34 protein-coding genes are annotated in these 45,219 nt (G+C 72.2%); 5 read left to right on the forward strand and 29 right to left on the reverse strand.

Annotation, left to right across the window (positions count from 1 at the left end; translation table 11 throughout):
• The 4 genes from Mam01_RS34230 to Mam01_RS34245 form a co-directional block, all read right to left on the reverse strand.
• The coding region (locus tag Mam01_RS34230; RefSeq protein ID WP_204289375.1) for an RICIN domain-containing protein at nt 1-648 on the reverse strand (648 nt) is incomplete at its 3' end.
• Nucleotides 649-992: 344 nt separating this feature from the next.
• Nucleotides 993-2,426 (reverse strand): AAA family ATPase, encoded by a 1,434-nt coding sequence (locus Mam01_RS34235; RefSeq protein WP_204289377.1) that lies wholly within the window; start codon nt 2,424-2,426, stop codon nt 993-995.
• A 45-nt stretch (nt 2,427-2,471) separates the two neighbouring features.
• A complete protein-coding gene (locus Mam01_RS34240) occupies nt 2,472-2,975 on the reverse strand; it encodes a hypothetical protein (RefSeq protein ID WP_204289385.1) in 504 nt (167 codons plus the stop codon).
• Between the two features lie 159 nt (nt 2,976-3,134).
• Nucleotides 3,135-3,338 (reverse strand): cold-shock protein, encoded by a 204-nt coding sequence (locus tag Mam01_RS34245; RefSeq protein WP_111701102.1) that lies wholly within the window; start codon nt 3,336-3,338, stop codon nt 3,135-3,137.
• A gap of 390 nt (nt 3,339-3,728) precedes the next feature.
• Between Mam01_RS34245 and Mam01_RS34250 the strand changes: the two genes are divergently transcribed.
• A complete protein-coding gene (locus Mam01_RS34250) occupies nt 3,729-4,670 on the forward strand; it encodes an SDR family oxidoreductase (RefSeq protein WP_204289387.1) in 942 nt (313 codons plus the stop codon).
• A 115-nt stretch (nt 4,671-4,785) separates the two neighbouring features.
• On the opposite strand, the gene Mam01_RS34255 is transcribed toward Mam01_RS34250, so the two are convergent.
• The 10 genes from Mam01_RS34255 to asnB form a co-directional block, all read right to left on the reverse strand.
• The gene (locus tag Mam01_RS34255) at nt 4,786-5,697 is read right to left on the reverse strand and encodes an RNA polymerase sigma-70 factor (RefSeq protein WP_204289389.1); all 912 of its coding nucleotides are present in this window, start codon (nt 5,695-5,697) and stop codon (nt 4,786-4,788) included.
• Nucleotides 5,698-5,775: 78 nt separating this feature from the next.
• Nucleotides 5,776-8,604 (reverse strand): M20/M25/M40 family metallo-hydrolase, encoded by a 2,829-nt coding sequence (locus Mam01_RS34260; RefSeq protein ID WP_204289396.1) that lies wholly within the window; start codon nt 8,602-8,604, stop codon nt 5,776-5,778.
• Complete coding sequence (locus tag Mam01_RS34265; RefSeq protein ID WP_204289399.1) at nt 8,601-9,437, reverse strand: 2,3,4,5-tetrahydropyridine-2,6-dicarboxylate N-succinyltransferase; 837 nt, start codon at nt 9,435-9,437, stop codon at nt 8,601-8,603. Before Mam01_RS34265 ends, Mam01_RS34260 begins: the two co-directional genes overlap by 4 nt.
• Nucleotides 9,434-10,723, reverse strand: coding sequence for a diaminopimelate decarboxylase (locus tag Mam01_RS34270; RefSeq protein ID WP_204289401.1), 1,290 nt, complete (start codon nt 10,721-10,723; stop codon nt 9,434-9,436). Before Mam01_RS34270 ends, Mam01_RS34265 begins: the two co-directional genes overlap by 4 nt.
• A 15-nt stretch (nt 10,724-10,738) precedes the next feature.
• Nucleotides 10,739-11,434 carry a class I SAM-dependent methyltransferase gene (locus tag Mam01_RS34275; protein WP_204289403.1) on the reverse strand — a complete coding sequence of 232 codons (696 nt, stop codon included), beginning with the start codon at nt 11,432-11,434 and terminating at the stop codon, nt 10,739-10,741.
• Between the two features lie 40 nt (nt 11,435-11,474).
• Nucleotides 11,475-12,842 (reverse strand): DUF8614 domain-containing protein, encoded by a 1,368-nt coding sequence (locus Mam01_RS34280; RefSeq protein WP_204289405.1) that lies wholly within the window; start codon nt 12,840-12,842, stop codon nt 11,475-11,477.
• 28 nt (nt 12,843-12,870) lie between these two features.
• Entirely contained in the window at nt 12,871-14,127 is a 1,257-nt protein-coding gene (locus Mam01_RS34285; protein WP_204289407.1) for an ATP-grasp domain-containing protein, read from the reverse strand.
• Nucleotides 14,124-15,800 (reverse strand): GMC family oxidoreductase, encoded by a 1,677-nt coding sequence (locus Mam01_RS34290; protein WP_204289409.1) that lies wholly within the window; start codon nt 15,798-15,800, stop codon nt 14,124-14,126. The genes Mam01_RS34285 and Mam01_RS34290 overlap by 4 nt, the downstream gene beginning before the upstream one ends.
• The gene (locus tag Mam01_RS34295) at nt 15,797-16,675 is read right to left on the reverse strand and encodes a TauD/TfdA dioxygenase family protein (protein WP_204289411.1); all 879 of its coding nucleotides are present in this window, start codon (nt 16,673-16,675) and stop codon (nt 15,797-15,799) included. The genes Mam01_RS34290 and Mam01_RS34295 overlap by 4 nt, the downstream gene beginning before the upstream one ends.
• Before the next feature lie 57 nt (nt 16,676-16,732).
• A complete protein-coding gene (gene asnB / locus Mam01_RS34300; RefSeq protein ID WP_204289415.1) occupies nt 16,733-18,601 on the reverse strand; it encodes an asparagine synthase (glutamine-hydrolyzing) in 1,869 nt (622 codons plus the stop codon).
• A gap of 501 nt (nt 18,602-19,102) precedes the next feature.
• On the opposite strand from asnB, the gene Mam01_RS34305 reads away from it, so the two are divergent.
• Nucleotides 19,103-20,359 (forward strand): ATP-grasp domain-containing protein, encoded by a 1,257-nt coding sequence (locus tag Mam01_RS34305; protein WP_204289416.1) that lies wholly within the window; start codon nt 19,103-19,105, stop codon nt 20,357-20,359.
• Between the two features lie 13 nt (nt 20,360-20,372).
• Complete coding sequence (locus Mam01_RS34310) at nt 20,373-21,656, forward strand: MFS transporter (RefSeq protein WP_204289417.1); 1,284 nt, start codon at nt 20,373-20,375, stop codon at nt 21,654-21,656.
• Nucleotides 21,657-21,733: 77 nt separating this feature from the next.
• On the opposite strand, the gene Mam01_RS34315 is transcribed toward Mam01_RS34310, so the two are convergent.
• Nucleotides 21,734-22,474, reverse strand: coding sequence for a dienelactone hydrolase family protein (locus Mam01_RS34315; protein ID WP_204289418.1), 741 nt, complete (start codon nt 22,472-22,474; stop codon nt 21,734-21,736).
• 401 nt (nt 22,475-22,875) lie between these two features.
• Between Mam01_RS34315 and rox the strand changes: the two genes are divergently transcribed.
• Complete coding sequence (gene rox / locus Mam01_RS34320; RefSeq protein ID WP_204289419.1) at nt 22,876-24,303, forward strand: rifampin monooxygenase; 1,428 nt, start codon at nt 22,876-22,878, stop codon at nt 24,301-24,303.
• Between the two features lie 366 nt (nt 24,304-24,669).
• A complete protein-coding gene (dpgD, locus tag Mam01_RS34325) occupies nt 24,670-25,452 on the forward strand; it encodes an enoyl-CoA-hydratase DpgD (RefSeq protein ID WP_239101831.1) in 783 nt (260 codons plus the stop codon).
• Nucleotides 25,453-25,600: 148 nt separating this feature from the next.
• Here dpgD and Mam01_RS34330 read toward each other — a convergent pair whose 3' ends face one another.
• From Mam01_RS34330 to Mam01_RS34395, 14 genes are all read right to left on the reverse strand, one after another.
• Nucleotides 25,601-26,923: a cation:proton antiporter gene (locus Mam01_RS34330; protein ID WP_204289421.1), complete on the reverse strand. Its 1,323-nt coding sequence runs from the start codon at nt 26,921-26,923 to the stop codon at nt 25,601-25,603.
• Nucleotides 26,924-27,064: 141 nt separating this feature from the next.
• Entirely contained in the window at nt 27,065-28,486 is a 1,422-nt protein-coding gene (locus Mam01_RS34335) for an acyl-CoA carboxylase subunit beta (protein ID WP_204289422.1), read from the reverse strand.
• Complete coding sequence (locus Mam01_RS34340) at nt 28,473-30,983, reverse strand: aminotransferase class I/II-fold pyridoxal phosphate-dependent enzyme (protein WP_204289423.1); 2,511 nt, start codon at nt 30,981-30,983, stop codon at nt 28,473-28,475. The genes Mam01_RS34335 and Mam01_RS34340 overlap by 14 nt, the downstream gene beginning before the upstream one ends.
• Nucleotides 30,984-31,027: 44 nt before the next feature.
• Complete coding sequence (locus Mam01_RS34345) at nt 31,028-32,167, reverse strand: prephenate dehydrogenase (RefSeq protein WP_239101832.1); 1,140 nt, start codon at nt 32,165-32,167, stop codon at nt 31,028-31,030.
• The gene (aroH, locus tag Mam01_RS34350) at nt 32,164-32,532 is read right to left on the reverse strand and encodes a chorismate mutase (protein ID WP_204289424.1); all 369 of its coding nucleotides are present in this window, start codon (nt 32,530-32,532) and stop codon (nt 32,164-32,166) included. Before aroH ends, Mam01_RS34345 begins: the two co-directional genes overlap by 4 nt.
• Before the next feature lie 2 nt (nt 32,533-32,534).
• Nucleotides 32,535-33,611, reverse strand: coding sequence for a 4-hydroxyphenylpyruvate dioxygenase (gene hppD, locus Mam01_RS34355; RefSeq protein ID WP_204289425.1), 1,077 nt, complete (start codon nt 33,609-33,611; stop codon nt 32,535-32,537).
• 116 nt (nt 33,612-33,727) lie between these two features.
• Nucleotides 33,728-34,657 (reverse strand): ParB/RepB/Spo0J family partition protein, encoded by a 930-nt coding sequence (locus Mam01_RS34360; RefSeq protein WP_239101833.1) that lies wholly within the window; start codon nt 34,655-34,657, stop codon nt 33,728-33,730.
• A gap of 381 nt (nt 34,658-35,038) precedes the next feature.
• Complete coding sequence (locus Mam01_RS34365) at nt 35,039-36,016, reverse strand: streptomycin biosynthesis protein (RefSeq protein ID WP_239101834.1); 978 nt, start codon at nt 36,014-36,016, stop codon at nt 35,039-35,041.
• A 490-nt stretch (nt 36,017-36,506) separates the two neighbouring features.
• Nucleotides 36,507-37,697 (reverse strand): ABC transporter permease, encoded by a 1,191-nt coding sequence (locus Mam01_RS34370; RefSeq protein ID WP_150938386.1) that lies wholly within the window; start codon nt 37,695-37,697, stop codon nt 36,507-36,509.
• 5 nt (nt 37,698-37,702) lie between these two features.
• On the reverse strand, nt 37,703-38,455 hold the full coding sequence (locus tag Mam01_RS34375; protein WP_239101835.1) for an ABC transporter ATP-binding protein: 753 nt from the start codon (nt 38,453-38,455) through the stop codon (nt 37,703-37,705).
• Complete coding sequence (locus tag Mam01_RS34380; RefSeq protein ID WP_204289426.1) at nt 38,452-39,612, reverse strand: efflux RND transporter periplasmic adaptor subunit; 1,161 nt, start codon at nt 39,610-39,612, stop codon at nt 38,452-38,454. The genes Mam01_RS34375 and Mam01_RS34380 overlap by 4 nt, the downstream gene beginning before the upstream one ends.
• On the reverse strand, nt 39,609-40,286 hold the full coding sequence (locus tag Mam01_RS34385; protein WP_150938141.1) for a hypothetical protein: 678 nt from the start codon (nt 40,284-40,286) through the stop codon (nt 39,609-39,611). The genes Mam01_RS34380 and Mam01_RS34385 overlap by 4 nt, the downstream gene beginning before the upstream one ends.
• A 147-nt stretch (nt 40,287-40,433) precedes the next feature.
• Entirely contained in the window at nt 40,434-41,117 is a 684-nt protein-coding gene (locus tag Mam01_RS34390; RefSeq protein ID WP_204289427.1) for a hypothetical protein, read from the reverse strand.
• The coding region (locus tag Mam01_RS34395) for a non-ribosomal peptide synthetase (RefSeq protein WP_204289428.1) at nt 41,118-45,219 on the reverse strand (4,102 nt) is incomplete at its 5' end.

The raw sequence follows: 45,219 nt of genomic DNA on the forward strand, positions 1-45,219 counted from the left end.
CCCGGACTTCGGCTGCGCCAGCGCGCCCGTCGAGGTCCAGCGGTACGACGACGGCAGGTTGCACGTGCCGGTCGGCGTCGTGGTCGGCGTCGCGGTCGGCGTCGCGGACGGCGACTGGGTCGGGCCGCCTCCGGAGGTGGTCCACTTCTGGTTGGTCCCGCCGTGGCAGGTCCACAGGTAGACGGGGGACCCGTTGGTCGTGCCGTAGTTGCTCACGTCCAGGCACAGGCCCGACTGCACGCCCGTGATCGTCCCGTCGGAGTTCAGGCGCCACTTCTGGTTGGCCTGGCCGTTGCAGGACCAGATGACCACCTTGGTGCCGTTCGCGGTGCCCTGACCGTAGGCGTCCACGCACCGTGTGCCGTTGAACGTCCGCAGATCACCGGACGAGGTGAACTCGAACGCCTGGTTGGCCTGGCCGTTGCAGTCGTAGATCTGCAGACCGGTTCCCTGCGCGTCGGTGTTGCCCACCACGTCGAGGCATCGGCCCGACCCGACGCCCACCAGCGGCGCCGCCGCCGCCGACGCGGGCCCCGCCGACACAAGCGCCGCGGCCAGCACCGTCACCAGCGCGGCGGACACACGCGCCGCCACGGTGACATGGGAACGCCACCGGCCGGCGGCCGAACGGATGGGGGGTGAATGCATGGTCTACTCCTGAGGGTGGGTCGAGGCGGAGGCTTGCGTCTTACGGGAAACTGTTAGCGCTAACATTTTCTATGGCACGAGAGGTCGCGTCGCCAGGCGTCAATGTCGGTGGTTAATGGCGGAGCAAACTAGGGCGCACCGGGTGGCGTCAAGAGGCCGTCCGAACGCTCCGGCGGCGCTCCGGCCTTCGGGAGCGCGTCTATCTGGCGTTACCGGCCCGGCCCGCACAGTACGCGTGACAGCCTCGTGATGAAACTTTCACCCGCGCACCATGCCGGTGACGGCCTTGCCGGGGCCTGCCGAAGGCCATCTCAGGGGCGGCAAGAGGCCTGCTCAAGACCAGGTCAAGCGTAGAGGTCGTCAAGGGTGATCAGGCGCACGTCGCTCCCTGGTTCAGCGCCGAGTTCCGCCGTGAATCCGGCGCCCGAACAACACGTGAGCACCGTGTCGCGCGTGTCGTACCCCTTGGCCGTGAGCAGATCGCGCGCACGACGGAGCCGGGCCACATGCTCGGCTCCCATGAGCCTGTCCCACTTGACCTCGCCCAGCGAGAGAACCCGTCGCGGGCGTCCGTGATCCGCGGGCGCCAGAACGGCGACATCGACCTCGATCTGCGTGCGGTTGGCGGGATCGGGTACGACTCCGCTCCCCACCTCACCGGCCGCCGGATCGGCGTCCAGGGCGTACTCGCGGCAGAGCACCTCGACGTGGGGGCCGACGACCTGCGACAGGAAGCGTGCCCTGCTGCCCCGCCACACCGTCGCCGCGTCCCCGCGCTCCAGCCGCGCCCACTCCCTGACCATGATCGCTTGATAGAACGTGATGAGCGGTTCGGCCACCCGGTAGTGGCTCCGGTTCGGCCGGAAGAGATCGCGTTCCTTGACCAGGAGATGGCTGTCTTCCAGGACGCGGAGCGGGTGCGCGATCTCGTTGGACTTTCGCCCCACGTAGCCGGCGATCCCCCCTGACGTCGTGTTTCCGTCGGCGACGGCGGCGAGGACGGAGTGGTAGAGCGACGGGTCGCGAATCTCCGTCTCCTCCGCCAGAAGGTAGCGGGCCTCCCTGAACAACGGGACCTCGGCGTTCAGCACCGATCGGATCACCCAGTCGTCGAAATCCGCCGGTCCGGCCGGGATGTCGCCGCGGACGAACTCATTCCGGTAGGCCGGCGTCCCGCCCACCACCGCGTGGACCTGGACCGCCAGACGCGGGTCGCCGATCCCCCAGAAGCGGGCGGCCTGGCGGTAGTCGAAGGGCCTGACGAGCATCTCCAGTCCCGCGCGTCCGCGGAGCGGAGCCGTACCGGACAACAACCCGCCCATCACGGACATCGCCGAACCGCAGAGCAGCACCCTGGCCATGCTGCCGGCTCCCGAGCCGCCAGGGCCCAGCTCTCGCTGGATGATCGAGGGAAGCTCCGGAGACGCCTTGACGAGGTACGGAAACTCGTCCAGCACCACAGGCACCGGCCGATCCCGTACGGCCCCGAAAAGGTAGGGGATGGCGTCGATCCAGTCGCGGAAGGGCGGAACAGGAGCGCCGGTGAACCTGACCAGTTCGTCCGCGAAGAGGCGCAACGCCACCGCCTCCGTCACCTCGAGCGCGGGGAAGTAGATGCCGCCCATGCTGCTCGCCAGGGCCTGGAGGAGGTAGCTCTTCCCTTGGCGGCGGCGGCCGCTCACCACGCCGAGCCGAGCTCCCGGGCTCGCATCAGAAGCGAACGAGACCAGACCCGCCCACTCTCGCTCCCGGTCGAACACATGCTGCGGCTTACGCACATGTCAAAGTGTACTTGAGCGAACTACGGTTGACTCATACGTACTTCACTGTCGGTGCCGGTTCGCTCGTACGCGGCGGGAGCCCACGGACATGGAGATGGCACCGGCGGCGCAGGCGATGGCGGCGAGCAGCGGTGGGGCCCATGGAGCCGGGCCGCCGCTGGTCCAGTCCGGTTGGCTGCCCGCGCTGACGTCCGCAGGGGTGAACGGCCACGGGCGTTCGTCCACGAAGACCACCAGGTTGACCACGGCCATGAGGCCGAATAGCACGGCGCCGGCTGTGCCCGTTCGCCACCACAGCCAGGAGAAGCCGGCCGCCGACAGGGCGAGCAGCGGCAGGACGCCCAGCACGAGGAGATCCAGCGCGAGCAGGTAGCGCGCGTCGACTCCGATGAAACGCCACGCGAAGGAGACGAGCGGCAGGTAGTCGATGCCGCCGCGCGCGGTCATGGCCATGAGCATGAACGGCACCGCTGAGAGGATCACCGCCAGGGTCATCCACGGCCACGCCCGGCGACCGGCCCGGTCTCTCCCCGCCTTCTCGATCACCAGCGAATCGTACGGGACCGCCTCGTTGAGGGCTTGCCCTCACGGTGCCGCTTCACCGAATGACGAAGGCCCCGGGACTCCGCGAGGAGCCCGGGGCCTGATGCCGTCGGATGCGGGCCTCACCTCAGTGGGCCCGGCATCGCCGGTGTGAAACGCTGCTTAGAGCGGCCGAACCTGCTCGGCCTGCGGGCCCTTGGCGCCCTGGCCGGCGGTGTACTCGACGCGCTGGTTCTCCTCCAGCGAGCGGTAGCCGCGGCTGTCGATGGCCGAGTAGTGGACGAAGACGTCCGGAGTGCCGTCGTCGGGGGCGATGAAGCCGAAGCCCTTCTCGGCGTTGAACCACTTGACGGTTCCCTGGGCCATACTGCTTTCTCCTTCATGAGACGATCTCGAGAGGTCACGGGTGTGATCCCTCGGGCTGCTGCGACCGACCGCCTCGGGAAAGCCTCGGCTCCGAACGGCAACGCCCGCTGTCACTACTCAGCAGGCGCTTCAACGCATACTGGTACTTCGACACAACCTCTGACTACGACACTACACGCCGCGACGCGGTTCGCGCGCCCCCCTTTCGCAAAACCCCGTACGCGCCCCTCATCCCGTGCCCGTCCACCGCCCGAAGGCACGCCCGGTGCCGCTGCCGTGCCGCCGGTCAGACGTGCTCGTGCGCGAGGGAGGGCTCTCCGATCTGTGACGACTGTCATACGCGTCACAGACGGGGAGGTCGTCCTGTCTTTGCTCAGCAGGACGGAACGCATGGCGACCAGGGGGTTCGCAATGGAAGTACCTGACTTGAGCGGGAAGCTGGCCGTGGTGACCGGGGGCAGCGACGGTATCGGGCTCGGCCTGGCCACGCGCCTGGCCCGGGCTGGAGCCGAGGTGGTGCTGCCGGTCCGCGACGTCGCCAAGGGCGCCTCCGCGCTCCAGAAGATCCACTCGGCCGCACCGGAGGCGGTGATCTCCACTCGTGAGCTCGACCTGGCCTCGCTGGAGTCGGTCGCGAAGCTCGCCGACGCCCTTCGGCGCGAGGCGCGCCCGATCGACATCCTGATCAACAACGCGGGTGTGATGGCTCCCGCCGCCCGGCACACCACCGCGGACGGCCTGGAGTTGCAGTTCGGCACCAACCACATCGGTCATTTCGCGCTGGTGGCACGGCTCCTGCCGCTGCTACGCCTGCGCGGAGCGCGGGTCACCACCATGACCAGCAGCGCCGCCCGCTCGGCGAAGATCGACTGGGCCGACCCGCAGAGCGAACGGAAGTATTCGCCGGTCCGCTCGTACGGCCGGTCGAAGCTGGCCAACCTTCTCTTCGGGCTCGAACTGGACCGGCGCAGCAGGGCAGGCGGGTGGGGCATCGTGAGCAACGTCGCCCATCCCGGCACGACCCTCACCAACCTCTACGCGTCCGGACCGAACCTCGGCCGCGCCCGCTCCGCGCCGTACGAGCGGATCATGCGGCGGCTCCTGCGGTGGGGCCTGTTCGTGCAGCCGGTCGACGCCGGACTGCTGCCCGCCCTGTACGCCGCCACCAGCCCGGATGCCCGGGGCGGCCGTCTCTACGGCCCCGACGGCATCGGCCAGTTCACGGGCGGCCCCACGGAGCTGCCCCTCTACAGGTCGGTCCGGGTCGATTCCGACGCGGCCCGCCTGTGGGACGTCTCGGAGCGGCTGGCCGGGGTCGAGTTCCCCGCCTGAGCTGTGCCCCCTGATCTGGGCCGCCTGATCTGCACCTCCGACCTGCGCCGCCTGACTTGGCCCGCGCTCGCCCGACCGGGCCGCCATCCGGATCGCCGCCCGGCACCCGCCCGGGTCATCCGGCGTCCGGGGCGGAGAATGCGGCGATCTTGGCGGGGTTCATCATCCACAGCACCTGGCCGATGCCCTCGTCGGAGGCGTCGACGGTGAGCACCGTGAACACCTCGCCGTCGCGGCGCAGCACGGCCGCCGCCTGCCCGTTGACGTCGGCCCACTCCACCTCGGCCCCGGCCCAGAACCGGTCCGCGAACGCCCTGACGTACTTCGCGACCCGCGGCGCGCCGATCACGGGGATGCGGGAGGCGCGGACCGCGCCGCCGCCGTCGGAGTAGCTGACCACGTCCGCGGCGAGGATCCGCTCCAGCGCGGCGAGGTCGCCGGAACGGGCGGCGGTGACGAAGGCGCCGAGCAGCCTGCGCTGCTCGGCCTTGGACACCGGCGCCCGGCGCTCCGAGGCGAGGTGCTTGCGGGCCCTGCTGACCAGTTGCCGCACCGCCGCCTCACTGGCCTGGATGATCTCGGCGATCTGCCGGTAGGGGTAGTCGAACGCCTCGCGCAGCACGTAGGCCGCGCGTTCGGTGGGGGTGAGCCGCTCCAGCAGGAGCAGGACCGCGAAGCCCAGGGCCTCGCCCCGCTCGGCGCCGAGGTGGGGGTCGTCGCGGGTGTCGACGGGTTCGGGGAGCCACGGTCCCACGTACGTCTCGCGGCGGACCCGGGCGGACTGCAGGACGTTGATGGCGAGGCGGGTGGTCACCGTCGCCAGGAACGCTCCCGGTTCGGCCACCGTGTCGCGGTCGTAGGCCTGCCAGCGCATCCAGACGTCCTGCAGCAGGTCTTCGGCCTCGGCGGAACTGCCCAGCATCCGGTACGCGATCCCGAACAGGCGGGGCCGCACGCTCTGGAACACGGCCGCCGCCTGGTCGAGATCCACCTCGCTGAGGTGTCTCCCCGATCCGGTGTCCCCCATGACGATGGCTCCCGTTCCGCCGGCGATGGACCCGCCCAGCCTTTCACTCGCCCATCTCGCGGCTTCGACCGGGATCCGTCAGCTCCAGGGGCCCCTGAGCAACGCGTGGAAGCAGTCGGCGCCGAACTCCAGCGCCCGCACCGAGACGCGCTCGTCGGGGCAGTGGAGGCGGTCGCGGTAGACGACCTCGGGCCCGTGCAGCAGCGGCATCCAGCCGTAGCACTCGATGCCGAGCCCGCGGAAGACCCGCGCGTCGGTCGAGGCGGGCGTGATCACGGGGACCGGGACGCCGCCCGGGTCCCTCTCTTTGAGCACTCCGGCGAGCCGGTCGTAGAAGCCGCCGAGTCGCGGTGGCGGGCTCTTCTCCCCCTCCACGAGCATCTCGATCTCCATCTCGCACCCGGCCAGGGCACGCAGCTCGGCGAGGAAGTCCTCCGTCGAGAAGTCGCCGGGCAGCAGCCGTCCGTCGAGCTCGACCGTGATCTCGGACGGGTGCACGTTCGTCACCGTGCCGCCGCGCAGCACGGTGGCGGTGACGGTGTGCCGGACGAGCGACTGGAGATAGCGGGAGGCCGTGTCGCCCAGCCCCACCAGCGGGCCGGGGTTCCCGGGGTCGGCCCGGAACGCCTCGACCGCGCGGCCGGCCTCGGGTGGCAGCGCCCGCGCCAGCTCGCCGAGCATGTGGTCGACGACCGGGGTGAGCCGGACGCCGAGGCCGCCGCCGGAGATCGCGTCGAGCAGCCGGGCGAGTTTGCGTACGGCGCCGTCGGCGGACGGGACCCGGGAGGCGTGCCCGCCCGGCCCGCGCAGGGTCACCCTCACCCAGCAGGTGCGCTTCTCCCCCACCACGACGGGATGGACGCGGGCGTACGCGCCGAGCCCCAGCTCGGCGCCGCCGTCCTCGCCGATCGCCTGCCTGACCCCGGCGAACAGCTCCGGGTGCCGGCCCACGAGGAAGCGCGCCCCCACCGTGCTCCCGGCCTCCTCGTCGGGGACGACGGCGAGGATGACGTCGCCGGGCGGCTCCTCGCCCGCCGCCCGCATGCGCAGCAGCGCCGCCAGCATCATCGCGAGCTGGCCCTTCATGTCGACGGCCCCGCGCCCCCACAGCTCTCCGCCGACGATCTCCCCGGCGAACGGCGGACGGGTCCAGGGCTGCCCCTCCACCGGGACGACGTCGGCGTGCGCCTGGAGCAGCAGCGGCGGTTCGGCGCCCCGGCCGGGCAGCCGGGCGACGAGGTTCGGGCGGCGCGGGTCCGCCGCGAGCAGCCGCGTCTGCAGCCCGGCGGCGTCCAGCAGGTCGCGGATCCAGCCGACGCAGTCGGCCTCGTCGCCCGGCGGATTGACCGTGGGAAACCTGATCAGCCGCTGCGCGATCGCCGTGGCCGTCGCCACCGCAGGGGACGGCTCGTCCGGTGAAGGCCAGGCGGCCTCCTGTGAGGGGGCCTTCTGAGAGGCGGCCTCCGCCGCCCGCGGCGTCACCACCGCCGCCTCCCCGCCCTGGCCGGGACCGGCGGCCGATGCGAGCCCGCCGCTCACGAGCCCGGCGCGTACGAGACGGCCGCCGTGCATCGGATGGCCGTCGCCTGGCAACTGACCGCCGCGTACGAGATGGCCGCCATGGGTGAGGCCGTCGCGCAGCCGGGTGAGCGCCTCGCGCGTGACCGTCTCCTCGTGGACGAGGGCGACGCGCAGGTGCCCGGCGCCCGGGTTCACGCCGTCCGGCCCCTCGGCCGCGAGATAGCGGCCCGGCATGACGGACAGGCCCTGGTCGCGCCACAGGTCCCGGGCCGCCGCCTCGTCGTCGGCCACCGGCAGCCACAGGAAGAAGCCCGCCTCGGCCCTGCGATAGCCGGGCAGCCCGCCGGAGCCCGAGAGTCCGCCGGAGCCCGAGAACCCGTGGGAGCCCGAGAACCCGTCAGAGCCGGGGTGCCCCTGGGAGCCCGGTTGCCCCTGGGAACCGGGGCGTCCGCCGAGGATCTCGTCGGCCAGGTCCCAGTTGCGGGCGAGCGCGGACCGCAGCCGGGCCACGTGGGCGTCGTCGGACCACAGCGCGGCGGCGGCCGCGCAGACGGGCAGCGGGCTGGAGACCCCGCAGGCCCGGTTGTGGGCGGCGTACGCCGCGACCGTGGCGGGGTCGCCCGCGACGAAGCCGCTGCGCAGCCCCGGCGCCGCCGACCGCTTCGACAGGCTGTGCAGCACCAGGAACCGTCCGGGCGCGACCGTGCCACGCTCCACCAGCGAGAGATAGCCCGGGGGTTCGCGGCCGGTGGACAGGTCGGTGTAACACTCGTCGACGACGAGCAGCGCGTCGGCCATGGCGGCGATCTTCGTGATCTCGCCGAGGGCCTCCTCCGGCAGGATCTCCCCTCCCGGGTTCCCGGGGTTGCACACGATCAGGGCGGCGACCGGGGAACGCGCGGCGTCCACGGCCGCCGCGACCGCCGCCGCACCGTCGGCCCCGGCGAAGAACTCCGGCCGGGCGCCCGCCGCCTCGGCTCCCGCGAGGTACGTCGGGTAGAAGGGGTTGGGCATGACGACCGTGGGCGTCTCCCCGTTGCAGCGGGCCCGTGCCCTGGTGAACCCGACGGCGAGGGCGACGGCGGCCGCGACGGCCTGCTTGGTGCCGGGGGTCGGCTCGATCGCGATCGTCTCGTCGTCCACCCCGGACCGTACGCCGAAGCGGCGCTCCAGCCAGCCCCGGTAGGCGGCCCGCAGTTCGGGGGTGCCGCCGAGCGGCGGATAGCGGGTCCACGCCTCGGCGTCGTCCAGGAGGCCGGGCGGGAGCGGGGGCGTCACGAGCCGCGACTCGCCGAGGTGGAGCCGCACCTGTTCGCGGCCGGCCGGCGGGGGAACGCCGTCGAGCAGGTCGCGCAGCAGGGCGAACGCGCTCCGGGCGGTCGTCACCGGTCCAGGTCCCGTACGAGGTCGTTGAGCGCGGTCTTGCCCCGGGTCCGCTCGTCGGCGTACTTGACGATCACCGCCGCGTACGTCGAGAGGCCGGGCCGTCGGGGGTCGGTGCGGGCGCCGGGGATCACCACGGCGTTTTCGGGCACCTCGCCGTAGCTCACCTCGCCCGTGGCCCGGTCGACGATCGGGGTCGAGCGGCCCAGGTAGACGCCCATCCCGACGACCGCGCCGCGGCGCACCCGCACGCCTTCGGCGATCTCGCTGCGGGCGCCGACGAAGACGTCGTCCTCGACGACGACCGGGTCGTCCCCGATCGGCTCCAGCACGCCGCCGAGGCCGGCGCCGCCGGAGATGTGGCACCGCGCGCCGACCTGCGCGCAGGAGCCGACCGTCGCCCAGGTGTCGATCATGGTGCCCGCGCCGACGTACGCGCCGACGTTCACGAAGCAGGGCATCAGCACGGCGCCCGGTGCGACGTACGCCCCGAAGCGGACGACGGCGCCGGGGACGACCCTGATCCTCGCCTCCTCGAAGTCGGATTCCTTCCAGGTCTCGAACTTCAGGGGCACCTTGTCGAAGGTCCGGGGGCGGCCGGAGCCCGCCTCGGCCATCTCGCTGCGGCCGGTCAGGAACGACAGCAGGATCAGCTTCTTGACGAAGGTGTCCACGACCCACTCCTCGCCCAGGGGGCGGGCGGCGCGCAGCTCGCCGCGGTCGAGCGCCCCGAGACCGGCCTCGATCTCCGGGGCGAGGGCCGCCAGTTCGGCCTCGGTCAGCTCGGCCCGCCGTTCCCAGGCGGCCTCCACCACGGCGTGGCTCATCGGCTTCATTGGTCTCGTCCCTCGTGCTCGTGGTCCGGCAGGCCGGCCGGCGCGCTCAGCACCGGCTCCGGCTGCCGGCGGGCCGTGGCCAGGTAGTCGTCGACGGTCTCGGCGCGGCGGATCTCGACGACGTCGCCGCCGGGCGTCATCATCAGCTCGGCCGGCCGCAGCCGGCCGTTGTAGGTGAAGCCCATGGCGTGCCCGTGGGCTCCGGTGTCGTGGACGAGGGCGATGTCCCCCTCGCGCGGATCGGGCAGCATCCGGTCGATCGCGAACTTGTCCATGTTCTCGCAGAGCGAGCCGACCACGTCGAACCGCGACCGCTCCCGTCCCCGGGCGAAGGGCAGGCTGACGTGGTGGTACGCGCCGTACATCGCGGGGCGCATGAGCGCGGACATCGACGCGTCGACGCCGACGATCTCGCGGCCCTTGCGGCAGCGGTTGACCACCCGGGTCACCAGCACGCCGTGGGGCCCGGTGACGAACCGTCCGCACTCCATGAGGATGCGCGGGGCCCGCCGCGGGAAGCACCGGCGGCGCGCGGCCACGATCGCGTCGGCGTACGCCGTGAAGCTGAGCGGTTTGTCCTCGGGGCGGTAGGGGATGCCGAGGCCGCCGCCCACGTTGACGTACTCGACGTCGACGCCGGCGGCCTCGGCCACGTGCGCGCCCAGCTCGACGACGTCCACCGCCGCCCGGATGGCCCGGTCGACGTCCAGCTCGTTGGCGCAGGTCATGCCGTGGATGCCGAACCGGGTAACGCCGCGCCGCCGGGCCTCGCGGTAGGCGTCGGGAAGCTCGTCCAGGGGCACGCCGAACTTGGACCCGGTCGGGTCGCCCATCAGCGACGAGCCCGCCGCGAGCCCGTTGGGCGAGGCGCGGAACGCCACCGTCTCCGGCAGGACGTCCGCCTTGCCGAGGAACGACCGGTCGTCGAAGGTGATGAGCGCCCCCGCCTCCAGGGCGGCGCGATACTCGATGAGCCGGGTGTTGTTGGAGGTGAAGACCACCTCGTCGCCGGTCGCACCGACGCGGGCGGCCATCTCAAGCTCGATCGGGGACGCGCAGTCGAGCCCGCTGCCCTCCCGGTGCAGCAGGGAGAGGATCACGGGGTTCGGCAGGGCCTTCACGGCGAAGTACTGGCGGTAGGGCTCACCCCGGAAGGCGTCCACCATCCCCCGGTACGTCTCGATGATCCCCTGGGCGTCGTAGATGTGGAACGGCGTGCCGTACGCGGCCACGACGTCCGGGAGCACGGGCAGGAGCTTGCGGGCGAACCCGTCAGAGATCGGCACGCTGGTCTCCCTCGGTCACGGCACCCGCGCGACGCAGATGGTGCGGTTGCGCATGCCGCTGATGGGCCGCAGGTAGGGGAAGTAGTAGCTCTCCATCGACTCGAACCCGAACGCCGACAGGGTGTCCTGCAGGTAGTCCTTCGAGACGAACCAGAAGCCCTCGACCCGCTCGTGCGGGGCGAAGGCGACGTTCCGGTCGCGCGGCGCGTCGTTGGAGAAGACCAGGCGCGTCCCGGACCGCAGGCCCAGGCTCTCCAGCTTGCCGAGGGCGGGCCGCAGTTCCTCCACGGGGTCGAAGAGGTGGCCGAGCAGGCCGTCGGCGTAGACCGCCTCGGCGTCGCCCACGTCGCCCGCCGTCAGCGCGAAGTAGTCGGCGGTGAAGGCGTCGACGCCCTTCTGCCGGGTCAGCCGCACCGCCTCCTCGTTGTAGTCCATCGCCCTGACCTTGCGCTCGCAGTGCACGAGGTCGGCCTCGACGAAGCCGTTGCCGCAGCCGAGGGAGAAGACGCCGGAGCCGTCCGAGGTCAGCGACAGGATCTTGAGGACCATGTGCGAGCGGTATTCGGGGACGTACGTGGAGGGGGTGATGGAGTCGTTGTACGCGCCGCCGCTCTCCCATATGTCATAGATGGTGGCCTCGGCCCCGCCGACCTCGCGCTGCGTGCAGTAGTACTCACGCACCGCGTCGAGCGCCTGTCGGGTCTGGGTCATGTGCGTTCTCCTTGGTCAGGCGTCTGGTCAGGCGTCTTGGTCAGGCGTCGCCGCGGGCGTGGAGGTGCTCCTGCAGGTAGTCGACGGAACGGAAGGGACGCGAGCGCATCTCCTCGATCAGGGGCAGCAGGGGCGCGGCGTTCGCCGGGCCGAAGGCGCCGTACAACGCGACGGCGGGCTCCCCACGGCCGGCGAGCAGCGCGTCGGCGAGGACCCGGGCGAGTGAGCGCAGCCCCGCCAGGACGACCTCCGGGTCGCCCTTCAGGCGGCCGTCCTCGAGGGTGAGCGCGCCGAGCTGGACGAAGTAGGACAACTGCAGGAACATGCCGTCGCTGTCGGGGAAGTGACCGAGGCCGCGGTCGACGTACCTCAGGCACTCCCCCAGGTAGTAGGTGACGGCGTCGGCGCCGGACAGGTCCATGCGGGGCGCCCACACGTCCGCGAGGATCAGGATGCCGAAGACGTCGGCCGCGACCTCCTGGAGGACGACCGACGCCCAGCGGTCGGCGGCGTTCAGCTCCTTGTAGGCGGTGGCCGGGCGGCGCACGCAGTGCCCCAGCTCGTGGCCGAACACGCCGAGCGCCGGGATCCGCGCGAAGCGCTCCCCGCCCGGCTCGTACGGCTCGCCCAGGTCGAGGTGCCGCGCCGCGAGCGGCCCGGAGAAGCCCTCGACCATCGCCCTGTGGGTGTTGCCGAAGTAGTACGTCTTCTTGAACGGCGAGCGCTTCACCCCCTCGTCCTCCGGGAGGAAGTAGGCGATGTGCTTCGGGTGGAGCGCGCCCTCCCCCGCCATGAAGAACAGCCGGGTCGCCGCGAACGCCGGCACGTCGCCGAGCCGCAGGTCGGCGTGCAGCCGGGCGAGATACTTCGCGACGTCCTCCTGGTAGGTCAGGGCCTCGGTCACGTCGGCCTGGCGGTCCGGATCACGGCGGCAGGCGAACGCGGTCGGCAGCCCCCGCAGGTCCTTGCCGTACCAGGTGGAGATCGGGCCGGCGACGACGGCGACGTCCTCCTCGACGCCCACGAGCTCCTGGAGGATGGCGTCGGTGTAGCCGTAATGGACGGCGTCCGCCCGCAGGGCGAGCGCCCGGCGGTCCACCTCTCCGGGCAGGTGCTCGCCGATCCGGCGCATCGCCTCGGCGACGGGCACCGGGTCGGGGAGCCGGGTGCGGGCGGGGGCGCCCACGATCTTGACGGTGCGCCACTCCTCCTCCACGGCCGCGCCGAGCGCGGCCAGGTCGCGGAGGAAGCCCGGCCCGAGGTCGGGGGCGCCGTCCGAGAGGTCGAGCCGCCGCAGCTCGTAGCGGTCGGCCGGCGGCCAGAACGCGTTGCGGTGGTCGCCGTAGGTCGTCGCCCTGGCGAGGTTGGCCGGGTAGTCGAAGCGATCAGCCGGGGGCTGCTCGGTCACCGTTGCACTCCCATCCTGTGTCTGCGCGTCAGCCGGTCGTGAACAGCCGGCCCTCGCGTTCCCATCGCCGTACGGTCTGGTGGTCGGCCCGCAGGACCTCGGGGTCCGGGTGGCTCATGAAGACGATGCCGGGGCTCGAGTAGAGGTCGGTGGTCCGCGTGACGGTGTCACCGGCCTTCGGCGCCCGCTGGATCCAGGTGGTGCTCTCCAGGGTCGCCAGCAGTTCCTCGTAGCAGGACCGGGTCACCACCCCCGACTGGGCGGAGATGAACTGGACCTGCCACAGCGGGGCGTGCAGGCCCTTCTGCTCGTCGGCGAGCCGGGCGGCGAACGCCTCGCCCTCCACGACCAGGCGGGCGGCGAGATCGAGCATGCTCGCGCCCACCGCGTGGTTGGCGGCGGGCCGGTTGAGCCCGCCGGACAGGCGCGAGGCGCACTCGATCAGGATCGGCCCCCGGTCGGTGACCATCAGTTCCGTGTGGTGGGCGCCGTACCGGACGCCCAGGGCGTCGAGGACCGCCTTCACGTAGTCGACGACCGGCTTCATCTCCGGGTCGACCGGGTCGAACAGGACGCTGCGGTCGTAGATCAGGCCCGCCCCGGGCACCGGAACCTTGTCGGTCCGCCAGATCTCGGTGACGACGTGCCGCCCGTCGCCGCTGATCCCGTTGATGAAGTACTCCTGGCCCGACAGCAGCCGCTGCGCGAGCACGGCGTCGTTGCGCTCACCGAGCTGGTTCACCGCGCCGTGCAGGCGGTGGAAGGTCTCCTCCAGCTCGCCCTCGCCGGCGCAGAAGGTGACGGAGTCGGTGCCGGCGCTCGCCGGCGGCTTCACGACGACGGGCCAGGCGCCGGCCTTGGCCCAGGCGAGGAGCCCGTCATAGTCGTGCGCCAGGTAGTGGTCCATGGCGGGCAGGCCCGCGCCGATCAGGCGGTTGTGCATCTCGTACTTGTCGCGCCGGGCGGCGCTGGACGACGGGTCGTTGCCCGGCAGGCCGAGCGCGGCCGCGAGGAGGTCGGCGACGACGACGCCGCTCTCCGTGCCCGGCAGCACGGCCGCCGGCCGGTACGCGCCGACCTCGCGGGCGAGTGCCTCGACGTCCCCGTCGTTCTCGAACTCGGCGAGGTAGTCGCCGGGCCGGTAGGTGGCCCGGAAGTACTCGGGCAGGCTCGCCGACGCCCGAACGTGCACGCAGTCCCACCCGTGCTCGGCCATCACCCCCGGCAGCTGGGAGCCGGACGAGTAGCCGTCGACGATGACCAGGACCGGCCGTGGTGTGCTCATGTCGCGTCCTTCGTGACGTGGGGGCCGGGGCGCTCGTCCGCCGTGCCCGGGCGCTCGCCAGTGGAGTGCGGGCCGCCGCGCCCGTGGTCGGCCAGGATCATCGCCGCGCCCTTCTCGGCGATCATCAGGCTCGCGGCGTTCGTGTTGCCGGAGACCAGCGTCGGCATGACGGACGCGTCCACCACCCGCAGCCCCTCCACCCCGTGCACCCGCAGCCGGTGGTCGACCACCGCCATGGGGTCCTCGCCCATCCGGCACGTGCCGGCGGGGTGATAGGAGGTGTCGCCGTGGGCGCGGGCGTAGGCGAGGAGTTCGTCGTCGGTCCGCACGCCGCTGCCCGGCGTGAGCTCGTCCCCCCGGTACGGGTCGAGCACCGCGCTCTCCACGATCTCCCGGGCGATCCTGATCCCGGCGATCAGGCGGGAACGATCCATGCCCGACTCCAGGAAGCGCGGGCGGATCTCGGGCGGGGCCATCGGGTCGCGCGAGCGGATGTGGATGGACCCGGACGACTCCGGGCGCAGCGGATAGACGCCGAGCGTCATGCCGGGAGCGGTGTCGAGCCGCCTGCTCGACCCGGGGCCGTAGCTGGCCGGCGCGAAGTGGAACTGGATGTCCGGCCGCGTCTCGTCCGGCGAGGAGCGGACGAAGCCGAAGCCGAGCGCGATCGGCAGGCTGAGCAGGCCCCGGCGGGAGGTCAGGTAGGTGGCGACCTCCCGCGCCAGCGCGAGCCCGCGGCTGCGCTCGTTGAAGGTGATCGGCCGCCGCACCCGCCACCGCAGGCGGGCCGCGAAGTGGTCGCGGAAGTTCTCGCCGACCCCCGGCAGGTGGCGCACGACCGGGATGCCGAGGCCGCCGAGCACGTCGCGGGAGCCGATCCCGGAGAGTTCCAGGAGCTGGGGAGACTGCACCGCGCCGGCGCTGACGATCACCTCCTTCGCACAGTCGGCCCGCTCCACCTCGCCGTCCCGGACGTACGTCACGCCGGTGCAGCGGGCGCCGTCGAACCGCAGGCCGGTGACGTGGGCCCGGGTGAGGAGGGTGAGGTTCGGCCGGAGCCGGGCGAGCTTCAGGTAGGTCCCGAGCGCCGACGACCGCCGTCCGCCGTCGTGGTTGACCTGGTAGTAGCCGAAGCCCTCCTGGTCGCCGGAGTTGTAGTCGGGGTTGGCGGGGTAGCCCGCCTTGGCCGCCGCGGCGAGGAAGACGTCGCACAGTTCGTCGCGGTCGCGCGGCGGCCCGACGGCGATCAGCCCGTCCCGGCCGCGCGTCTCCCCGCCGATCCCGGTCACGCGTTCCAGGCTGCGGAAGTGGGGCAGGACGCCGGCCCAGGACCAGCCGGGGTTGCCGAGCCGCTCCCAGTCGTCGTAGTCCTCCGCCTGGCCCCGTACGTAGATCATGCCGTTGATCGCGTTCGAGCCGCCGAGCAGGCGCCCGCGCGGGATGCGCACGCTGCGGCCGTCGATGGTGGGGTCGGGGGCTGTCTCGAAGCACCAGTCGTACTTGGGGTTGCCCATCAGGATGGTCTCGGCGGCGGGGATCGACAGCAGCGGGCTGCGCCGCTCGTGCCCCGCCTCCAGGAGGAGCACGCTGACGGACGGGTCCTCGGTCAGCCGGCCGGCGAGCACGCAGCCCGCCGCCCCGGCCCCGACGATCACGAAGTCGTACGTCTTCATGAGGCGATGGCCTCGCCGACCGGCACCGGGCTGCCTGTGGAGAGGTGCCCGGCGATCGTCGTGCGGTGCATGAGGCGGCGATAGGCCGCGTAGTCGTAGGGGGTGGCCCGGTGCATCGCGCTGCGGTTGTCCCACAGCAGGATGTCGCCCGGCTGCCATCGGTGGCAGTAGGTGAAGCGCGGCTGGACCGAGAACTCCTGCAGGAAGGTGACGAGCGGGGCGCTTTCCACCTCCGGCATCCCCTCGATGCGCCACGGGACGTTGCCGCCGCTGTAGAGGGCGTTGCGGCCGCTCACCTCGTGGCGGCGCACGATCGGGTGGCGCATGTCCACCCACGCCGCCCGCTCCTCCGGCGTCGGCGCCGGACGGTCGGGATAGTTGTACGGCCGCGACTGCACCCGGCTGATGACGACCTTGAGGTCGTCGATCCGCTCCTTCATGGCGGCCGGCAGGGCTTCGTACGCCGCCATCATGTTGGCGAACCAGGTGTCGCCGCCCTCCGGCGGGACCTCGAGCGCGTAGAGCATGGTCCCGGCCGGCGGGTCGGAGAGGTAGTGGCCGTCGCTGTGCCAGACGCGGCCGCTGTAAGCCGACCCGATGGGCTTGCCGTCCCGGGTGATGTTCGACAGCACGAGGATCTCGGGGTGGTCGGGCTCGTTGAACTCCGAGCGGGTGTAGGTCGTGATCTCACCGAAGCGCCTGGTGAGTGCGATCTGCTGGTCCGGGGTCATCTTCTGGCCGCGGAACAGCAGGAGGCAGGTGTCGATCCAGGCCTGGTAGATGCGGTCGAAGTCGCGGGCCGAGATGTCGCCGGTGACGTCGACGCCGCGGACCTCGGTGCCGATGGAGTCGGTGATGGGGACCAGTTCGAGCATGGCGCAGCTCCCTCGGTGTTGCCTGCGTTCTACGTCGCGTTCACGTCGCCACGGTGGTCAGCCGAGCGACACCTGGTAGTCCTCGATCCACCTGCGCATCTCGACGAGCTGGATGAGCATGTGCGGCGCGCTCGTCCCGCCGGGCAGGTCCGGCCGGAGCCGGTCGGCGGCGATCCCGCGGATGAACTCCGCGAGGCGCGGCCGGTCGAACATCCGGCCGATCGGAGAGCGCTCGTCGCCCACGATCCAGGTCGCCTCCTCGATGAGCGCGTGGTCGTATTCCGGGTTGTGCACATGGGGATAGGCGCTCTTCCGCCGGTTCAGGGTGCCGGGCGGCAGCAGGTCGGCCATGGCCGCCTTCAGCAGGCCCTTCAGCCCGCCCCGGGACTTCATCGACCAGGGCACGTTCCAGACGTACTCGACGAGCCGGTGGTCGCAGAACGGGATGCGCACCTCCAGGCCGGACGCCATGCTCATGCGCTCCTTGCGGTCGAGGACGACCGCGAGCGGCCCGGACATGCCCAGGTGGAGCACCTCGCGCATGCGCGCGTTCTCCGGGTCCTCGCCGGGCAGGCGCGGCACCTCCGAGAGGAGCTGGGAGAGCCGGGCGCGCTCGTCCTCCACCGGGTCGGCCATGGCCCGCACCTCCGGTGAGAGGTAGTCGGTGAGCCGGGGTCCGTCGCCCATCCAAGGGAACCCGTCGCCGTGGACGAGCTCCGGCTTGAAGAAGTACGGATATCCGCCGAAGATCTCGTCGGCGGCCTCACCCGACATCGCGACCGGGCCGATCTCCCGCATCTCTCGGAAGAGCACGTACATCGAGGCGTCGAACTGCCCCCAGCCCGGCAGGTCGCGGGCGCGGCGGGTGGCCGGGACGGCGTCCAGCAGGTCGCGCAGGCCGACGGTGACGGTGTGGTGGCGGCTGCCCATGAACTCGGCCGCGGCCGCCGCGTACGGCGCGTCCACCTCGGGCCGCAGCTCCGTCGGGGAGAAGTGCGCGGAGTCGCTCTCGAACCGGACGCAGAAGGTGTCGAGACGGCTGCCGTCGCGGGCCGCCAGGGCGCGGACGGCGAGCGCCGCGACCGAGGTCGAGTCGACGCCGCCCGACAGCATGGCCGCGCACGGCCCCGAGGCGGGGATCTGCCGGGCGACCGCGTCCTCCAGGAGCTCGCGCACGTGGCGGGTGGTCTCCTCGAACGAGTGCGGGTGCGGCTCACTGGACAGCCGCCAGTAGCGGCGCGGCGACGGGCCGTCCTCCGACCAGGTGACGACGTGGCCGGGCGGGACCTCGCGCAGCCCCGCCAGCGGCGTCTCGCCGGGCAGGGTGAGACGCGGCTGCAGGAGGATCGGCAGGGCCGCCGGGTCGAGGCGCGCCTCGAACAGCGGGTTGGCCATGATGCCCTTCGGCTCCGAGGCGAACAGGATCCCGCCCGGGTACGCGAAGTAGTACAGGGGCTTGAGGCCCATGCGGTCGCGGCCCAGCAGCAGCCGCCGCGACCTGCCGTCCCAGACGGCGAAGGCGCCCATCCCGTCGAGCCGTTCGGCGAGCCGGTCGCCCCAGCGGAGGTAGGAGCGCAGCAGCACCTCCTCGGCGGACCCGCCGCCGAGCTCGGCCGCGTTGTAGATCTCTCCGGCGTGGACGACGGCCACCGTCTCGCCGCCGATCTCCGCCGTCAGGGGCTGGGCGCCGCCGCCCGCCGCATCGCGCCTCGCCTCACCCCTCGCATCACCCCTCGCGTCACCCGCCGTGTCACCCACCGCGTCGCCGATCGCGAGCCTCCGGTGCCCGAGCGCCGCGTGCCGCGACAGCCAGAGCCCCTTCGCGTCGGGACCGCGGTGCTGCATGGTGTCGGCCATCGCGTGGAGGACGTCTTCCTGTGCGCCGAGATCGCGCCCGAAATCCATCCAGCCAACGAATCCACTCAATCGATGATTTCCTTACTCGTTAATTCGGGTGAAGGCCGGCCGCGAACGCGGCCGGCGGTTTACCGGAATAAAGAGACGCCGTGCAGGCAGGAAGAGCGATCGGATAGAAGAGCTGAGGATTGCCGGAAATATCGTTGACTAATCACCTGTCGCCGGCCACCTGAGGTGGACGGGTACTTACCACTTAAAACGATGACACCGTTCGGAAGTATACGTACCGGACAAGCGGCTGCAATAGGGCTCCGAAGTGACGCACGTCACACAAACTTCGCACAATACCGATATAAGGATGGTGAAGTTACCGTCCGGTCGGACGGGGCCGTAAGTGCGAGGTGTTATGGCAGCTCAGGCCCTGGTTGTTAGATTTATTACGGTCCTACCGGAAGCGGAAATGCGACGGTTATTCTCCCGGTACGTATTGTCCTCGTATCGTGGGCTTCGCGGATAACACGCCGGTGGTGTCCGCATGCCCGCTCGACGCCGCTACCACAGGGAGAAGACATGGCGAACTCCGACGGAGTGCTCCTTGTCATGGCAAGTGGGTTTCCGCACTACAGGGAGTACCTCCTGGCCTCGATCGCACAGCGCGGCGGGCCGGTCTGGCTCTTCGAGACGGAACAACCCTCCTGGCAGACCCCGTACATCGCGGGCAGCACGGTCGTCGACGTCTTCGATCCGGAGGAGGTCGTCGCCGCGGCCCGGAAGCTGGCCGCGCGGACCCCCGTCCGTGGCGTGATCAGCTACCACGAGGCGGTGATCGAGGCCGCCGCCCGGGTGGCGGCCGAACTCGGCCTGCCCGGGCCCGCCCCCGAGGCCGTGACCGCCGTACGGGACAAGCCGACCACGCGGCGGCTGCTCGACCGGGCGGGGATCAGGCAGCCCCGGCACGCGCTCGTCGCGACCCCGGAGGAGGCCGAGGCGGCGGCCGGGCGCATCGGGTTCCCCCTGGTGGCGAAGCCTCGCGGCCTCGGCGCGAGCCAGGGGGTCGTGAAGGTCACCGGCGAGGCCGAACTCGGCTGGGCGGTCGGCGTCAGCCGTACGGCCCGCCAGAGCGGGATGCGCGGCCACGACGAGGTCCTGCTGGAGCAGTTCCTCGCCGGGCCCGAGATCAGCGTCGACGCGGCGGTGCACGACGGCGAGTACCTCCCCTACCTGATCGCCCGCAAGCGCCTCGGCGGCGAGCCGTACTTCGAGGAGACCGGGCACGTCGTGCTGGCCGACGAGCCGCTGCTGCGGGACGCGGACCTGCTGCGCCTGCTGGCGGACACGCACCAAGCCCTCGGCTACACCCACGGCACGACCCACACCGAGGTCAAGCTGACCTCCGAGGGCTACGCGCTGATCGAGGTGAACGGCCGGCTCGGCGGCGATCTCATCCCCTATCTCGGGCTGCTGGCCAACGGCGTCGACTCCGGGGTCGTCGCGGCCGACCTCGCGCTCGGGGTGCGGCCCGACGTGACCGCGCACGGCGCCGGCGCGGTCGGCATCCGGTTCCTCTACCCGCCGGAGACCTGTGTGGCGCGGCGGGTGGAGATGCCGGAGCCCGATCCCGAGGCGGGCCTGCTGGCGTCGGTGGCGGTCGCCGCCCCGGGGACACCGCTGATCCTGCCGCCCGACGGCGCGATCGCCCGGTACGGCTTCCTCATCGCCCGCGGCCGTACGCCGGAGGAGTGCGACGAGGTGCTCGACCGGGCCGAGCGGGCCGCGCGGTTCGAGGGCGACCCCCCGCACGCCGCCCGGGAGACCGTCTCCGTCTGAGAGGAGTGAGCACGTGTCCGAGGACCAGCCCCCAGTCGCGGCGCCGCGGGGGGACGAACGCGCCGGCGTGCTGCGGACGCTGCGCGAACTGCCCCCTCCCGTGCTCGCCCTGCTCTGCGGGACCGCCGTCAACCGGATGGGCAGCTTCGTCTCGCTCTTCCTGGTGCTCTACGTCACCGGGCTCGGCTACCGCCCGGCCGAGGCGGGCGGCGCGCTCACGGCGTTCGGCCTCGGCTCGATCGCCGGGGTGGTGGCGGGCGGCGCCGCGACCGACCGGTTCGGGGCGCGGAACGTGATCGTCACGTCGATGGCGCTGTCCGGCGTGGGCGTCGGAACCGTCGGCTTCGTGACCGGCTACCTGCCGCTGCTGGGGATCAGCCTGGCGATCGGCGCGGTCACCCAGCTCTACCGGCCGGCCTCCACGACGATGCTGTCGGAGCTGACCCCGCCGCGGCGGCTGGTGATCACCACGGCGGCGAGCCGCCTGGGGCTCAACATCGGCGCGACCCTCGCCCCGCTGCTGGGAGTGTGGCTGGCCGGCTTCGGCTACCGCGCGGTCTTCCTCGCGGACGCGATCACGAGTGTGGTCTTCGCGGTGGCGGCGATGGTCGTGCTGCCGGGAGGCCGGCCCGGGCGCGAGGCGGCGCACGCCGTACGGCACGGGGACAGGGCGCGCGGCGGCTATCGCGCGGTCCTGCGGGACCGCCGTTATCTCCTCGTCCTCGCCGCGATGTTCGCGACGGCCTTCGCCGAGGTGCAGTATCAGGCCGTCCTCCCGCTGGAGATCAGGGACCGGGGCCTGCCCACCGCGGTCTACGGCGCCGTCGTCGCCCTGAACGGCGCCCTGGTCATCCTGCTCGAACTTCCGCTCACGCCGTACGTCCAGAGGCTGCCGATGCGGACGGCGATCTCGGTGGGGACGCTGCTGATCGGCGGAGGGCTCGCGTTGTTCGGCGTCACGGCCGGCGTCTGGCTGCTCTTCGCCGCCGCGCTGGTGTGGACCATGGGCGAGATCGTCAGCGCGCCGTCGTCCAACGCCTATCCGGCGCTGGCCGCGCCGGGACACCTGCGCAGCCGATACATCGGCGCCTTCGCCGCCTGCCACACCATCGGGTACGCGGTGGGACCCGCCGTGGGCACGGCCCTCTTCCAGCACGACGGCGCGCTCGTCTGGCTCATGTGCGCCGGGCTCGGCGTGGCCGGGTTCTCCGCCATGTGGTTCGGGGTCCGTACGCCGCCCCACGAGATCGCCCCCGCCGCGCGGGCGACGCCCCGCCCCGCCACCGACCTCAACTGACGGCGGAAGCGGGAGCTGGATCGGCGACCGACCGGCGGCCGGTCGCCGATCCCCGTCACCTCAGGCCGGTGACGTGGCTACCCGCGCAGGTGCCGGGCGAAGAACCGGACCGCGCTGTCGGCCTCGAACCTCGGCACCTCGTGGTGCCCGCCCGCGTTGGCGTGCAGCGTCTTCTCCTTCGAGGCCAGCGCGTCGAACAACGCGAGCCCGGATTCACGAGGGATGATCTCGTCGTCCCACTGGAGCGCGAACTCGACCGGCACCGTGATCCGCCCCGCCGCCTCGGCCAGGGCCTCGTCGTAGCAGAAGAGACCCAGCACCGCCGCGGTGATCCTGGGCTCGGCCGCCGTCAACGGCAGCCCGATCGCGGTGCCCATGCTCACGCCGTAGTAGCCGACCGGCCCCTCGGCGCCGATCTCCGGCAGTTCCTGAAGGGCGTCGAGGACCGCCCGCCACTCGGGCACGGCACGCCTGGCGATACCGGCGTTGAAGGACACGACGATCGGGCCGACCGGCTCGCCCGCCGCCATCGCCCGCCGGAGCGCGGCGATCTCCCGCTCGTCGTCCGCCGTACGGGGCCTGCCGCCGTGACCCGGTGCGTCGATGGCGGCGACGTGGAAACCGCCGTCGCCCACGAGGAGGGCCGCGCGGCCGGCCATGCCCGGCGACCTGCTGTCCTGGCCGCCGCCGTGCCCCAGCAGCACCAGCGGCGCGCGGCCGGAGCCGGATTCGGGCGACCAGAGCATGCCGGGGACCTCGCCCACGGTGAACTCACGCGCGATGACGCCGTTCGACGTTTCTTCCGAAGTGAAATGCACAGAACGCATTAGGTTGTCGCTTTCCGGGAGTGCTTGTTGTCCAGGCGCTCCCGGCGACTCCTGTGTTATTCGCCCGCCGACCGTGATGACGAGAGGGAGCACCCCATCGACACAACGTTCATGGGTCTCACCTCCTCGCGGCCTGTCACGATCATCCGCACGCTATCAGCCCGGCACCATCCCGCCCAACTGCTTCCCACCCACCGCTGACAGCCCCAGGGCTACAGGGGCCGGGGGCACGGGGACGACTCACCCGTGTGCCGGTGCGGGGGCGCGGATGGTGACTGATCTCCCCCGCCACTCTCAAGCTATAGCGCACCGGGGGGCTTGCGGCAAGACCCCGGTCGTACCGCAGAATCACCGTCCGAACAGGGAGCGGGACCTTGTCGAATGGGGGATTCATGATCGACGTGATCATCGCCGGCGGTGGGCCGACCGGCCTGATGCTGGCCGCCGAGCTGCGGCTGCACGGCGTGCGGGTGGTCGTGCTGGAGAAGGAGCCGGAGCCGACGGGGTTCGTCCGCGCACTGGGCCTGCACGTGCGCAGCATCGAGGTGCTGGACCAGCGCGGTCTGCTGGAGCGGTTCCTCCCGCACGGCCGCAAGCATCCGGTCGGCGGGTTCTTCGCCGCCATCGAGAAGCCCTCGCCCGAACGGCTGGACACCGCGCACCCGTACGTCCTCGGCGTCCGGCAGACCATCACCGACCGCCTGCTGGGCGAGCACGCCGCCGAGGTGGGCGCCGAGATCCGGCGCGGCTGTGAGCTGGCCGGGCTGAGCCAGGACGAGCACGGCGTGACCGCCGAGCTGGCCGACGGCACGCGGCTGCGCGCGCGTTACCTCGTCGGCTGCGACGGCGGCCGCAGCACGGTGCGCAAGCTGCTGGGCGTCGGCTTCCCCGGCGAGCCCACCAGGGTCGAGACGTTGCTCGGCGAGATGGAGGTGGGCGTGCCGCCGGAGACGGTGGCCGCCGTGGTGGCCGAGGTCCGCGCGACCCAGAAGCGGTTCGGGCTCGCGCCCTTCGACGAGGGGGTGTACCGCGTGGTCGTGCCCGCCGCGGGGGTGACCGAGGACCGCTCGGTCCCGCCGACCCTGGAGGACTTCAGGCAGCAGCTGCGGGCCGTCGCCGGCACCGACTTCGGCGTGCACTCCCCCCGCCGGCTGTCCCGCTTCGGCGACGCCACCCGGCTGGCCGACCGCTACCGGGTCGGGCGGGTGTTGCTGGCCGGCGACGCCGCGCACATCCATCCGCCGGTCGGCGGGCAGGGTCTCAACCTCGGCATCCAGGACGCGTTCAACCTCGGCTGGAAGCTGGCCGCCGAGATCGGCGGCTGGGCCCCGGAGGGGTTGCTGGACAGCTACGAGACCGAACGGCGCCCGGTGGCCGCCGCCGTGCTGGACAACGCCCGCGCGCAGATGGAGCTGTTGTCCACCGAGCCGGGTGCTCAGGCGGTGCGCCGCCTGGTGACGGAGCTGATGGACTTCGAGGACGTGCGACGACGCCTGGCCGAGAAGATCGCCGCGATCGGGATCCGCTACGACTTCGGCGAGGGCCACGACCTGCTCGGCCGGCGGATGCGGGACGTGACACTGAAGCGAGGGCGCCTCTACGAGCTCACGCGCGGCGGCCGCGGGCTGCTGCTCGACCAGACCGGCCGGCTGTCGGTCGCCGGGTGGGCGGATCGGGTCGACCACGTCGTCGACGTCAGCGAGGAGCTGGACGTGCCCGCCGTGCTGCTGCGGCCGGACGGTCACGTGGCATGGGCCGGCGAGGATCAGGCGGGTCTGCTCGACCGGCTGCCCAGGTGGTTCGGCGCGCCGCGCGGCTGAGAGGGTGCGGTACGGCCGGCCGGTCATGGAGCGGACCCACACGCCCGGGTCCACCGCGGCAGCGCGGACCTCGCTCCGGGGACGGGGGCAACGCTGTCCAGACGACGGGAGGTCGTCGCGTTGACTTCCCGGCGGTCGCCGGTTTCACTGAGTTCCGCGCGACCGCCCGCCTTTTCCCACGTCACGCGGCCTTCGTGACGAGGCCGCGGCGGGCCGGCCGGGGCCGCTGACACTCGGCGCGCGTTCCGCCGCCCGTGGACGATCCGACGTACGGCCGGGCGCTGATCGACGAGCGGAGAGGGGTGCGCGCCGATGGGCGAGGACAGGGCCTCAAGCGGAAACGGTGCCTCAGCGGGCCGGAACAGGGTGCGGTATGAGAAGCGGGAGCACGTGGCCTGGGTGACCATCGACCGGCCCGAGGTGCTGAACGCGCTCGACCTGAGGACCCACGAGGAACTGGCCGCGATCTGGGACGACGTGGAGGCCGACGACTCCGTACGGGTGGCCGTGCTGACCGGCGCCGGTGAGCGGGCGTTCTCCGTTGGGCAGGACCTGCGCGAGCGTGCGCGGCTCAACCGGCTGGGCGCGCCGGCGACGACGTTCGGCAGCCGCGGCCAGCCGGGCTGGCCGCGGCTCACCGAGCGCTTCGACATGACCACCCCGGTGATCGCGCGGGTCGACGGGTACGCCCTGGGCGGCGGCTTCGAACTCGCCCTGGCCTGCGACCTCATCATCGCCTCCGACCGGTCGGTGTTCGGTCTGCCCGAGGCGCGGCTGGGGCTCGTGCCCGGCGCGGGCGGGGCGTTCCGGCTGGCGCGGCAGCTTCCGCTCAAGACGGCCATGGGCTACCTGCTCACCGGCCGCCGGATGACGGCCGATCTGGCTTTGCGGCACGGGCTCGTCAACGACGTCGTCCCGGCCGGGGAGCTGGACGTGTGCGTCGCCGGGTGGCTCGACGACCTGCTGAGCTGCGCGCCGCTGTCGTTGCGCGCGATCAAGGAGGCGGTGCACAGCTCGCTCCATCTTCCGCTGGAGGCGGCCTTCGGCGCGGCGTACCCCTGGGAGGCCCGGCGGATGCGCAGCCGCGACGCGATCGAGGGCCCCGCGGCCTTCAGCGAGAAACGCAAGCCCGTGTGGAACGGTACGTAGCCACACTCCGCGCCGGCGGACCGGACGGCCGGTGCGGAGGCCGTCCGGGCCCGCCCCAATAGCCGAGCCCCAGTGTTCCAGCCCCAGTGTTCAGGCCCCAGCATTCGCGGTGTTCTGGGCTCGGTGTTCTGGGCTCGGGGTTCGGGGGTCAGTGTTCGAGGGGTGCGGGGTCGGCGTGCATGGCGCGCAGGCGTTCCTCGGCCGTCTGCTCGATCCGCGACATCGCGGCGCGCAGGATCGGCGGCGCCATGATCGAGGTAATGATCGCGATGAGCACGATGATCGTGTAGAGCTCGTCGTTCAGCACGCCGAGCCGCAGCCCGACGCCCGCCACCACGATCTCCACCACCCCGCGGGCGTTCAGGCCCGCTCCGACGGCGACCCCCTCCCAGGGGGTCAGCCCCACGAGTCTGGCGCCGGCGTACGCTCCCGCGAACTTGCCCAGGACGGCGATCACGAGCAGCACGAGCCCGAGCACGACGATCCCGGGATCGGCCAGGACCAGCAGGTCCACGTGGAGCCCGGCGGTGGCGAAGAACAGCGGGGCCAGGACGGCGAGCGTGACGGTGCGCAGCGGCGCGAGCCGGGCCGCCACGTCCTCTCTCGCGGAGCCGACCAGCAGGCCGCCGACGAACGCGCCGAAGACGGCGTCCATGCCGAGCACGTGCGCGGCCGCCGCGCAGCACAGGGTGACGGCGATCGTGACCACGATCACCGGCGCCGCGTCGGCGGAGCGCGTCGCCAGGCGTACGGCCAGCCGGGTCAGCGGGCGGCCCGCCAGCCAGGCCACCGTGACGAAGGCGCAGGGATACAGGAGCGCCACGGCGTTGCCGCCGCCCAGCCCGGCCGTCACCATGACGGACGCGAACGACAGCAGGACCCACCCGGCGACGTCGTCCAGGGCCGCCGCCATGAGCGTGAGCTGCCCCACGTTGCGGTGGAACAGCTTCATGTCCATGAGGATCTTCGCGGTGACAGGCAACGCGCTGATGCCCATCGCCACGCCGAGGAACAGCGCCGCCGTGGGGCGGTCGGCGCCCGCGGGCAGTTGCCGCTCCGGCATCAGCCAGCCGGCGAGCACGCCCAGCGAAAGCGGCACGACCAGCGCCAGGATCCCGACACGCAGTGCCGCGCGGCCCTTGCGGCGGAAGAGCGCGCCGTCGATGCCGACGCCGGTCAGGCCGATCAGCAGCAGCACGCCGATCTGGGCGAGCCCGCCGAAGAGGCCCGTCTTGTCGGCGCCCTGCGGCAGGAGCCAGTGCGACACCGCGGGCGCGGCGTGGCCCAGCACCGACGGGCCGAGCAGCACGCCGACGCACAACTCGCCGACGATGGCGGGCAGGCCCAGCCGGACGGCGACGCGCCCGAGCACCATGGCCGACGTCAGCAGGACGACGACCTGGAGGAGGAAGGCGAGCACCGGGTCGGGGCCCACCGCCTCCACGGCCGTCACGACGACTGTTCCGGGCATAGGGGTCTCCTGGTTCGCGTCGATGTGTGTACGCGGCAGAGGGGAACGCGGGGAGTAGCGGGGTAGATCACGCGGGTGGGCTCAGCCGCGCCGGACCAGCCATGTGGGCCAGCGGCGGGGGTCAGAGCAGGGGTGGCGGGGTCAGAGGGGGATGTTGCCGTGGGCGCCGCGGGCGGGGGTGGCCCGGGCCAGGGCCCTGACGAGGGCGGTCCGGGTCGTGGCCGGGTCGATGACCTCGTCGACCACGCCGAGCTCCACGGCGCGGCCGAGGCCGCCGACCTCCTTCTCGTGCTCCTCGGCCAGGCGCCGCTCCAGTTCCGGGCGTTCCTCCTCGGAGACCGCGGCGAGGTCGCGCCGCCTGAGGATCCGTACGGCCGCGACCGGGCCCATCACCGCGATGACCGCCCTGGGCCAGGCGAGCACCCGGGTGGCGCCCAGTGCGCGGGAGTTCATGGCGATGTAGGCGCCGCCGTACGCCTTGCCGGTGAGCAGGGTCACCCTCGGCACGGACGCCTCGGCGAAGGCGTGCAGCAGCTTGGCGCCCCGCCTGACCACCCCGTTGTGCTCCTGGCCGACGCCGGGCAGGTAACCGGGGACGTCCACCAGCACCAGCAGCGGCACCCCGAAGGCATCACACATCCGCACGAAGCGGGCGGCCTTCTCGGCGGAGGCGGCGTCGAGGCAGCCGCCGAGTTTGAGCGGGTTGTTGGCGACGACCCCGATCGTGCGGCCGCCCAGGCGTCCCAGGGTGGTGACGATGTTGGGCGCCCATCTGCGGTGCAGTTCGACCTCGGTTCCCTCGTCGAGGACGGCCCGGATCAGGGGGTGCACGTCGTAGGCGCGGCGCGGGTTGTCGGGCAGGGCCACCGGGAACGCCGTCTCCTCCACGGCGCGCATCCGTCCCTGGTGCCCGAGCAGGACCGCGAGCTGACGGGCCCGCGTCATCGCCTCGGCCTCGGACTCCGTCACCACGTGGACGACGCCGCTGCGCCTGCCGTGCGGCTCCGGGCCGCCCAGGGCGGCCGTGTCGATCTCCTCGCCGGTGACGCTGCGGACCACGTCGGGACCGGTGACGAAGATCCGCCCGGTGTCGGCGAGGATCACCAGGTCGGTCAGCGCCGGTCCGTACGCCGCGCCTCCGGCCGCCGCGCCGACGACGACGGAGATCTGCGGGACGACGCCCGAGTTCCTGGTCATCACCTCGAAGACGCGGCCCACCGCGTGCAGCGACTCGACGCCCTCGGCCAGCCGGGCGCCGCCGGAGTGCCAGACGCCGATCACGGGCAGCCGCTCGCGGGCGGCGAGGTCGTAGGCGCGCACGATGTGGTCGCAGCCCTGGCTGCCCATCGCGCCGCCCTGCACGCGGGCGTCGCTGCAGAACGCGACCACCGGCACGCCCTCGATCCGGCCGCGTACGGCGCACACGCCCGACTGGTCCGGCGGGGCGATCGGCCGCAGCGGGCCCTCGTCGAGGAGCGTGGCGAGCCGGGCCAGCGGGTCGCGGGGATCGGCCGCCGGGCCGGGAGCCGGGCGGGCGGCGACCCCGTTGTCAACGACGCTCATCCGCGTGCCTCTCCGCCGCGATGAACTCCGCCAGCCGTGCGACGCCCTCCTCGATCTCCTCGTGGGTGAGGTAGCTGGTGGACAGCCGGATGGTGCGCTCGCCCCCGCCCTGCGGATAGAAGTACGACATCGGCGTCCAGATGACCCCGAAGTCCTGCGCGGAGCGGGCCAGCGCCGCGTTGTCCGCCCGGAAGGGGACATGCAGGGCCAGGAAGAAGCCGCCGGTGGGAGAGTTCCAGCGCACCCCCGGCATCCCGGCGAAGCGGCGTTCCAGGCAGGCGAGCGTGTGCCGCATGGCGTCCCCGTAGTACTCGGCGGTCCCGCGGTTGAGCTCGGAGACCCGCCCGTCGGCGGCGAGCAGCGCCCCGGCCACGGCGGCCTGGCTGAGCGGTGAGGTGTTGACGGTCACCATGCTCTTGATCTTGGCGAGCTCGTCGGCGAGCAGCACCGTGCGGCCATCTGAGTCCACGACCTCCTGGTCGGCGACCGCGAAGCCGACCCGCGCGCCCGGGAAGACCGACTTGGAATACGACCCGAGGTGGACGACCCGGCGCCCGCGGTCGAGCGCCTTCAGCGCCGGCACCCGGGCGCCCGGGCTGACCAGCCGGTAGGGACTGTCCTCCAGGATCAGCAGGTCGTGCCGGGCGGCGAGGTCGATGAGCTCGTGCCGGGCCGCCAGCGGCATCGTCGTGCCGGAGGGGTTGGAGTGGTCGGGCACCACGTACACCGCCCGGGGGCGGCGGCCCCGGGCCCGCTCGGCCAGGACGGCGGCCTCCAGGTCGGCGCAGGACAGCCCGTCCTCGCGCTCCTCGACGGCGGTCAGCTCGACGTCCAGCAGCAGCGCCGCCCCGGTGATGCCCACGTAGCAGGGGCTGGAGACGATCAGCACGTCGTCCGGGCCGGAGATGAGCGCCCGCAGCGCCAGGAACATCGCCTCCTGGCAGCCGACGGTGACCACGATCGACTCGGGCGGGACGTCGATGCCCTCGTCGACCCGGAGCGACCGCGCGATGATCTCGCGGATGCGGCCGGCTGAGGGACCGTACTGGAACACGGCGTCCCTGACCTGCTCCGGCGTCGCGCCCTGCGCGGCGAGATGGTCCAGGTACGCACGGATCTGGGAGAAGATCTGCTCAGTCTCGAAGAACCCGGCGTACGGCCGGCCGGGAGCGAACGAGATCGCCTCGGGATAGCGGCTCGTCACCTCGTTCAGGAAGTTCATCGTGTCCATGACGGGGTCGGAGACGCTGGAGTGCAGGTCGGCCCGCCGCAGCCCGCCTCCCACCGGCACCGTTCCCGGCAGAGGCACCGTTCCCGGCAGCGGCGCGGTGCCCGGCAGCGCCGCGATCTCCGTCACCGCCATGGTTCCCGGAAGCACCGGGGTCTCCGGCAGCGGGGGCTCCGGGCTCGGGCGGGCGGCGCCGGGGCGCACCAGCTCGGGCCCCGCACCGGCGACCGTGCCGGTCCCGGTCAGCGTCATGGCGTCGCGCAGTTCCTCCAGGAGGATCGTGAGCACGTGGGCCACGCCCTCCTCCTGGGCGACCGCGAGTCCGTGCAGCACCGGACGGCCGAGCAGCACCGCGTCGGCGCCGAGCGCGAGGGCGGCCAGCACGTCGCGGCCCCGGCGGACACCGCCGTCGAGCAGCACGGGCACCCGCCCGGCCACGGCCGCGGTGATCTCGGGGAGCACCTCGACGCCGGCCGGGACGCCGTCGAGCTGGCGTCCGCCGTGGTTGGAGACCACGATTCCGTCGGCTCCGGCCTCGATCGCGCGTTCGGCGTCGGCGGCCGTCAGGATGCCTTTCAGCAGGACCGGCAGCCGGCTGACCGACCGCATCCAGGCCACCACCGACCAGTCGAGGCCGGGGTCGAACTCCGCGCCGGCGTGCCCGGCGGGCGAGGTGAAGCCGTCCCGGCCCACGTCGGCGGCGTAGAGGTTGGCGGGGAAGACGGACGCGGGCACCCGGAAGCCGTTCCGCTCGTCGCGAAGGCGCCGTCCGAGGTGGGGCGCGTCGACGGTGAGGACGAGGGCGCCGAACCCCGCCCGCTCGGCGCGCTCGACGACGTGGCGGGTGAGCTCCCGGTCGCGCAGGCAGTACACCTGGAGCCAGAGCGGGACCTCCGCCTCGGCGGCCACGTCCTCCACGGTGCGCCCGGCCATCATGCTGACGATCACCGGCACGCGGGCCGCCGCCGCCGTGCCGCGCACGGTGGCCACCTCGCCCAGGGGGTGCGCCATCGTCTGCAGGGCCAGCGGGGCGATCGCGACCGGCGCGTCCCAGGTCTCGCCGAGGATCTTGACCGTGGTCTCCGGCCGGTGCACGCCGCGCAGCACCGACGGGTTCAGGCGCAACCGGTCGAACGCATCGGTGTTGGCGGCGATCGTGCTCTCCTCGCCCGCACCGCCTTCCCAGAAGTCCCAGACCGAGGGATCGACCAGTTTCCGGGCGAGCTCGCGGTAGTCCCTGAGCGTCACGGGGGCGTTGTTCGCAGGCATCTCGGGTGTCCCTCCGTCTGGATACGGTGCGGTGCGACGGCCGCTCAATCGGCCTCCCCGACGGGGACGGACCATCCGCGGGCGCGCAGCTCACGGGCCAGGTCCTGGGCCGACTCCGGCCGCACCCACAGCTCCACCAGGCCGACGGAGCGTCCGGGCGAGTGCTCGATCGCGACGTCCTCGATGTTGATCCCCGCCACTCCCGCGGCCTGGAAGAGCAGTGCGAGCTCGCCCGGCCGGTCGGCGACCAGGACGGGCACGGCGGTGTAGCGGCGGGGCCGCCCGCCGTGCTTGCCGGGGATCCGGCCGTGGCCGGCCACTCCCCTGGCGAGCAGATCGGCGACGGCGCCCTCCGCCTCCCCCTCGCGCAGGCCGGCGGCGGCCGTGACGAGGTCGCGGGCGACCTCCTCCAGCAGGTCGGCGATCGGCCGCGCGTTGGCGCACAGGATGGCGAGCCACAGTTCGGGATCGCCGGCCGCGATCCTGGTCACGTCGCGGGCGCCCTGCCCGGTCAGCGCCAGCACGCCGCCGGGCGCGCCGGCGAAGCGGGCGGCCATCGCCGCGGACACCACGTGGGGGGTGTGGGAGATCAGGGCGACCGCCCGGTCGTGGTCGGCGGCGTCCATGACGACCGGCGTGGCGCCGCAGGCCAGGATGAGCGCGGTCGCCGCGCCGACGGCCTCCTCGCCGGTGTCCCGCGTGGGGCACAGCACCCAGGGGCGGCCGAGGAAGAGGTCGGCCTGGGCGGCCAGCGGGCCGGAGCGTTCCCTGCCGCCCATGGGATGGCCGCCCACGTAGGTCGTCATGTCACAGCCGAGCCGCACGGCCTCGGCCATCGGGCGTTCCTTGACGCTCGCGACGTCGGTGTAGACGCGGGCGACGCCGCGTTTCTGCGCCTCAAGCAGGGCCGCGGGCACGGCCCCCGGCGGCACCGCCAGGATCGCCAGGTCGGCCGGCTCGAACGACTCCAACGGCTCGGACGGTTCGCGGGGCTCGTGTGGGCGGCCGTACAGCGGCGTGCCGGCCCCCGCGTCCGCGGCCAGCCGGACGGCGGCCGGGTCGCGGTCGGCCAGCAGCACCTCGGTGCCCCGCCCGCGCAGCGCGAGCGCGATCGAGGTGCCGATGAGGCCGGTGCCGATGACCGCGACCCGCGCCGGCGCGACCTTGGTCTCCACCGGGCTCACCGGCTCACCATCTCGGCGGCGTACGACGCCTCGGCGCCGCGCAAGTAGACGTGCCGGAGATCCGAGCGCGGGCGCTCCACGTCGACGTGCGCCACCAGGCGGACGACGCGCGGCATGCCGCCGGGCACCGGCGGCTCGTGCGCGCACATCAGGGGCACCTCGTGCAGGCCGGTCAGGCGGGCGCCCCGCGCCGGGAACGCGGCGGTCAGGTCGGGTGTGGCGGTGAGGAGCACGCTGACGACGTCGTCGGCCACGAGGCCGTTGCGGGTCAGCACGGCGGTGACGAGCTCGGCGGTCGCCCCGAGGATCGCCTCGCTCGCGTTCTCCTCGACCCGGATGGCGCCGCTGATCGCGTGGATGGTCATGGTCAGATCCGGCCGGCCTCGTTCGCCGCCGACTGCCGGGAGACTGCCTCGTAGAGGGCCTTGATGTTGTTGCTGCCGAACGTCCGGGCGCCGCGGCGGTCGATCAGCTCGTAGAAGAGGGTCCCCCGGGAGTGCCGCGACTCGGTGAAGATCTGCAGCAGTACGCCCGAGTGGTCGCGGTCCGCCAGGATGTTCAGCTCGCGCAGGTCGTCGACGGGCACCTCGACGTCGCCCAGCCGTCCGGGCAGGTTGTCGTAGTAGGCCCCCGGTGTGCTGAGGAAGCGCACGCCCCGCTCGGAGCAGGTGCGCACGGCCGAGGCGATGTCGTCGGTGAGGAACGCGACGTGCTGGACGCCCGCCCCGTCGTGCGCGCGGACGAACGCGTCGATCTGCCCGGGCGCCCTCGTGGTGTCCGGCTCGATGACGGTGAGGGTCACCTGCCGGGAGACGCTCTGGACCACCTTGGAATCCATCGCCTGGGAGCCGACGATGATCCGCTCCTCGAAGGTCTGCTCGAACCCGAACACGTCCTGGCAGTGGCGGATCGTCGGGCCGAGTTCGCCGGCGGGCACGCACACGGCGAAGTGGTCGATCACGCGGAGAAGCCCGTCCGGTGAGCCGGCGGCGCCGGTCTCGACGATGGTGCCGGGGGCGAACGGCGCGCCGGGTGACTCACGCGAGGTGAAGCGGTGCTCGACGTCGCCGAACCCGGCCACGGATGCGAAGGTGACACGGGCGCCCTCCGGGCCGAACTCGGTGGGCGGGGCGACCGGCGCCGCCCCGCGCTCCACCGCCCTGGCGAACGCCTCGCGGGCGTCGGGCACGGCCAGGCCGATCACCGCGACGCCCTCACCGTGCCGCCCGACGTACTCGGCGGCGCGGTGGCCGCCGCCGATGGCGGAGGTCACCAGGACGGTGATGTCGCGCTGCCTGAGCAGGACCGAGCGGCAGTCCGGCAGGCCGGTCTGCGGCCCGCCGCGACCCGCCACCGTGAATCCGTAGGAATCGCGCAGACCGGCCGCGGTGCGTTCCGCGTCCTCGGCGAATAACTCGATGTGGTCGATCGAAAGAATGTCCACCGGCCGCGCCTCCGTCGCCGTACAAGTGTTTATGGAGCAGGCGGGGACAAATTTACTCGCATATTCGCCGCGGCCCCCCGGCGTCCAACCGCGTATTTGTCCGGCGGGGGCTCCGGTCACGTCTTCGATATTTTTCGTTCGAGCCGGGTGGCGCACTCCCGCCATCCCTGCGCGCATCCGCGCGCGAGTTGGACGATGATTTCCGCGCAGTGCGGCGGAATGCTGTCCACGATCTTGACCCAGTCCTCCCGCGGAATGGTATGGATATTCAGCAGGCGCAGGAGGTCGCGGCCGTTCTCGTTGAGGCGCAGCGCCGGATCGGCCTTCAGCCGGTCGACGATCGCCGCCGGCGGCTGTTCCAGGGCGCGCCGGGCGGCGGGCCGGTCCACCGGTCCGGCGGGGGGAAGCTCGCCCGGCACCGCACGTTTGTGCCGTCCCGCGGGCACCGGGCTCTCTCCCCTGTGCATGCGCTTCCTGACGTCGCGCACGGTCTCTGGCGAGATGCCGGCGATCCTCGCGATGTGCCGGAAGGACAGGCTGGGATCCTTGGTCATCAGGTCGTAGGCCAGGGTGCGCCCCGAGACGCGGTTGATGGAGCGGACCCGGCCGTCCCTGCCGATCCTGGCCACGCAGGGCGACTCCGGCGCCGTGCGTCTGCGCAGCTCGGAGATCGTCTTGGCCGACAGGCCGGTGGTCGAGGCGATCAGCCGGTCGGACCAGTCGGGATGTGATTCGATGATCTTCTCGGCGGCGCTCTTGCGGTCGGGCAGCGACAGCGGCAGGCCGTGGGCGATGTTCAGCCTGACGGACAGGACGAAGGCGTCGTCCTCCGGGCCGTCGAAGAACCGGGCGGGAATCGTCCGCCGCCCGCACAGCTGGGCGGCCCTGAGACGGTGCATGCCGTCGATGACCCGCATGGTGGGCCGGTGCACGACGATCGGCGGCAGGGGGCCGGTGGCGGCGGCCAGCAGTTCCACGTGCTCACGGCTCTCCCCCGAACTTCGCGGAGAACCCCCGATCGACAGCGAACTGATCTCGACTTCCACCACCGAATAGAAATCCGGATCCGGCGCGAACTGCAACGAGGACTCCTCACGGTCTGCTCACCTGTATGGGAAGCGGAACAGGTACCGGGGACGCCTGCGGTTCTCCGCAGGCCAGAAAAAAATATAACCATCGATGCGAAAACGGCCGAGACCTCGCATTCGGTCGCGCTCGCCGAGTGAATTCGAACAGGCGGAAACGACGTCGGTTGGGCCGGCCCGGGCCGGCCCAACCGACGCTTCGACTCCGGGACGGGACCCCATACGCCCCGTGCATTCCCGGCACGAGACGTTCTACGGGATCACTGGTTTCGATGAGGTATCGGCAGCCGGGCCGGGAATGAAACCGCGGCGAAACCGTGCGCGGTCTAGTCTAACCAAGAGTCAGACGGTCTCCTCGACCCGTTCCTGGACGCGCTGCGCGAACTCGTCCCAAATGTTTCCGCATTCGAAGGCAAGGGAGGCGACGATGTCACCCCAGTACGGCGGCACGCCTCCGAGGTACGGCGGCACGCGTTCACCCAGGCGTTTCCACCGTTCGACCTCCGCCAGGTGGGCGCTCAGCAGCCTGAGCAACGCGCGGCCCGCCGGGCTGCCGATGAGTTCGGGATCCGAGCGCAACCGCTCGATTCCCTGGCGCAGTTCTCCGAGATCGTCGCGCGCGTCGGGATCGTCGACCGGAGGCGCCTGCGGCCTGGGCCGCCGGCCCGCCACCGGATCCTCCTGACGGCGCATTTTGTTTCTGACGTCCCGGGCCGTCTCCGGAGAAATTCCGGCCACCTTCGCGATCTGCCGTAAGGACCATTCAGGATTTTCCGCGATCAGTTCCATCGCGATCCTGCGGCCCTCGGCGGCGTTCACCGAGCGCACCCGCCCGTCGCGGCCGATCCGGGCGTTCGGCGACAGAATTTCGGCGCCGGCCGCCCTTATCTCGGCCACCGTCTTCGCGCTGATTCCCGCGACCGAGGCGATATAGCGGTCCGACCAGTGCGGGCGGAGTTTCAGTATGCGCTCGGCGGCGGCCTTGCGATCGCTCAGCGAGAGGGGCAGCCCGTGCGCGGCGTTGGCCCGTACCGCGAGGACGAAGGCCTCCACCTCGTCTCCGTCGAACAACCGCACGGCGATGTGGGCCGCGCCGCGCAGGCGGGCGGCGGCCAGGCGGTGCGCGCCGTCGATGACGCGCATCGTCGGGTAATGCACCAGAATCGGCGGAAGCTCGTCGGGCACCGCGGCCAGCAGTAAAACATGTTCGCGATCTTCTCCGGATTTTCTGGGAGACAATCCCGTTACGAGAGAATCAACCGCGACCATGGTCACCTGCCCCCCGTCGGCATCGATCAGCTGCTCCAGGTCACCGGTCATACCGTGCCTCCACAGTGTGGCGTCCCCGTCGGTTCAACTGGTCCACGAATCCCTTGTGAATCACGCGCACGGTGCCCTTTTCAGACGGTCGGTTCCTCTGTTTGAGGATGTCCGCCGTGACCGGCCCCACTGACCCCGCTGTCAGCAATTGGACACCATGGCACCGGAAACAGGTGCCCGGCGCTCTTGACAGGGACGGCAGGTGGGGCGTTTAAGCGGATCGCGCTTCCCCGGTTCCCCTTTTCCGTTCGCGTCCCGTGCCTCTTCTTACTACAGATCCCGGGGTTTCAAAAAGGTTTCGCCCGATCATGTACCGCTATGTGCGGACCGAAAACCATTACCGTTGTCCACATCACCTGTCATACCCGCATAAAGGCGGCTTTCGTGTCCAACCGCCGAATTTCCGCGCTTGGACACCCGGGGCGAAGACGCCGCGGCCCGGCTCCGCGATCTCGCGGTGCCGGGCTGCGGGCAGAGCCGTTCGGACTGTTCAGACTGTTCTGAGTGCCTCGGTGGGCTGCATGCGGGCCGCGCGCAACGCCGGCAGCAGCCCGGCGACCGCGCCGATGAGGACGGCCGCGCCGAGCCCGCCTCCCCACGCGATCGGCGGCACGACCGTGGCCCACCCCTTGAGGAGCGCGTAGGCCGCGGTGACGCCGACGCCCAGCACGACCCCGGCGATGCCGCCCATGGCGGCCAGCAGGACCGCCTCGGACAGGAACTGCAGGCGGATGTTGCCCCGGGTGGCCCCGAGCGAGCGCCGGAGCCCGATCTCCGAACGCCGTTCGAGCACGGAGATGACCATGGTGTTGGCCACGCCGATGCCGCCGACGAGCAGCGCCACCGCCCCGAGCCCGAGGAACAGTCCGTTCAGGGCGGACTGGGCGACGGCGCGGGCCTCCAGCGCGGCGGAGGGCTGGCTGACGACGACCTCGTCCGCGTGCTCCGGGTAGGCGGTGGCGGCCAGCACCTGCTGCACGTCCTTGACCTGCTCCGTCTGGGCGCGGATGTAAATCTTGGTCGGATGGCCGTCGAAGTGGAGGTACTTCTCGGCGGCCCCGTACCCGACGAGAACCGACTCGTTGATCTCCTGCACGAGGCTCGCCTTGCCGAGGATCCCGGCGACGTAGAACCACTGCCCGCCGACCCACAGCCGGGCGCCCGGATGGATCTTCGCGATGCCCAGCCTGGCCGCGGCGGTCCAGCCGAGCACCACGACCGGCTGGTCGGCGGTCGCGGCGTTCAGGTATCTGCCCTGGGCCACCGTCATCCGCAGCGCGGCCGGCAGGCCGAGGCTCGCGGCGCTGACCGTGAGCGCGTTGGTGTTGACGCTCGGGATGTAGGGCGAGCGGTAGACGCTGGCCGAGGTCTTGCCCGTGCTCTCGACCGAGTCGACCGGCCCGATCCTGGCGATCATCCCGGGCGCCTCGCGCGGGAGTTTCGCGTCCTTCCCGCTGAGCGTCTGGCCGGGGGTGACGGTGAGCAGGTTGGTGCCCAGCTTGTCGATCTCGGCGAGCAGCCCGGCCTGCGACGAGGCGGACAGCCCCAGCACCGCCACCATGGCGGCGACGCCGATCGAGATGCCCAGCGCGGAGAGCAGGGCTCGCATCCGTCTTGTCCGCAGGCCGACGGCCGCGGTCCTCGCGACGTCGGCCGGATGCATCCGGGTGGAAGCCGTCATGGTGGTCACAGCAGGGCCTCCTCCTCGTCGGCGTTGACCTCGGCCACGATGTGGCCGTCGAGCACCTCGATGCGGCGGCGCAGCCGCGCGGCCAGGGCCCGGTCATGAGTGATCATGACGATGGTCGCGCCCTCCCGGTTGAGCTCCTGGAGCAGCTCGAAGATCGCGCTTCCGGAGACGCTGTCGAGGTTGCCGGTGGGCTCGTCGGCCAGCACGATCGCGGGGTTGCCGACCAGGGCCCTGGCGATGGCCACCCGTTGCCGCTCTCCTCCGGAGAGCTGGGACGGGCGGTGGTGGAGGCGATGGCCGAGGCCGACCCGTTCCAGCGCGGTCCGGGCCGCGGCGAGCCTGGACCGGTACCGCACGCCGCTGTACAGCAGCCCGTCGGCGACGTTCTCCAGCGCCGTGGCGTGCTCGGCGAGGAAGAACTGCTGGAAGACGAAGCCGATCCGGGTCGCCCTGACCTGGGCCAGCGCGCGGTCGGACATGCGGGCCACGTCCTCCCCCACGATCCTGACCCGGCCGGACGTCGGGCGGTCGAGCGTGCCCATCACCTGCAGCAGGGTGGACTTGCCCGAGCCCGACGGGCCGACGATGGCCACCAGTTCGCCCCGCCGGATGGTGAAGGTGGCCTTGTCCAGGGCCACGACCGGCGACGCGCCCGGGTAGATCTTGGTCACGTTCTCGAGCTGGATGACCGGCTCACCGATGCGGGGCCGGTCTCCCACGGCCATCGTCCGCGCCTCCTGGCTGGTCATGACGCCGGCACCACCACGTTCTGGCCGACCTGCAGCCCCTCGCCCCGCACCTCGACCACCCCGGCGGCGTCGTCGAACAGGCCCACCTCCACCGGGATCAGGCGGTGCGAGCCGTTCGCCTCGACGACCTCCAGGGCGTACCCTCCGCCGGCCAGCGCGAGCAGCGCGTTCACCGGCACCGACAGCACGTCCTTCGCCGTGTCCGTGACGATCGACACCTGCACCGGCGCCTGGTCGAGCCGGCCGGTGTCCTTGGGCTTCTCCGGCCTGATGCGCACCGTGATGGTGGTGCTGTCGTCGTTCTTCTTCTCGGCCACCTTGCCGACCGAGGACACCTCGCCGGGGGTGGTCTTGCCGGTGGGCAGCGTGATGAGCACCTTGTCACCGGTCACGACGTCCGACTGCTGGTAGGCGTTGAGGGCGACCGTGACCTCACGACGGGTGGAGGAGCCCTCGAGGACGACCGATCCGGGCATCGCGGCCGTGCCGCGCACCCCGGAGACCTTGGTGACCCTGATCTCGTCGGCCGGCACGAACAGCGCCTGCCCGAGCGGCAGCGTCCCGGTCTGCTTCAGGCCCATCTTCTTCTGCAGCCGGACCAGGGCGTAGTAGGTCCGCGCGCCGAAGTAGTCGGACTTGGGGCTGAGCTTCTTCTTGCTCGCGTACTTCAGCGCCACGAGCGCGGCGTTGAGCTGCCGCACGTCGGCGCCTTCCATCCCCCACTTCAGCTCCCGGTACGCGGGGGTGACCGTGCCCTTCAGGAAGATCACCGGCTTGTTGTCCACCCGGTAGAGCGGCTTGCCCTGACCGATGATGTCGCCGACGGCGGGCAGCCGGGTGATCGTGCCGCTCGCCTTGCCGACGATCTGGAGCTTGCCGACGTAGCCGAGCGTGCCGTTCTCCATGGTCCTGGCCGACAGCGTGCCCTTGGTCACCTGGGCGAGCCCGGTCGGGGCGGTGTTCTGGATCGTGCCGGTAGCCGCCTTCCGGTCGAACGGCTTGACGACGGCGACCGTCACGCCGGCCGCCGCGACAACGGTGACGACGACGATCGCGGTGCGCCATCCCCGTCGCCCGCGCGGCGCGGGCGGAAGGGCGGCGGGCGGAGTGACGTCCGTGGTGTCGGTGGCCTGCCTCGGCACCTCGGTGGTGCTCACGAACCGGCCCCGCCCTGCACCGCGGGACCGCCGGGGCCGCCGGGACCGGGCTGCTGCCTGAGGTTCTGCGGCTGGTACTTCGCGCACGCCTCCGACGCCTTCCGGAACTGCGGCGACTGCGGGTCGATGCCGCTGTCCTGCATGAAGGCGAAGCCGCCGTTCTTGTCGGGGTCGGGGAACTTCGGCAGGCCGTTCTCACGCATGCACTGGGCGTACTTGAGCTTGTCGGCGGTGGGCCAGCCGGCGTTCGGGTCGGCGTCGTTCTTGGCGTCGATGCGCGGGCCGGAGGGGAGGTACTGCTTGCACTTCTCCTCGGCCTTCTTGAACTCCGGGGACTGCGGGTCGATGTCGCCGCCCTCGGGGAAGGCGATGCCGCCGCCGGGCTTCGGGTCGGGGAAGTTCGGGATGCCGTTGTGGCGCATGCAGTTGGCGTACGCCACGATGTCGCCCGACCCCGAGGACTGGGCGGCGCCGCCGTTGCCGCCCGCGGTGTCGCCGCCGCCGGTGGCGGCGTCGGAGGTGACTCTGGCCACGGCCCGGGCCTCGGGCTCGCCTCCCGTGCAGGCGGTGGAGAGCAGAGCGACGGCCGCGGCGGCCAGGACGACCGGGACTGTCCGGTAGAGATGCCTATTCGGTTCGTTTCGCCGATGGGCGCGGCCAACAATAGGGGACATTTCATCCTCCATTACTCGCGAGGTTTTCCGCTGACCTCCTTTCTATCGGGTAAGCGGTTTCGACAGGGTTTCGTAAGGCGGCGTTAAAAGCCCCGGCCCGCGCTGGGGGGATTCGCGGGCCGGGGCGGTCAAGGGGATGCGGCAGGGTCAGGCGGAGGGCGGGCGCGGCGCGTCCGCCGGCAGCAGCTTCTGGCAGGTCTGCTGCGCGGCCTTGAACTCCGCGCTGCCGAGGTCGATTCCGGTGAACATGCCGTCCGCGTTGGGCTCCGGGAAGTCCGGCAGGCCGTTCTTACGCATGCAGGCGACGTACTTGGACACGTCGGGCAGCGGACGGTTCCCCTGCGGGGCCGCCTGGGGCTGACCGCCGGGCGAGTCTCCCGGCTGCGGCTGTCCCGGCTGGCCACCGGCCTGACCACCCGGTTGCGGCTGGCCGCCCGCCGGCGCCCCCTGCCGGTCGCCCTTGGGGGCCTGCGACATGCACGCCTGCTCGGCCTTCTTGTACGTGGGCCCGTTGACGTCGATGAGGGACGGATCAAGCCCGATCCCGCCATCGGGCCTGGGGTCGGGGAAGTTCGGCACGCCGTTCTCGCGCAGGCACTTCACGAAGGCCACCGCCTGCGCGTGCCGCGAGTTCGTCTCCGCGGGCGAGGCCACAGGGGAAGACGCGGAGGAAGCCGCGGCGGCCGCGCGGTCGTCGTCCCCGCGGGAGGACGTCACCAGGTACACCGCCATCGCCGCCACCGCGACCGCAAGCGCGGCGGCCAGCACGCCCGTCAGCCAAAGCCGTCTTCTGAGTCCCGCGACTTCGGTGGAGCCCGTATTGTCGTCCACTCATGCCCCCAACCGCTGAGAAATGATTCGCGCGATGTCCGCGATCGGTTTCGCGGCCATCATGCCATCGTGGTCGGTATTAACCGGGATATTGTCGATATTTCCTTGGACATAGTCGGCCCAGCCGTCCGCGCCTGGGCTTTCGACGTGTCCCTGTGTGGCGACGAACAGCGTCACATCGCCCTGGAACACACTCGCGGTGAAATTCCGGAGTAAGCGGAAGTTGTTCGCGTTGACCTTCTGGATCTCCGACAGCACGCGGGTCCTCGGCTGCCCGGGCACCTCGGCCGCGCCGTTCCGCTGACCGCCGGGATCCGGGTCGCCCTGCCGGTCGTCGGGATCGAACGGATAGCCGTCCAGGCTGATCAGCGTGCTCACCTTCTCGCCGCGTTCCTGGAGGAGCGTGGCCATCGCGTGCGCGACCGCCGCGCCGAAGGACCAGCCGAGCAGGTTGTACGGGCCCTCGGGTTGCACCGCCCGGATCTGCTCCACGTAGTCCCTGGCCATCTCCTCGATCGTCTCCGGCAGCCGTTCGCCCGGGTCGAACCCGCGGGCCTGCAGCCCGTACACCGGCTGGTCGTCCGGCAGGTGACGGGTGAGTTCGGCGTAGCACCAGCTCAGCCCGGAACTCGGGTGGACGCAGAAGAGCGGCGGCTTGTCACCCTGGGTTCTGAGCGGCAGGATCAGCCCGAGGTCGTCGGCGCCCAGCGACGCGGCGATGCCCGCCGGGGTCTGGGCGGTGAAGACCGACCGGATGCCCACGTCGGCGCCGAGCACGCCCCGGATGCGCGTGATCAGCTTCATCGCCAGGAGCGAGTCGCCGCCCAGCTCGAAGAACGACGCCTCCGCCCCGACCCGTTCGAGCCCCAGCACCTCGGCGAACAGCCCGCAGAGCACCTCCTCCACGGCGGTCTCGGGGTCGCGGCCCCCCAGCCCGGCAAGCTCGGGCGCGGGCAGCGCGGCCCGGTCGAGCTTGCCGTTGACGGTGACGGGCAGCGCCGGCAGCGGCACGACGGAGGCGGGGACCATGTGGTCGGGCAGCCGTTCGGCGAGGTATCCGCGCAGCGCCGCGGCGTCCACCGCGTCACCGGCCGGCACCACGTACGCCACCAGGCTCTTTATCTCCAGCCGGTCTTCCCGGACGACCGCCGCCGCCTGGGCGACGCTCTCGTGGGCGGCCAGCACCGCCTCGATCTCGCCCAGCTCGACCCGGATGCCGCGCACCTTCACCTGGTCGTCGGCACGGCCCGTGAACAGCAGTTCGCCGCCGGGCGTCCAGCTGACGACGTCGCCGGTCCGGTACATCCGCTCGCCCTCGGCGAACGGCGACGCGACGAATCTCCCGGCGGTGAGCCCGGGACGGTTCAGGTAGCCGCGGGCGAGGCCCACTCCGGCCACGTAGAGCTCGCCCCGTACGCCGACGGGGACCGGCGTCAGGAACTCGTCCAGCACGTAGGCGCGGGTGTTGCCGAGCGGGCGGCCGATCGTCACCTCGGCCTCCGGCTCCAGCGGGCCGCTCATCGTCGCGCACACCGTCACCTCGGTCGGCCCGTACGCGTTGACCACCCGGCGGCCCGGCAGGCGCCCGGGCAGCCACGGCGGGCACGTCTCGCCCGCCACCACGACCGTGGTCAGGCTCTCGGGCAGTTCCTCGGTCGTGGCCAGCACGGACGGCGACACGGTCAGGTGCGTCACGCCGAACTCGGCGGTCACGGAGGCCAGCGTCCCGTGCGGCGGCAGCCGGTCGGCGCCCGCGACCACCAGGCACGCCCCCGACAGCAGCGCCATGCACAGCTCCCAGACCGAGGCGTCGAAACTCAGCGAGGCCAGTTGCAGCACCCGCGCGCCGGGGCGCACGCCGAACGCGGCGATCTGGTCGGCCGCCAGGTTGCCGAGGCCGCGATGGGTGACGACGACCCCCTTCGGCGTACCGGTGGAGCCGGAGGTGTAGATGACGTACGCGACGTCGTCCACCCGGCCCGCCACCCGGACGGGCTCACCGGGGTCTTCGCCGGGGCGTGCACCGAGGCCCCGGCGGAGGTGCTCACCGGAGTGTTCGGCGGAGCCTTCGCGGGGGTCTTCGCCAGGGTTTTCGCGGGGGTCTTCGCGGGAGCCTTCACGGGGGTCTTCGCCAGGGTTTTGGCAGGAGTCTGCGCGGAGGCGCACGCCGTCGAGCACCACCGCGTCCTCCGGCGCCGCCGGCCGGGTCTCCGGCGTGCACAGCACCAGCGCGGGGGCGGCGTCGGCCAGCATGAACGCGATCCGCTCGGCCGGATAGGCCGGGTCGACCGGGACGAACCCGGCCCCCGCCTTCGCGACGCCCAGCAGCACCGCCACCAGATCGGGCGAGCGCTCCATCAGCACCGCGACGAGGTCCCCCGGGCGCACCCCCCGGGCCAGCAGGTCGCGCGCCACGCCGTCCGCGGCGCGGTCCAGCTCCGCGTAGGTCAACTCCCGTCCGGGGCCGATCACCGCCGTCGCGGCGGGCGTACGCGCCACCTGCGCCTCGAACAGCTCCGCGAGCGTGCCGGCCGGAGCCGGGCGGTCCGTCCGGTTCCACTCCGTCAGCGTCCGCGAGCGCTCGTCGCGCGTCAGCACGTCGACGTTCCTCAGCCGTACGGCCGGATCGGACACCACCTGCTCCAGCACCCGCACCAGCCGTACGGCCAGTGCCCGGACCGTGCTCTCGTCGAACAGGTCGGCGGCGTAGAGCAGCACGCCCGCGATGCCGGACGGCCTGCCCTCGCCGTCGCGGTGCTCGGCCAGGTCGAGGGTGAGGTCGACCCTGGCCGCGCCGGCCTCGTCCCCGGAGGACAGCGGGCGGACCCGCAACCCCGGCAGGTCCCAGAGCCCGCCCTTCCCCTCCGGCGCGTTCTGCACGGCGAGCGAGACCTGGAACAGCGGGTTGCGCCCGAGCGACCGGGGCGGGTTCAGATCCTCGACCAGGCGCTCGAACGGAAGGTCCTGATGGGTGTACGCCGCCAGGTCGGCCTCCCGCACCCGGGACAGCAGCTCGGTGAAGGTGGGGTCGCCGGAGAGGTCGGCGCGCAGCACGAGCGTGTTGACGAAGAACCCGGCCAGATCGTCCAGCGCCGGCTCACCCCGCCCGGCCACGGCCGTGCCGATGGGGATGTCGGTGCCCGCTCCCATGCGCGACAGCAGCACCGCCAGCGCGGCCTGCACGACCATGAACATGGTGGCCTTGCCCCGCTGGGCGAGCTCCACCAGCCGGGAGTGGACCTGCGGAGGGACCCGGACGGGCACGGTCGCGCCGCGGAAGGAGGACACGGCCGGGCGCGGCCGGTCCACGGGCAGGGCGAGCTCCTGGGGGATGCCGGCGAGCGCCTGCCGCCAGTAGCCGAGCTGGCCGCTGATCAGGCTGCCGGGGTCGTCAAGGTCGCCGAGGACCTCCCGCTGCCACAGGGCGTAGTCGGCGTACTGGACCGGCAGCGGCCGCCAGTCGGGCGCGCGGCCCTCGCGGCGGGCCGCGTAGGCGGCCACCAGGTCCCGGGACAGCACGCCCATCGACCAGCCGTCGGCGGCGATGTGGTGGACCACCGTCAGGAGGACGTGCTCGGCGGGCGCCAGCCGGAGCAGCGTGACCCGCCAGGGCAGGTCGACGCTGACGTCGAACCCGTCGCGGGCCCGCGCGGCGATCACCTCGCCGACCTCGTCCTCCGTGGTCTCCAGCACGGTCAGCGGCGGAGCCTGGTCGAGGACGCGCTGGCAGGGCACGCCGTCCCGGTCGGGGAAGATCGTACGCAGGCTCTCGTGGCGGTCGGCGACGTCGGCGACGGCCGCCTCCAGCGCCGCCACGTCCAGATCACCCGACAGGCGCAGGGCCAGGGGCATGTTGTAGCCCGCGCCCTCCCCGGCGCCTTCCAGCCGGTTGAGGAACCACATGCGCTGCTGGGCGTACGACAGCGGCAGCGCCTCCGGGCGCGGCATCGGCGTCAACGCTTTGCGTGTCTCGCCCGAGCCGTCGATGAGCCGGGCCACTCCGGCGACGGTCGGCTCGGCGAACAGCGCGCCGATGCTGATCTCTGTTTCGAGGACGGACCGGATCCGGGCCAGCAGCCGCATGGCCCGCAGGGAGTCGCCG

Source organism: Microbispora amethystogenes (genome assembly GCF_016863015.1).
GTDB classification, from domain to species: domain Bacteria; phylum Actinomycetota; class Actinomycetes; order Streptosporangiales; family Streptosporangiaceae; genus Microbispora; species Microbispora amethystogenes.

Coding starts and splice junctions, on each gene's coding strand:
- Mam01_RS34245 (WP_111701102.1), bottom strand. CDS start 3,338: ATGGCCCAGGGAACCGTCAAGTGGTTCAACGCCGAGAAGGGCTTCGGC.
- Mam01_RS34250 (WP_204289387.1), top strand. CDS start 3,729: ATGGCGACCAGGGGGTTCGCAATGGAAGTACCTGACTTGAGCGGGAAG.
- Mam01_RS34255 (WP_204289389.1), bottom strand. CDS start 5,697: ATGGGGGACACCGGATCGGGGAGACACCTCAGCGAGGTGGATCTCGAC.
- Mam01_RS34265 (WP_204289399.1), bottom strand. CDS start 9,437: ATGAAGCCGATGAGCCACGCCGTGGTGGAGGCCGCCTGGGAACGGCGG.
- Mam01_RS34275 (WP_204289403.1), bottom strand. CDS start 11,434: ATGACCCAGACCCGACAGGCGCTCGACGCGGTGCGTGAGTACTACTGC.
- Mam01_RS34285 (WP_204289407.1), bottom strand. CDS start 14,127: ATGAGCACACCACGGCCGGTCCTGGTCATCGTCGACGGCTACTCGTCC.
- Mam01_RS34290 (WP_204289409.1), bottom strand. CDS start 15,800: ATGAAGACGTACGACTTCGTGATCGTCGGGGCCGGGGCGGCGGGCTGC.
- Mam01_RS34295 (WP_204289411.1), bottom strand. CDS start 16,675: ATGCTCGAACTGGTCCCCATCACCGACTCCATCGGCACCGAGGTCCGC.
- Mam01_RS34305 (WP_204289416.1), top strand. CDS start 19,103: ATGGCGAACTCCGACGGAGTGCTCCTTGTCATGGCAAGTGGGTTTCCG.
- rox (WP_204289419.1), top strand. CDS start 22,876: ATGATCGACGTGATCATCGCCGGCGGTGGGCCGACCGGCCTGATGCTG.
- Mam01_RS34330 (WP_204289421.1), bottom strand. CDS start 26,923: ATGCCCGGAACAGTCGTCGTGACGGCCGTGGAGGCGGTGGGCCCCGAC.
- Mam01_RS34335 (WP_204289422.1), bottom strand. CDS start 28,486: ATGAGCGTCGTTGACAACGGGGTCGCCGCCCGCCCGGCTCCCGGCCCG.
- Mam01_RS34340 (WP_204289423.1), bottom strand. CDS start 30,983: ATGCCTGCGAACAACGCCCCCGTGACGCTCAGGGACTACCGCGAGCTC.
- aroH (WP_204289424.1), bottom strand. CDS start 32,532: ATGACCATCCACGCGATCAGCGGCGCCATCCGGGTCGAGGAGAACGCG.
- Mam01_RS34365 (WP_239101834.1), bottom strand. CDS start 36,016: ATGACCGGTGACCTGGAGCAGCTGATCGATGCCGACGGGGGGCAGGTG.
- Mam01_RS34370 (WP_150938386.1), bottom strand. CDS start 37,697: ATGACGGCTTCCACCCGGATGCATCCGGCCGACGTCGCGAGGACCGCG.
- Mam01_RS34375 (WP_239101835.1), bottom strand. CDS start 38,455: ATGACCAGCCAGGAGGCGCGGACGATGGCCGTGGGAGACCGGCCCCGC.
- Mam01_RS34385 (WP_150938141.1), bottom strand. CDS start 40,286: ATGTCCCCTATTGTTGGCCGCGCCCATCGGCGAAACGAACCGAATAGG.